The sequence below is a fragment of the Psychrobacter sp. AOP7-C1-14 genome (genome assembly GCF_052376135.1).
Lineage (GTDB): Bacteria > Pseudomonadota > Gammaproteobacteria > Pseudomonadales > Moraxellaceae > Psychrobacter.
In genome coordinates this window covers 1-54,966 of the sequence record NZ_JBQSVH010000021.1, presented here as the reverse complement: position 1 = coordinate 54,966, position 54,966 = coordinate 1, and the positions used below count along the sequence as shown (strand labels likewise).

The following is a 54,966-nucleotide window of genomic DNA, read 5'->3' as shown; positions in this document are numbered from 1 at the left end:
CAGTGGCTGCTTCAAGATTTAAAGTTTTATTGATCTAACTTTTAATTTCTAAAAGTTTAGTTATTGCAAACAAGGTCTTAAAAACAGTTAATCAGCACTTTGTTCTAAGGTAATGCAATAACTGATATACAAGCAAACAATGCTATATACGTGATTGATACAGTGTCGCTACTTAAGTAAATACCAATTGAAAATTAAACCGTTAGACTGATAACTATCAATATGGCGGTCTGGATACTAGGACTGAATAATTGATAAATTTATCAATCGTCAGTCGGCATTATATTTATAGAAAGTTATTAATTTAATTAAACCTCTCAATCAATTATTTACTCAAAAAGGAATTATCTCATGTTAAAGAAGAATTTATTGTCTATCGCAGTCGTAACCGCAGCCATGTCATTAGCCGCTTGTAACGATACCGAAACAGTTGCAGAGCCAACCGAGCCTGAAGTAACTACAGAAGAAACGGTCGTTGAGCCAATGGCTGAGACAGATACCGCTGTAGAAGCAGAGCCAATGGCTGAAATGGACATGGAAGCGACTCAAACAATCGCTGAAATTGCAGCAGAAAATGAAAACCTAACGATCTTAACCGCTGCACTACAAGCGGCAGGCCTTGACACTATGCTGATGGAAGATACTAAGCACACTGTATTTGCACCAACTGATGATGCATTTGCCCCAGTATTAGAAAAACTAGGCGTAACTAAAGAAGAGTTATTGGCTAATACTGACTTACTAAATACAGTGCTCCCATACCATGTATTGGCAATGGAAGTAAAAGCTGCTGATATCCCATATGGTACTGATATCGAAACAGCAAACGGTGCAACTATCTCTATCAGCGAAGATAATGTAATTACTGATGCTACTGGTAATACAGCAAATATCACTGGTACAGATATCATGGCAACCAACGGTGTGGTTCATACTATCGATGCAGTATTGATGCCTGAATAAACTGTTTATTAAATTATAGATCTTTAGTGTATAAGTTCATGAAAGAAAGCCCAGCCATCGTGCTGGGCTTTTTTGTGTCTACCATTCAAGAATAGGGAGCTTCAAATAAGGAGGTCGATGCAAAGGGGCGTATTGATGTGTTATTCGCTACCTAGATTGATGCAGTTATCTAATCATTATTAAATCATAAAGTGTCAGAGTAGGCTTTGTAAAAGGACAGTCAGAGAATAAAGTAGTTATTGAGTACTACTTCAAACTGAGGTCAACATTGAGAAACGATAGAATGATTTTAAGATATTAAAACAGCCTGTATGAACGTGATTTTCGATGTTTATTGAGGAGCTATTTTATAATGAGGTATAGAGTTATTCAAAAATAAAAGCCCGAGAACATAGTCTCGGGCTTTTATTTGCAGTTAGCATGATTGAACAATCAAAACGTTTAGTAAAAGATTATTTACGTAAAGGGTCTGCGTTCATTTTCTTTTGCTCTTCTAGATGACGCTCTTCCCAGTAGGGTGCATTTTTGATACCAAATTTAGCAGGATCAAAAACGAATCTCTTAGCAGTCGTACCACCACCTGCTTTAAGCTGTGCTTCGTAATCCCTTAGGATATCGATAGCAGGGCGTGCGACAAAGAAAATCACAATAATGCCAAGGATGTTTAACCAAGCCATTAGACCAACACCAACATCGCCAAGTCCCCAGATATATCCTGAGCTATTTAGAGCACCATAAGCAACCATAAACATGATTATAAGCTTAACAATAAACTGACCAGTTTTACTGGCTCCCGTACCCATAGAACGAGTCAGGTATGAGATGTTTACTTCAGCGATATAGTAATATGCCAAGATAGTCGTAAAGGCGAAAAAGAATACTGCTACTGCAATGAAAGTATTACCGAAAGTACCATAAACTGATTCCATTGCCATCTGCGTAAATGCTGGCGCATTGATTTCAGTAGTGGCGGCAACGTTCTGTACGATGAACTGACCATCTGGTAGCGTACCTTGGATGTTGTACATACCAGTAGACAAGATCATGAAGGCGGTAGCAGAACATACTAATAATGTATCAACATATACTGAAAATGCCTGTACCAAACCCTGTTGTGCAGGGTGATCAACAGCGGCAGCAGAAGCAGCATGTGGACCTGTACCTTGACCTGCTTCATTAGAGTAGATACCACGTTTTACGCCCCAACCAATGGCAGCACCAAAACCCGCTTGTGCAGTGAAAGCATCGCCAACGATTGCACCAAATACTTGTGGGATCATACTGAAGTTTGCAAACATGATAAGTAGCGCTAGTACAATATAACCTAGTGCCATAAAAGGAACAGCATATTCAGTAAAGGTAGCAATACGTTTGATACCACCGAAAATAATAAAGCCTAATACAACTAGAACAATGCCAAGGGCAACAATACGAGTAGTACCCGTTTCTATTCCCATGAAGTTCAGAGCTGAGCCTTCACCTGCAACTTGAGCGACAGCGTTGATGACGCCGTTTGCTTGTACACCAGGTAAGAATATGCCACAAGCCACAATCGATGCTATAGCAAACAAAACACCGTACCATTTCTGACCCAGTGCGCGCTCAAAATAATAAGCAGGGCCACCACGATATTCACCCGTGACGACATCACGTTCTTTGTAAATCTGACCTAAAGTAGATTCAATATAAGCGGTAGAAGCGCCCAAAAAGGCCACAACCCACATCCAGAAAACGGCGCCTGGACCACCGAAGCCGATAGCAGCAGCTACCCCAGCGATGTTACCCATACCCACACGTCCTGCGAGGGACACGGCAAGCGCTTGAAATGATGAGATACCATCGTTATCAGGTTTACCTTTAAATAATAGTCTGAGCATTTCTTTGAACAAGCGTACTTGTACAAAGCGTGTCATGATGGAATAGAAAAGACCAGCGCCCAAACACAGATAGATCAGTGCTGGACTCCAGATAATTCCATTTACTAAATTAACTAAACCTTCCATATGTATATTCCTAGTACTGTCTCAAGGTGGCGCTATTTGCTAGGAGTAAACTAACTGGTTAACTTACTTATTGAAGTTAAGCAGTTAAAGTCTCTGCATTGACTTATCTACTATCTAAGTCTCATGTGTGCTTAGCCACCAAGAACGGACTGTAGTTATCTGTCTTTATCCGCTTACGCTTAGCTTTTCACGATTGACCACTTGTACAATATCAATCACTGATAACATCAGTTACGTTTATGATTGTATTGCAATCTACACTACTGCGGTATCCTTGCACCTTACGATGGGTGAGATCAGCTGTCAGTCAACTCACGGATAAAACAGGGGATTATATAGTTGAATATTCATCACCATGATGGCATTCAACTGATTATGAGCTGTCCTGAGTGAATACATGACTGGTATGGCGAATTGAAAATATTAAATGATAACCTGCCAGTTAATTGATATTTTTACTGAAAAATCAATAACTCACTAATACTAATCAAGCTATAAGTCCACTACCAGATGTATTCAAACCGTACGGCTACGTAACAGCAATTTGCCATATTTTTATACTAATTACTAGAAATTTCTTTTTCAGCAGTAAATATATTCATACTTTGTTCGGTAAATACATTAGCAGGATTTATACAATATATAAATAATTGTTTGTACTTTCAGAATATTTTGTCTAGCTATGCTGTACAGATAGATTTTTGTTTTATATATATCGCTATAAAGACACGTTATTGTTAACGTCAAGCGGTTGTGTTTTGGTAACGGTCAATTGTAAAAAGCTGGTTATAACGCCATCATTAGTACAACTTCTTTTGATATTATGCCGATAGGGTCATGTATAGATATATGCTATATAAAATGTATGACTGAGGTATGAATAAAAAGAAAACTTAAAAAATACTAAAAATGTAGTACTAGACATCTATTATTTATTACTAGGAGAGTTAACGATGATGCGTAAATCTATTGTGAAGCCAATGTTGCTAGCTGCTTTATTGACAACTTCTACTGTTGGTCTGAGCGGCTGTGGTTATAACAACCTGCAGGCGCAAGATGAACAGGTTACTGCTTCATGGTCAGAAGTGGTCAACCAGTATCAGCGTCGTTCTGATTTGGTGCCAAACTTAGTGAAAGTGGTACAGCAATATGCCGAGCAAGAGCAGGAAGTGTTTACGCAAGTGGCTGAAGCTCGCTCACGTGCAGGCGGTATTACTGTGACGCCAGAAGTACTCAATGATCCAGAAGCGATGGAACGTTATGCAGCTGCCCAAGAGCAGATGACAGGTGCCTTATCACGTTTGATGGCAGTATCTGAGCGTTATCCTGATCTAAAGTCAGACGCACTGTTTCAGGATTTACAAGCACAGTTAGAAGGTACTGAGAACCGTATTGCCGTTGCTCGTAACCGCTACATTCAAGAAGTGCAAGGGTACAATACAACGGTACGTCAGTTCCCTACCAACGTCACAGCAAAAGTATTCGGTATGGATACCAAGCCCAACTTTAGTGTGGCTAACGAAGAAGCGATTTCAACGGCGCCTAGTGTTGATTTCGATGATTCTGAATAAAATTCTGCTGAATAAAGTTTGAAAATAATGTGATGACAGAGTGGCATAAGCGGCTCTGTTTATTTAGCTAATAGTTTGGTGATTACTAGCTAGACTCTATCAATTGGTAAAGATGTTATCTGAGGTGGTATAGATTAGATGAATAATTCAAAAGCAATCTTATCAGCATTACTGTTTACATTAGGTGTGACCAGCGTGCCGGTATCGCATGCTGCACCTAATGATACGGCGGTGGCGACAGATAGCACCTCGAATCTGCAAAACCGTAGCGTCGAAGAGTTGGTGGCTGTTGCTAAAGCAGGCGAGTCTAACGAAGCTATCAATGATGCTGTATTGAACAACGATGCTATCAATGAAGCGGTGCTTGGCAACGATGCTATCAATCAAAACGCAGATAACCAAGACCCAGCAAGTGAGACAACCAGTGCTCAAACAACCGATCAGCCGCCAGTACGTTCAAGTGCTGAAGGTGTGGATGCTGATAAACTGATACTCAATGAACCAGTCGTTGATCAGGCCAATATTTTAAATCCCCAAGAAAAGCTACGTCTAGAGGCGCAGCTTCAAAGTATTTATCAGGAAGGTCTAGCACAGGCAGCGGTGGTTCTCGTACCAACTACCAATGGTGTACCAATATTCGATTATGCATTGCAAGTTGCTGAGAAATGGGAACTGGGTGATGAAGCTATCGACGACGGCCTATTGATTGTCGTCGCTGTCAATGACCGTGATATGTATATCTTAACGGGTTATGGCTTAGAAGGTGTCTTGCCAGATGCGGCGGTCAACCGTATCATTCGAGAAGACATCACACCTTTATTTAAGCAAGATAATTATGGTGCGGGAATAATCGCAGGTGTTGAAGCGCTCAAAACGCGTTTAACCGCCGATCCTGAAGTGTTAGCTCGTGCTGATGCACAAGCTGCAGAACGTACTGCTCAGCAAAGCTCGGACGATATGCCGTCACCTATTTTCTTATTTATTATGGCGATGATTTTTGGTAGCTTTATTACCAACATATTTGGCCGAGTCTTTGGTTCTATTATTACCGCTGGTGGGTTTTTTGCAGGTTCGATGGCATTAGGTGGCGGTTTCTTCATGACGTTGATTATGGCAATATTTATCTGGATGTTTTTGATCTCACGCGGCGGTGGCGGTGGAAAAGGCGGCGGCGGTAAAGGTGGGCGCAGAGGCGGCATGATTTTCTTACCAGGTATGGGCGGCGGTAGTGGAGGCGGCTTTGGCGGTGGTGGTTTCGGAGGCGGCGGCTTTGGCGGTGGCGGTGGTGGTTTCGGCGGCGGCGGCGCAGGTGGCTCGTGGTAAGTATTCCACGTAATTGAATAAAATAGACTCTAAATAACCATCGAACATGACGTACTTGAGGAAATAATATAATGGTAGAAGACAACGCTTCAACTCCCAGTTTTGCCCGCTGGTGGCGTCAAGTTTTGTTCGTCCCTTTATTACATAGTAAGTGGCTGACAACAGACTCCAAAGCGCGCCTAACAGAAGCTGTGACACGAGCTGAGCGAGGGCATCGAGGTGAGGTGTTCTTAATTGTAGAAAACCATCTGCCTATCCAAGAAGCCTATCGCATGAACTGCCGTGAGCGTGCGATAGATTTGTTTAGTGAATATCGTGTCTGGGACACGGAAGAAAATACAGGTGTCTTGATCTATGTCAATGTATGCGAGCGAAAATTAGAGATTGTTGCAGATCGCGGGATTAGTGCTCATGTTAGTCCGACTGTGTGGAATGCCATGTGTGAAAAAGCGGTATCTGGTATTGCTACTCAAAAAACAGAAGAGAGCTTAGCTGAACTGCTGGATGAAGTGGGACAGGTGCTACGTCAATACTATCATCTAGATCATGATCCAGAAGGTAATGAGCTGTCCGATACAGTGGTATTTCTAAAGTAGTGTGTGTCTGGTGTGGTTTTATTAAGACGCTTACTTTTATAAGTAAGTTGTCTATACGGTCAAAGGGTTTTGTTTTAGACAATATACTTTTAGTGTTAAAATGATGGTTCTGGGACAGATAGTGCCTTGTATATGCATGGTTTGATTATCTTACTTTGCAACATTTACGATGGCTCGTCCCGATAACGTCACTATTGGAATACTATGATTGAGTTAATAAAGAAACTACCAAAAGCTGAACTTCATCTACATATTGAAGGTTCGCTAGAGCCTGAGCTGATGTTTAGATTGGCCAAAAAGAACAACGTAGAGATACCTTATAAAGATATCGAAGATGTACGCAGTGCTTATAATTTCACCAATCTACAGACCTTTTTAGATATCTACTATGCGGGCGCAAACGTTCTGCTCACAAAAGATGATTTTTATGATTTGACGTGGGAATATATTCTTAAATGTGTCGAAGACAATGTCATCCATACAGAGATATTCTTTGACCCACAGACGCATACCGAACGCGGCGTGCCTTTTGAAGCAGTAATCACAGGTATCAAAGAAGCACTGGCAGATGCCAAAGCAAAATACGGTATCACATCATGCATCATCATGTGTTTTTTGCGTCATCTATCGCAAGAAGAAGCGTTTGAAACGTTAGAGCAAGCGCTGGATTATAAAGACGACATTATTGGTGTTGGTCTGGACTCATCAGAATTAGGTAACCCGCCATCGAAGTTTAAAGAGGTCTTCCAAAAAGCTAAAGAAGAAGGCTTTAAGTTGGTTGCTCACGCAGGCGAAGAAGCAGACTTTTCGTATATCTACGAAGCGTTAGATTTATTGAATATCAATAGAATTGATCACGGTGTGCAATCTATAAAAAGCCCAGAGTTGATGCAAAGACTCAAAGATGAGCAAATGCCACTGACCGTTTGCCCGAACTCAAATATCGAGCTAAAAGTTTTCGAGACTTATAAAGAGCACAATATTAAAGAGCTCTTAGATTATGGTCTAAATATCAGTGTTAACTCAGACGATCCTGCGTACTTCAAAGGTTACGTGAATCAAAATTTCATCAATCTGTATGAGAACCTACCGATTACAGAAGATGATGTAATTACATTAGTGAAGAACTCTTTTAAATCGGCATTTATAAGCGACGAGTTGAAAGAAACTTATTTGGCGAGAGTGGATCTTGCATTGAAATAGCTTTAACGAGTTCGTTATGAGTAGCAAAGGCGTAATGGTTTATATAAACCGTTACGCCTTTTTTGTTGCCTGTCGTTAGTAATACTTACTAGCAGCAGCAATTATAAAGCAGTAATTTTTTCTATAAGCAGTGGCAAAACGATTCCAGCCTTTTCTGCTAATGTGATGTCGACGATAGTGTTCGGTGTTGGGTCAGGGTTTATCTCGATAACTTGCGCGCCATTTTGTTTGGCCAGCTGTGCTAAACCAGCAGCAGGGTAGACCAAGCTTGATGTACCGATACTGATAAATATCTCGCAATTAGCCGCAGCTTCTTCGGCAGTCTGCCACGCTTGTACAGGTAGCGCTTCGCCAAACCAAACAATATCTGGTCTGATGTAGCCGTTGCAATGCAGACAGGTAAGCAATGTTTCATCGAAACTCATAGTTTCTTGGTTATTATATGATGCCCTTGATTGATCCTGATAGGGTATTTCACACTGACTACAGCGGTTGCGCCACAGATGTCCATGCAGGTGAGTCACTGCGCTACCAGCTTGCTCATGCAAGTCATCGACATTTTGGGTGATAAGTGTCACTTTTTGATCAGTGGTTTGTACATGATATTGCCACTGAGCCAATGCATGATGCGCTGGATTTGGCGCTTTGTCTGCGACCAGTTGCCGCCGCCACTGATACCATGACCATACTAGCTTTGGATCATGAGTGAAGGCTTCAGGGGTTGCCAAGTCTTCGACACCGTAGTTCTCCCACAGTCCTGTTTGCTTATCTCGAAACGTCGGAATGCCGCTTTCTGCTGAAATGCCAGCGCCAGTCAAAATACAAATACGCTGTTTCGATGCTAGCAGTTGTGCTGCAAGTTTCACTTCCGCTGTTAACGCTGGTGATAATTCTGCTAACATGAGCCAACTCTCGCTAATAATGGATGTTTTTACTTATGATAGACGGAATTTGGTGGCTTGTCATATTGTGCGCTGTCATCGTAGTTTTATGGTTTGTGGCAAAATCGCGCGGCGCAAAAGCGGGTGAAAAGCAGAGTGGCGCAAAATCAAAGAATGTAACACCGAATGATGCTCTGCAAAAAACTTCAGCGATATTAAAGCAGTATTTTGCTAATTATCGAGTCACACGTAAGGCGAACCATTTGCTCGTTAGCCAACAAGGTAAAAAAATAGCGATGATTACGATTGATAAAAAGATCGCTGAAGGTCAGCGCCGTTTGGGTGGTGTGCCAGTGATTAATTATCACCGTGTACCTAGCCGCGCTCAATTGACAGCCAGTTTACAGGACGCAGAATAAGTTTTATGTAGGTGAGAGCTTCAGAAGCATACGAGCACAGAAAACCACAAACGTACGAAAGTGTCGGTTCAATAAGTATGGGAAGTTGAGGGTAGTGCTGAGGAAATAATGGAGTGGAGGTGTAAATATTGTAATTGGTGCGCTCGGCGGGAGTCAATCATATTGCCGTAAAGCTTGTTATATAAGGGTTGTACGTTTTCGGTAAAATATTTTAACAACAATTTTAACAACATCTAACTCATGCTGTTTTTTATATAGGCGTTTACATCTATAAACGAGCAAAAGGCTCAGTGACTGTAACCATTGAGCCTTTCTATTTGAACCCCTAAGCGCAATTTAAGGGAACAACGTAGGCGAATTTTAACATGCATTTGAGTGGATGAATACTGTGTGCTTACCGTTCACCATCATGGTGAACGTATGATATTAGAAGGTAGCCATAAGTTCAATTGGCTTAATCATTCGAAATGATCGAGCAACTGCTGGCAAGTAATTTGTTTTGCTCGGACTTCAAATCTAACCAAGTTTTTGTTATATGCTTATCTACCGTTCTCCAGTATGCACAAAAATCGTAAATAGCAGTTCTAAACAGTTGCCCAATAGTTACCAATCGTTTACAGTTAGGTAAATATTATCTTGGTGGTTGGTCATGAGAAACTTAGCGATTATTGGTTTAGTTCTGGCTGTTGTTGGATGTGGCGGTGGCTATGATGATATTGATGCCATGAGAGATGCTACTACAGGCTCTACTGGCGTCGTTGGTGGGACCAATGGCTCTAACAGTGGTAATACAACCAAATGCTATGAACCTAATGTGCTGAATGCCACTGGGACACGTGTTATCGATGGTGATACGGTGGAGGTTACTCAAGTATCAGGACAAAGCGAGCGTGTACGCTTGCTAGGTATTGATGCACCAGAATCGGCCCAAGAGTATGGCGCAGAGAGCACGACAGCCTTATCTCAGTGTGTAAGCAATGCAATCGTTACTATCGAGTGGACTGAAAGAGATAGATATGATCGTCTGCTTGGTAAGGTTATTGCCAATAACGTGGACTGTAACCTGAATCAATTGCAAAAGGGTGCTGCTTGGCATTACAAAGAGTATCAAAGTAGTCAGACACCTTATGACCGTATTGAGTACGCCAACGCTGAAATTGTGGCGCGATTAAATGGTAGGGGCTTATGGGCAAACCGATATCCTATAAAGCCATCTGACTATCGAAGCGGTAAAAACAGCTCTGATCTCAACTTTAATAATGATCGCTTGCCATCAAAAGGTGCTAGCAAGTGCTATAGCAAACCTAGTGCAGGCACGTCTAATGGTTCTGGCACTATTATCCCATTGCCACCTACTGGCGCTATATGCAGTAACTTCATTAAGAAAACCTGTAGTCAGATAACAACATGCGTAGAAGCGCAGCAGCAGCTTGCCTGCGGTAATACGCAGATTGATGGCGATAAGGACGGCATACCATGCGAATCAATATGCCCTGGTGGTTAATTGTAGCTGCAGCACTATCCATAGTTGCTTGCACTCCTACCCAAGACGAAAGCCATAAGTTTGTTTCCGGTCATACTGTGGTGCACGAGGTTTTCTGGGGTGCTGATCATAAGACGCCTTACCCTTTCACCACATCAGGCGAGATATTGTGTGTCTATTACCCTGATTTTGGCATTGAAGTGTATTTTGAACCTGCGGGCTACAGCAAGGATTCATCTATCGGTACACCGCTTAATAAAGCCGCTGCCGACGCTCTGAAGCGCGATGGTATGGAGCCGAATGTGCCCTATAGCATTAAGGAGGGTGCTGATTTGAGTGAGGCTGTAGAGGCGGGCTTGAGGTTGTGCGATAAGATTTGAGGGTGACTATTTTGCAAACTCATAACCCAGAATACAAGGTTGCTTTATAATTCTTGACCAACTTTACAATGAAACATTATTAGAATGTTATAATCAATAAACTAAATAAGGTTATGTCAAGCAGAAAAAGGGGAGCAATATGACATCCGCATTAGATATTGCACAATACTTTATCAACCATTCTTATGGTGGACAGCTTGATGATGTTACTAATCTTAAGCTACAAAAACTGCTTTATTATGCTCAAGGGTATAGTCTAGCGTTGTATGATGAACCATTGTTTAATGAAGATATTATGAACTGGGATCACGGTACTGTTGTGCCTTGCATATATCATGAATTTAAATGTTTCGGAAACCAAATTATACAATCAACTCCTAATTTCGATATGACCAAGTTCTCGCAACAAGTTAAAAACGTTTTAGAGCTTGTATGCCGTGATTACGCCAAATACTCTGGTTGGAAGTTGCGAGAGATGACACATAATGAAAGTCCGTGGATTAATACCAAGAGAAACGAAGTGATTACACAAGATAGTATTAAAAGCTTCTTCAATGAAAGGTTGAGTTGTGAGGAATTTAACTTTGATTTAGATTGTATGAAGCAAATGTTAGATACTGAGTTCGTTGAAATGCCTAACAACATCTCTACATTGTCAGAGTTTGATAAGTGGTTAGCAGAGGGTTAATAGGTGAAGGTACTGTTTGGCAACAAAATTAAGAAACACTTGCTCAACTTTTCTGAACAGGATAGAAAGAAAATTTTTAATTTTGCCTCCCATGTTCAGCAGTACGGCTTAGTATCTTTACAAGGTAAAAATAAACGTTCTGATGGTTTCTCTAATGATGACCCACAATTTGCTCAAAAAATGGCGTTAGTCAAAGAGTATAACTTATGGCACTACCATATTGGCATACCATCTTATCAAAACTCTTTAGTAGGTGAGTATAAAACCTCTGAGTATGTTTTACATTATGTACGAGGTGATGACCATATTAAGATTGTTGATCTAAGTAGGCATCCGCCATTTAGTTTACCCTCAAAAGATTGTTTAGAAGACCCGCCTTGAGCGGGTTTTTTATTGGCCAATTAATATTTATAATCTTGAATAGGATTAACCATTATGGCGAACCCTATCAAATTACTAAATTATAAGGTGATAGGTTATGGCAACAATTGAAACTGATATTGATATCAATGCTCTCAATGAATCAGGCAAGCGTGGTCATGAGCTGGTTAAATGGGCTTATGAGACATTACGCTACGATGGTGAAAAATTGGTTCATACTGCCATTTACGCCGGCATGCCACACGTTGATCACATCCGCTGTGCGAGTATGCTCGGTTATAGCGTTTCCACGGTGCGCAACTGGTGCAGTCAAGGCAATGGACCTATTCAACCTAAGCGCATTAATGGCAAGCCGTATTGGCGCATGCGTGACATACGCAACTTGTTAGACCTTTAACCCTGATTAACATCTTTAATAACGAATAGGGTTCGACATGATGTCGAACCCGGTACCACTATCCAAAATTGGATGGTGCTATCAACTCGCCAGTACTGCTCAATTTTAAGCAGGACATTCCCCATTGATTCCTGAGGCCCTCAATTTGAGGATGTGCAAGGAATGCTACCTAAAGTTGATATATGTTATCGACTCGCCAGCCTCCCCAAAGCTGGGGAAGGGTGGCATTCTAAATGCGACCCCTGCTATACATCCCAACCTCAATCTGAGGGTGGATAATCACACTGCCCAAAACTAGGCAATGGTAGTAACCCATCTTAACCATCCAATTCTCAGTGGGGAATAGACTTAATTAAGATGCGTCCAAAACTGGACCCATCTATTTACCTATGCATCACGCTACCACCACTGGTGGAAACATCCTCTGAGTCATACCTGTTCTAAGTAACTGATTTTTCTTAACTTCCCCCAATGGGGGGGGAGTTGGATTACAACCGCCAGTGACGGTTAGAGTGACTCATTCAGAAATTCAAATTCTAGATTGTTAAGGGCATGCTGATTTTTAGCACACCCTATCAATAAAGGTGTTAAATAAGCTGACCCCAATGGCACAGACGTTTGCTTATAGGTAGGTGTCCCCAAATTCCAGCATGCCTTGCCAGCCTTACTCATAGCATAACTGCTAGTGGCTAACATGGTAGTTATAGATGGAGGTGTCCTAAATTTGAGGAAACCCTGTAGCGCCCAGTCACCAATGTTGATTGGACCTATACATTCAACACTTAAGCTGACGCAGAATCGGCTGGCATGCTGACATTAGTTAATAGGCTTTTAATAGCCATGCTCAAAAGTGAGCATGGGTCTCCTCACCTTAAAGAAGTCATAAATAATTGATTCTATTGCTAACGAAAAATTGCGTTGGCTGTGCAAATATAACTTCCCAATTTTAAGGGAGTGGTAAGTTTTCTACAATCAAGGGCGATAACAAAGTGTTTGCAAAACTTAGGATGTTTTATTACCACTTGCCTTATTAACAGGATTGGTTAATGTAGGCGTAAAATACAAGATCCAAATTTGGATCATGAACAATATCAGATATTTAGAAAAGGGTAGACGTGAATGTACGCTATTAGGTCTCTCAAGTTTTTGGGAAACCTTCATTTCACAGTCAATCAATAATGAGATAATGAATGAGTAATTGGCTGCCGCTTTGAGTATTCAACCTAGGGTTGTAAACCTCGTAGTGCGGGCCTTCTCTGGTATGCTGGTTTTGTGGCTGTGGAGATTTAAGCCGTTGGCGGTAATTCAATGATACTGAGTACTGATAACCCTGTGACTGCTTTCTTCAGAACGCCCACCGTTGGTGGCGATGCTATTATGTATGACTTAGATATTAGACATCAAGTCGTAAACCTCGTGGCCCGTGCTTTCTGATGGTATCGTCCACATAGGCGAGAAAGTGGGTGAGACAGTTTTGCATCATAAGCAATACTAAGCGCTGATTAGTATTGAGAAAATAGGTAAATCATTTTTGAATTATCATTAGTATCAAGCGTTTAGATGGTAGGGTGTTAACTTCTTTACACCCTAATAGGCTCAGATTTGAGCATATCTATTTAATATAATTTTAGCTTGTCAGGTAGACTTAAGCTTGAATCATAGTTAGATGAGTACGAGTAGATCATTATTAACAAGGAGAGCGATGATGGCTAAGAAGTCATGGAAAGACGTTACTGAAGACGAAAAAATGAATATGAAGCAGTTTGTTATTGATAATCCACCGGACACGCCATTGACGCCTGAGTATGCTGCGAGCTACTTAGGTGTATCAACAGCCACCTTGCAAAGTATGCGATGCCAAGACACCAATGGCATACGTTTCTTTAAGCCTAGCCATAGATGCATTGTTTACTATAAAAGTGATTTGGACGAATATCTAACAAGCCGGCCAGCATATCGTTGCACTTCAGAATATAAATGACTATCTGTTACCGAATATTTATTAGCTGGCAAGCAGTGATAATAATCTCCATATTAGTGAGGTGACAAAGTGATTGAATGGTTAACGTTGAAGCAGGTATCTAATGAATGCGGGTTTAAAGACTCACGTACTTTCCTCAACAATTATATGGAAAAGTACCCGCCTGATAGAACCAATAAACAACTTAAATGGTGGAAGCGCACGACAGTTGATTTCATTATCAAAACCGAGTTTCCAGATAGGTACAAAGAGGAAAAATAACCAATGCCGGCGCTGCTTTCTTGACACGCTTGAATTCCCACCGTTGGTGGTTATTCAACTCCCGTCACTGGTGGAAGTTGAATAACTATTATAGGAGTTAGTTGTTAGAGAGTAGGCGCTACGGGGTTTACGACTTAATGTCGAATACCCAAGGCGACCGACCAACTAGTGAATACCTACTGTCTGGCGAGTGGCAATAAAAAAGCCCACCGCTTAGGGTGAGCTTTGATGTGTTCGGTATTTCCGTACAGTTGGACTACATGCCGTCACGCACACCGTTCAACTCTTGCGCCAGTGTGCCACGCCCTGACTTTGGTGCGAGCTTGATAACGCGATCTACCTTATCCATCTTCATCTCGCGCACACGTCTTGCTATATCGTTTGGTTTGATAATGATTTTTTGGTCAGGGTTTTTCTTGTTCCAATCTTTGACTGCAGCGCGTGCATCAGCGACCTTGGATTGATTGCCTTCGACCACGCCAGCCGCCCACAGCGCACGTATGCTAGAAGCGCGTAAGTTGTAGTAAGACGTTGACGACTGCCCAAGATAGTTAGCCTCTTGGATTTTAGATATATCGCGTGGCTGGAAGCCAAAGAACTTAAAGGCAGCATCGACCGGCGTTACGTCAGCGACTTTATAACCCTTCGTGTCTTTATAAATGCCAGACGTTGCCATGCTGGTACCCTTGACGGCGTTTCTTACAGCTGTAGGTGCAAACTCTAGAACGCCTTTCTTAAGGCTGGTACTATCAAGATTAGCGACGCCTTTGGCGATATCTCTTGTGCCGGTAGCAACACGACCCACAAAGTCACCAGCAGGACCAACTATCTCGAGTACATCACGCGAGTTACTGGTGCGCTCTTTAAAGATACCTGTACCTGGTATTAGATTACCCAGACCCAAGCGACCAGATACATCAGTTGGTGAGCCTGATACGCTTGAGATACCGCCGTCAATAAAGTCGCCAGCCATCTCGCCCACCCATTCATCCAAGAACTGCTGACGCACCTTCTTAGATGAAAAGTTATAGCCCATAATTTGACCGATACCATCTACCAAGTCTTCGGCATCTTCCATGAATGGTAAGCCACCAGCACCACCTAGCAATAACAATGTACCAATCATAATGCCAACAGCCTTACGACCTTGGTCGCGCTCAACAGAACCTTTCTCGCCTTGTGTCCATAGACGGTGCATCAACTCCATATAAGACACGGTATAAGTTTTAAAGGTCATCAGCGTACCACCTACCGCGCCGCGACCCCAGTTCATGCGACTGGCCTTGTTATACACAAACTGCGTCTCTTTGATTGACTGAGTGGCAAACGCTGCTGGATCATCCATGCCTTGCTCTTTCGCCATGCGATAAGCGGCCACAAATGTTACTCGTCTATTAAACTGCTCAGCCAAACTAAATAACGAACCCCATGCCAGACTGACGCGAGACAGTGTGTTACCTGCAAGCGCTTTGGCATCACCAATTTTTGTACCGTCACCAGCGCTTAGTGGATTCTTACCGCTGGCTTGTCTGAGTAGGTTGTGGACCTCTTGCGGGCTAAGCGTACCGTCTGCCTCTGCACGTTCAATAGCTTCACGTAAATCCGCTTCGAAATGGTCATTGTTTTTGCTCTTCAGCGATTTACCCCAATCAATCAATGATTTATTTAACTGAGCAGCAGCTTTCACTCCGCCACCAAATTGACTGAGATAGGGGAACGATACAGCGATAGGCTGCGTAATGTTGACCGCGGCAGAAGCAACAGAACCACCTAAGTATTGTGCGAACATCCAGCCGCGAATGACATTGCCTTCTTCTTGTGGGTTTTTAATGTACTCTGCTAATTTTACAGCCGCATCTTTTAACTGACCTTCGTCTTTTGGAATGTCTTGAATACTACGGTCAAGGTTGCCCATATTTAAAGCGGCAGACGTGTGACGCGCATTGGAGTACACAAAACTTGCTAGCACACGCCCAACGTCTTCAGAATAACCTTTAATACCTTTACGGTGCATCAAGCGCTTCATGGTGCTACGATTGTTTTTAGTGCGGCGTAGGTACTCTTGGAATGCATCGTCAGCAGCTTTGTCACCAGTGGCATCAAGCCCCATCATTTCACCAAACAATTCAGCTGTCTCTGGTGTCACGCCAGCGAATAGTTTGAACTCTTCTTTAGATAGAGCGCCGCGACTGACCGTATAACCGTCACCGTCGTACAGCGACTTCATCTCGGCTTCCATCTTGCGAGCTTCATAGGCTGATTCAAACATACCAAAATATTCACGGTTGCCTGCCGCATCTACGACATCAACTGTGTATTGACCAAAGCGTGACAGTGGCGCATAGCCATCATCGATAAGTTTATTGGTTCGGAATTGCGACTCTTTAATATCTTTGAGTGTCTGCTTTAATGCCTTCTCTTTTTTCGGGCTGGCCTGTATCAGGCTGTTGATATGCTGCTCGATATTAAAGACGGCTTCGCGTAACGTGCCAGCTTCCATAACTTGCGCCTCAATAGCGGCCGCATCTTTACCCAAGCGGCGTAGCATGTCTGAGCGCGTCATACTATCAAGGCTGTTGTCTGTGGTAGCGCGGAACTCTCTGTATAATTCAATCTGCTTATCGTCAAGATTGAATTTAGATCGCAGCTCAGCATCTTTCCAAACAAGACCAGCGTTAACTTCTTCATCGATAATGCCATTGATAAAGCGATTGGCTTGGATATTGTTCATCTTGGCCAATTCTTGCAACTGTGCTGGCGTGATACGGTTGGCATCTTTTAGCATTTGCAATCTATCCTGCTTCGACGCGGACATGACCTTTTTGCGCCAGTCTTCAATGAGTACCGCTTTACCATTAAGGTCGCGGCCCCATAGCAGTGTGCCCTCAAAAATTGGCTTACTTAGCGCCTCGTTATCCTTGGCACCAATAGCGGACTTGGTGATATCACGTAGTGAATCAAGCTGTGGCAGTAGTCGTGGCGCAAACTCACTGGCCTTTGAGGCGTAGAAACTCACATCATTGATAAACTTCTCAGTGTTATCGAATACCGGTTTAAACATAGGGTTACGCTGTGCCAAGTTGTACATGGTGCCGATGGTCTTGTGCCACCATGATAGCTTACCGGGCGGAGCTGAAGATACCCAGTCGTAAAAGCGCGTCATGCTTTCTTTGGCAATGTTGCGTGGGTCCATTGGGTCATTTATACCACCAGCAGCGCGACTAAACTTCATACCGTCAGAGCCTTGGCTGTAGCGAATATCATCGTTATTGGCGTCAAACGCGCCTACGTTATCGGTAGCAGACTTGATATTAGTGGCGTCAAAAGAAATAACCACTTTGGCTGGGCCTTGTGAGAACTCAGAACTAACGTCATCAAGCACATTGTCGTTTACAATCCCATCATAAATACCAGTGGCGTAGTTTTCTGCCGCTTTTTTATTCACACCCCAAAAACCCTCACCTTTAGCGTCTTGCACAAACGGCGCTTGTGAGTTGATGAACACAGCCTTTGTTCTATCGGTGGCGTTATTGAATGCTTGGTCATATGCTGCTTTTCTAGCCGCTTCAAAGTTTCTTTCAGCGTCTTTTATGGCGGCATATTCTTTTTTGGTCAGCTCTTGGATTTCATCACCAGTCTTACCCTCAGCTTCGAGCATGTATCTTTTGTCATTAAAAGTACGTGCAACCTTAAACTGATTAGATTTAGCTGCAAACACTTCTTTTTCTTTTGCTAGATCAACTGCATACCCTGCCGCCATTTTAGCGTTGTCAGTAAAGAACATGCCCATCATGCCGTTGTTGCGCTCAGGCACAGACCTGCTCATATCGAACGCCCAAAAATCACTTTTGGCACCATGATATAAAACAAGAGGCTCGCCATTTTCATCGAGTATCTTAGACGCATTAACCGGGTCATTCTCCCAATCACCGAACCATTGCTTGAATGCTGGTGTACGAACTTGCAGCCATTGCTGCTCATTCAAGTTACTAGGCTTGCCATTAGGGGCTTTTCTTGGTTCGGCTGCCTGTTCTTTCTTAACAGTGCTGATCTGTTCTTCAGGTGCATTGATACCCTCAAAACTATTAACTGACGACTCTATGTTGAGTAGCGGCGTCCGTGTGCGAGTCTCTACCATACGTTCAGCTAGTGCCAACACGTCTTTTGAGTTAATTTTAACCGGTGCGCCAAGCGTATTTTTTAACCATGACCGGATAGCCATAATCATACGATTAATCATGCCAGCAACCTTGCCTTGCTTACCTTGCTGGCGTGACGCCAAAGTAATCAGGTAGGGTAGGTATTCGTCAAGCGCGTCTTGCTCATTGCGAGCAACTTTATCAGCCATGGCTTTTGCTTCTACGGCCAATGGGTCGCCCGCTTTAACCATGGCATCAAAATCTTTCATCAAGGCGGCATAAGCCTTGTCACTCATCATGGTTTGCAAGCCACCATGACCGCCAAGCTCATGCAAGAAGGTTGGGATAATCATATCGTCAGATAAGTTATCGGCAATCAAAGTCGCTTTGCCATTGTAGTACAAGCCATCTACATCGTTTGGAATGGTTAGCCTGCTGTCCTGTACAAAGTCAGACAGCATTCTTATATCAAGCTTTCCGTCGCTCATAAGCTTATCAATGGTTTCTTTACCAAACTTATCGTTTAGTTTGCCAATGACTTGCTGGCGTGTGGTGCTAGTGGTGCCCTTAATATTATCTGTGTTGGTTGCAGCGCGGCTGAATTTTACCTCATCTGTTATTGGTACAACTGACTTAGGCTTGGATTTTGGCTCAGTCTTAGCAGCTGATTTTTCTGTTTCTGCTTTTACTACAGAAGACTGAGGCGTTTTCATTGGGTTAGAAACCACTGTCTCCTGTTTTGCTATAGGTGATTGATGTTTGGCTTGTTGCTCCTCTTGAAACTTGCTAGACAGCCTCAGGAACGATTCAGGATTGTATTGCGCTTCATCACGTATAAAGTCACGCGCATTCACTCCTTGTGCTTCAAGCTTGCCCTTATATGCTTTGACCATTGCTGTGCCGTACTGCTTGTATTCTGCTTGCGCCTGCTCTTTGATTGGTATTAGGCGTTCTTTCTCCACCTCCGCCTTCTCGGTGTTTTTAGCCTTCACTTCATCAAGTTTTTTGGCATCGATTTTTGCTTTATCGCGCTTATAACCATCAAGCTCTTTATCTATGTTGCGTGTACGGTTTGGGATGGATAGCTCACCATGATCTAGTCGATTATCATCGTTGAATCCATATTTTTTTGAGAGCTCGCTTATAGAGCTATCATCTTGGGCTGTTGCGTTGTTAGCAGCAACCTCTGGAGTAGCAGCTGGCAAGTCCTGTACTACTGGACCTCTATTTCCGTTGATTGCAGGGGTAGGTGCTGAGGTTTGCTCATCGTCAAACGATAGACCGCCCTGTTTAGGGTTGCCTCTACCAGTAATAGCATTGATACGTGCTTGAATGTTATCGCCTATGGCTTTGGCTGAACGTCGATTGTCAGAGAACACTTTAAGCATCTCAGTCGCGCCAGCGCTTAACCCTTCACCAAACATATCGTCTTGACTTAGATAAGTCTCTACGTCTTGACCGCTCTTAACGATATCTATATAAGCCTGCGCTGCATCGCCCAAGTCTGTAGCTAATGTATTGGTAAAAGCGTCACCACTTTTCATATTGCTATTAATCTGGCTTATTTGTGGTGCTTTACTGGTCAACGTTTTAAGAATGTTTTGCGAGCCTTCCCCTAGCGTCTCAGATATAGCAGTTACTAAGTTTGGCGCATTGTATGCATCTTGAATGATGGCAGATTCAACCCGGCGTTTACCTTCTTGTGATAACGCGCCAGCATCATCCATCATGGCCGATTGCTCGGTAGCAGGAAGACCAGATATAAAGTTTTTAACGTAGCTACTGCTTTGGTATAAATTCATATTGCCATCGGCACCAAAAGCTAATTGGCTGGCGTCAGGTAATCGCTTAGCGTCGACCACTGATTGTTCTGTTGAGCTCATGCGAGCAACCGCTGGCTGGTTCGCTACGGCTGCAAACTCATTTCTATCCATATCTGACATATTGCGACGTACCAGTACCGGCGCTTGCATATTATTAACAGCGTTTGTATCAAGACCATACTTGCCAGCGCTCTCACTGACAAACTGACGGTATGCTTGTGCTTTCTCGCCACCTTGTTGATAGGCGCGTCTGATTGCCATCGTTCGGCCATTGCCTGAGTCGACCACATTATCATTGGCACCAATGAAGGGGGAGCCGGTCGATATGTCAGAGCTTGCACCCAACATATTTGGCTGTAGTTTATTAGCCATGTCATTGACTTGTTTTTGACTGCTGGCACGTGTACGGTCGCGTGGCTGCCGTTCAGAAGGGAAGTCTGGGTTTGGGCTAAAGGTATCGGTATTGCTAGTGATAAGCTGGCTTGCATCGATTACATCCCACTGTGATTGTATTTCATCACCTTTAGGAGTGTATGCGACTGTCTTAGCCTTTGCTTCATCAACGACGCGCGCTTTAGGGTCAACCTGTTTTGATTGTACTTCCATTTGTGGCATCAATGAGGCTTCACGCAGCATCTTATTTTTAACTGGAATAGATTTGGGCTCATCAATAATGGCTTGTGATAAGCGTGCATATTCTGGGCTTGATTGGTCGGCACCCTGCAAGCGTGCGCTCATAGATTGCTGCCACTTGGTTTGTGTGGGCAAGTTCTGAGCTTCAGTAATTCCACTATTTTCTGATACTGGGTTTATTCCTGATGTTTGGGTGAGGGCATTGTTTGAAGCTGACTGATCATAAGAATTAGGCGTCACATTTCTAGCGCTTGCCTGCTCAAAGTTGGCGGCGACCGAACTGGCGCCACTATCCACGGCAATAGCAGCAGCTGCACTTAAGCCGCCCTTATTGGGGTCGAGCCCCATGCGTTCAGATAGCTTACGATTGTCAGTGGCTTCAAGGTTGCCAAACCCTAATGCATCTTGTGGTACTGGCGTATTGTCTTGCAACTCACCACGTAGTCGCCTCGCAAGTCTTTCGACGTTAGCAGCTCGCACACTTTGGATGTTTTCATTCACATCATTGGCAGTTTGTGCGGTGCCGTCAGCTGTGACTTCAAAATCACTGCGAGGTGCTGGCAAGCGTGGGTCGCTACCGAACTGCTCATAACCTTCAGGAACAGGTGTAATATCATTTATGTCAGGCATGCCAGCGTCGCGCGCGGTTCTTGCTTGCTCTTGCTGCTGCGCTAAGTAGTTATTGTATTCAGCTTCACTAAAGACTGTGCCGTCTTGTGTGGCGCTGAATTGACCACCAAGCTCGCTATTGTATGGTAGCTCAGGATCAGGATTCAGGTTGCGCATACCATTGGCATCTGGAACTTGACCACGATTAAAGTAATCCGGGTTAGCGTTCTCAATCCCATTAGGATTATTTGGGTCGCTCATTTCACCCTGATAGCCAAGTTGATTACCGCCACCTGGTCTATCAGGACTGGGAGCCCCAAGTCTAGGTACTTCTTGGCCCATATCTTCTGTTGGCGTAATGTCGCTGGCTGGTTTATTGTTGCGAGTAATGCCACCAGCAAACCCACCCATCGCCGTACCTGATAACAAACCGAGTACGGCAGCAGCATCAACGCCTTCTTCTACTGGTTTATCCAGAGCGATATTTTGCAGTACTGTCTCTGATACAGACTGTGGCAGCTCTTCTAACAAACCTTCGGTGACTGCACCTTCTAAAGCACGTCTAACGATGTTCTTCTGCTTGACAGTATTTTCTGCACCCTCGTTAGCAGCACGCCCACTTGCTGTGCGTGTGCCACCAGCTAGCATAGTGTCGATATCACCGATACCAAGTTTCTGTGCAACTTTACCGCCAGCAAAACCAAATCCTGCAGTAGTGGCGCCGGTAGCGGCAGCAAGTCCCGTTTGCTTGCCAGTCAATAGACCGTCATCAGTTTCTTGACGTATCTGTTCAGCTGACATGCCAGCACCAACTAAGCCTTCTCCTATGGCACCCCTTACGATTGGCGATAAACCTTTAGCGGCAAGACCTATGCCTTTAGAAAATGCACCGCCAAGACCCATTGATGGCAGGGACTCAAGGACCGTGTTAGTAACCAACGACGGATTACTGATAGCCTTACCAAATTTAGCGCCAATACCGTCGGCATCCTGAAATTCTTTTTTCTGCTCTTTATACTTGTCGGTTTTCAAATCACCGATAAATTCATGAGCCGCTTTCGCATCATAGCCTAATGTGTCTTTAAGGGTTTTACCCATAAGACCACCGGTAGCCATGCTATTCAAGCCAACCACTGCTTCACCGACACCTAAAACGCCATCACCAAGGAAAGACAAGCTAGCGTCACGTACGTGCCCTAGTGCGCCTTTGTCTTTGGCTGGCGCGTCTTGCATGAAGGCTGCGATGGCATCGTTACGGTTATATGGTTTCTGCTCTTTGCTTTTATTGTTATCCATATCGACTACCTCAACGCTTCAAGTTGTTTGCGACGCTCTTCAGTACTTAAGCTAGTGTTATTTTTTATCGCTATGGCGCGTGGATCGTTAGCATAATCAATAGGCTCTAGAGGAATGGATCGAGTCTCACCAGTATTTCTGTTAAGTAGTAAGTCAGGGTTTTTAATGGACGTCAAACCATCTTCAGATAAAGTTTCGCCACCACTGATACTGGTCCAATATTCTTTATCTGAATCAGTGTTAGAACCTTTGAGCATTTGAATTTGTGCAGCAATCGCTGATTTCTGCCCTTCGGTTTCAGCAGTAGCATATTTATCGTAAAGGTTATTGAGTTGTTTAGGTAAGTAGTTAGTAACTTCATCATTAGCTTGCTGCATATCTAAGCGTCGAGTATTAAAATTGTTTTCCTGCTGGGCCTGTGCCGCGGTCTGTCGGAACTTATCCGCATCAAAACCGAGCTGCTGGCTGGCACGGCTATTCGCACCACGCTCATTCAGCTCAGCGCGTGAATTCTCGCCACCCTGTGACATAGCTTCTTGCGCCAATTTCTGCGCAGCGTTCATCTGTGTGGTGTACTGCTCGTTGGCATACTTTGCATCATCACCATTTAAGATTGCGTTTTTAAGGGCAATCTGACCGGTGGTCAGTCCAGCGCCATTTTTGTGTGGCTTAATATCCATTGCTAGTACTGCGCGGCGACTGTCTTCACCATAAGCTTTACGAGGTGGCGGCATTACAGTAAATCCAAATCCATTATTGACGCCACCCATTGTTGGTGCAATCGGCTGTGCTACGGGTGCATTGTTATCTACAGACAGTCCAAACTTTTTATTATCGGGATTGCCGCGCTGCACACCATTGGCACCGAACCCGAGTTTGGGGCTGTCGCTATACACAGGTTTTAGCACATCAGCTTCATCCGCTATCGTCTTGTCGCTCACATTATTATTTCTCACCACGCCTAGCTGTGGCGCGGCTATTTGAGATTGGGCTTGCTGATTGGGCACCATGCCCAACTTAGGCGCGTTAGCAGCATTGGGACGATTCATTACTCTAATATCAAGTGAAGGCTTTGCTGTCACTGGATTTGTCGCGAGTCCGGCTCGCTCTTGTCCTTGTGCTTTCATTTGCTGTACTGCTTGCGGTTGCTCTCTGACAGGTAACTGAACGATGCTTCGAGCCTGGGCTAACGCCGCAGCCTGTTTTTGGTCGCGTTCTTGTCTGTTGATCTCAATCTGCCCTAAGGCTTGAGCGCGTTGTTGTCTTCCATTACTCGAGGCTTCCTGCATTTGAGTCTGCGCTGGAGTAGGCGTTATCTGTGCTTCTTGTACCTGCTTATTTAACTTGCCAGCATCAAGCAGACCACCTTGGCCTGCCTTGGCACCAAAGCCTAGTTTTTCTCTGTTACTGTCAAACTGCTCACGGCGTTTCTTTCTTTCTTCATCTGATACATAATCAAAAGACATGTTATTTCTCGCTAATTGAATGATTATGAGTACAGTATGAGCAATATTGCGTGATACTTAAAACCTTATAGCGGTGCTGAGAAAATGCCTTAAACGGAATTGTCCTGAAGGTTTTACAAAACTCAAAATTGAGTTTTGCTTTAAAGTCAATCACTTGCAGGCCAGTCTGTCTTATTGATTAATAAACATTAGCTTTAACGCCTATCGTATTACTTGCCACGTTATCTACCTCACCCTCATAGGCAGGATCATCTTTAACCACACTAAAGGCATTGCCGTTATTGTTCGCAATGCTGTGTAGCAAGCTGGTTAGCGCGTCGATTGGGGAGCTGTCAGCATCGTCGAGACTATAAGCCTGACGTTCTAACATGATAAACTTGGTCATGATATCTGCCAAATCTTTTAGTGTTCGCACATGGTTAGATACTGACGTAACACGCTCATACGCTTCAAGTGCGCTTGCATCTACCACCTCTGCTTGTAGCGCTGCAATAAAAAGGTCTTCTAATCGTTTGCGGTTATCGGTGCCTATTTGAGCTTTTAAGTCTTCAAGTAGCATCATAGATAGTGCGCGAGCTTTACCGATATCCTCTCGGTGAGATATGCGAATGCTAGCGGTAAGTTTGGCATTCTCCTCTACAGTGGCATTATCCATACTCTCTAAACGTCTAACTTCGCGCTTAACAGCATTGGCATTAACAATATTATCCGCTTCTAGTCTGATACGTTTACTAAGGTCACGCGACCAACCATTACGCTTGGCTCTCGAGCGTAGCGTGCTATCTTTGACATTAAAGTCTTCAGCTATTTGTGCGACTGTTTTCACGTTTGCGCGATATGCCAACTCAATCGCTTCCCAGTTTGCTTTTACTTTTTTAGCCATGACCTATACTCCAAAGTGTTTATATATGAGCTTTTTACTATGGTTGTATGCACTAAGTCGAACCTTATAGGAGTGATAATGCGCGAATCAGTGCAGCTTATTCAGTCATGCATAATCACTTATATATCGTGCATAATCTCTTTTTAGGTCAATGAGTAATAAACACTGCAAGTTGCCAATGAGTGCTTTGTTATGACTTTCTATAGTGCATATGATTAGCGACTAAATAAAAAGAAACTACGTAGAGGGGCCGACGTTACTACTCGCAACATAAACAGTTTTGAGGTGCTTTGATGTCATATATAAAGAGGATTTTGTTCATGCGAAAATTACTAATCGTTACGGGTTATATGCTGCTTGCCTTAAAATTAATCTGCACACCAGCGCAAGCTAATTCAGACGGAGACTATAGGGAGTCCGTACAAATGCAGCAGTATGAAGAGGAAGATGATCTTAGTGTTTTTGAGCTGATACTAATAATAGCGTGTATTATCGGCGTGTCTCATTGGCTCAGATTTAAATAAGGCTGACAAGAAATAACTATTGTCTATAAATGTTAGACATGAGATGAGTAGGGCGGATATAATTCCTATATTAAAACTGTACTGGAATAGGACTAGTCATGGATAGCATCATAATTTTTGGCCTTTGTTTGGCGGCGTTGGTTATTATCGTTGCGTCATTTTGGTACTTATTCCAGACCGTTCGTATTATGTGGACGTTTAGCTCTTTATTAGCTATTGCAGCTGTAATTTTTAGCCCTTTGGTTCATATTGTTTTTTACTTCATTCCTAAGGATGGATTTGATCAGTATGAAAAAAGCATGTTTAAGAAGTATTTTCTATCTATTGCTGCTCTGGGCATATTAGGGATTGTTGTTTCTATCGTCATACCTTCTATCATCGGACAAGACCAAGCTGGCGAGATGACGGGTGAGGTTGATACTAGCCAGCCTTGGGATTGGGACATACGTGCTGAGAATCAAGAAGAGGTACTAGCATTGACGGCTGCTGATCCTAACGATGATAAAGCTGCTGAGCTGCACTTTGAGGCTATTTATCAAGCTCATCCTGATGCAGATAAGATTATGGAGAGCCCTGAGTTTGTAAGTTGGGCGCAGAGCAAGCCCTTAGAAGAGCAAGATAATATTGCTAGAATTTTGGAAGAGGGCACGGCAACAGAAGTAATTTATATTTTTAGCACTTTTAAAAAAGAGTTGAAAGATTATAGAGCTTACGAATATCAAGCTCGACGTGATAATGCACAAGCTTTAGCTCAAAGAGAGTATCAGGAAAAGAAGAGCCGTGACATGGAAGCTATTAAAGCTCATAATCAAAGAAGTCAGCAAGCACAGTATCAGCAGTCGCAACAACAGCTATCCACTCAAGCATCACTTCCAGCTCAGGGAGCCAATACAGAGCGTCAGTTAAGCTACGATGAAAAGCTTGAACGCGAAAGAATAAAAGCCTTAATCAGCCAACCCATTAAGGGCTCTAAAGGTCTGACAGCGTCACAGACAGAACAGTTATTAGCGCTGGAACAAGCTCCTGCACCGGCTGTGAGACGTGGCTATAATGAACGATTAGAGTATGAGAGAGAAAAAGCTCGAATCAGGGAGCCCGTTAAAGGATCAAACGGTGAACTAACTCGTGCTCAGAGAGATGCGCTAGTCTCACTGGAAACAGGCCAATCTATGCCATCACGCTAACCTAAAGGCACTTCTAACTGTGCAAGTTCATTCTAAAATATTGGCAGGCAAGCTCAAAAGAATTTATTCGTAATGTAAATTTTATAGAAAAAATAAGGCCCTGCAGCGATTGCAGGGCTCTCTTTATACCTATATTTAATTAGAAGAAAGAAAGGATATTGCTAAGAGGGACTGCTAGCGGTTAGTACTTTTTGTAGCTCCCTAATCTCTCTACGCATCTCTTTCGTTTGTAAATCCATTTTAGCAGTAGTGAGTGCGGCATGATGGCCCAGCTCAATATTGCTATATTGCATGGCTTCGCACATCATAAGCGAACCTACGATACGTGCTTCTTTTGGTGTTAATGTCCAAACGTCATCACCAATGTCAATCTTAACTGTGCCACAGGGCAGAATTATCTTACTGATGATACGTGCTTGATCATGAGTAACAACTGGTACATATACACCACGTTGAATACGATAGATTAATCCATCGTTAACTAATGATGTTAGCTTCTCGTCAATCACCGCAAGTGATAAGTCAATCAAACCCGATAACGTCTCACGAGTAACTGACTGCTCTTGATTATTTAAGTCAATAATCGCATCTAAGACCATCTGCTTATTTGTTATGCGCATACAATTATCCTCAAATTAATATATAATTAATATGCGAACGGCATGCGATAACATTGCTCTGTTACTTGCCAGCCAAAGCACTCATGCGACCAACATGGGTGCTTTTTTATTTAGCCTTTGTTTTGTTGCAATACTTATTAAAGGGACGAGGTTCGTCATATTTACTGATCACAAGTTATTGCTCCTATAAGGTGGTATTTCATCACCAGTGTTGTATGTTGTTAGATTGCTAAAGCGGCTGTATTGACCTTCAAAAGCAAGTTTCACCGTTCCATCACTGCCATTACGGTTTTTAGCCACGATGACCTCTACTACGTTAGTATGCTTGCTTACGTCTTTCTCGTACTTATCTTGCCTATAAACCATGGTGATAATATCTGCATCTTGCTCTAACGCTGAGGAATCCTTCAGGTCACCCATATGAGGGCGCTTATCAGGTCTTGATTCACATTGGCGGTTGACTTGGGACAGCAGGATCATTAAGCAGTTATATTGCTGAGCAACTGCTCGTAAGGCTCTACTAATCTCAGCAATCTTTGTCCGTAACTCTCCACCAGCTTCAATAACTTCTTTCATGATTTGAATGTAGTCGACCATAACTACACCTATTTCGCCATGACTTCTATAAATGCGGGCAAGCTCTGTCTTGATGCCTGCTAGCGTTATTGATCTGTCGTCATTGACGTGTATGTTTAGCCCCTGGATAGTTGCTGTGGTGGCGTAGAACCTTGCATAGTTATCTTCACTAATCTTTTCTTTCTTAAGCGCCTGTACTGGGATAGAACCCTCAGCACTAAGCATACGTATTGCCATATCAGAAGCTTTCATTTCTAAACTAAAGATAACACCTGCTTTGCCAGTAGTTTTCGTGATAAACCTAGTGATATTTTCAGCAAGTATGGTTTTGCCCATTGTTGGGCGTCCAGCTATAACCCATTGATTACCTACGTCTGCCATGACTGATTTATCTAAGTCGTCATAGCCTGTACGCATGAATGTCACACCATGCTTTTTAATATATTCGACCTGATCTATGACTCCATGTAACAAGCTGGTCATATTTTGCGTTTTGCTCTCAACATGACCAGTCGATACATTGACCATACTATCTACGCAGTTGTGTAATACGTCTAAGGCATCATTCTCTCTATCGCTTAGCGAGTGAACAGCAATATTTAACTTATTTGACATCTCACGCCTTAACCGTAAGTCCTCTAGCGTCTTAATATGTTCATCTAGATTGCATGAGAGCATTACATGAGGTGTGCTAAATATCTTTACCAGGTATTCATCCCCGCCTGCTTCTTTTAATTTATTAACCTGCTTCAAGCGATCACCAACTAGCACAAGATCAAGCTCTTGTTTTGGGTCTGTTTTTTTAAGGCTAACAATAGCTCGATAGATTGTTTTATGTCGTTCAGCAAAAAATATCTCTAATCTTATGAGGTCGCTATATTTATCGTAAGCCTCATCACGAGTCATAAGAATTTCCAAGATGCGCTGTTCAATCTCAATACTGTACAACTCCTGCTGATTAAGTAGTGTCATTAGAAGCCCATCCCTATTATTGTCTCAGCGTGCTGAGCTCTAATTTCTTCTGCACGTTCGTCTGATACTGGGACATCCTCAGGCTCATTAGCAGAATCCATGTAATAACGGTTGTCTTCATTAGCGAAAGTATAGAAACGTTTGCGGTCTTTTGCATCCATCTTCTGAAACCACTTAACAACTGATCGGGACCGCTGTAGCTCAGCTATTCCTTTTTCATTACACCAAGTAATAAATTTATAGATCTCTGGCTTTAATTCATCATCATTGACTGGCTTACCAACTGGAATAATTCCTGCCATCTTTAATTGGTTTTTAACTACCTCATAAGATCTATCAAAAACCTCTAATTCATTTTCCTCTTTAAGAATATCTTTATTAATATCTTTCTTTATAAGTGTGGCGCTTTCCGCCACTACTCCTATGGCGCTTTCCGCCCCTACCTTGTGGCGCTTTTCGCCACTACCTATGTGGCACTTATCGCCACTACTGGCGCTTTCCGCCACTACTGGCGATTTATGCCATAAGTCAGACTCTTGATTGATTGAGTAATGATTAATACAGCCTTGTTTTTTTATTACCTGCACTAGACCCGATTTCACGGCTTGCTTAACATGCTCATACGCTGTTTTCTCTCTATTTGTACCCAAGACACGCATGAACACTTCAGTAGGAATTGCTGCTGACTTCTTACCGCCCATACCTTCTGTGTACCTAATAACCGTCAGGACCACTACTAATGCGCCAGGCTTGAGCATACCTCCTGCCACATAATCAATTATGCTATTAGGGCTTCTATGCCACTGCGATTGGTATAAACCTTCACCCTTATTTTTCTGTTTGTCGACGCTCATTCTTCAGCCCTCCATCTATTAGTGGGCTATATACTTCTGGTATAGTGCCTCTTACTATTTGGAAGCCTTCAGGCCCTCTAAACCACACTGGCATAGGTTTATGAGCTTGAGCGAATGTTATATCGAGAACAGTTGTGCTATCATTATTCTTATGATCCATCACTAATGATATGTATTCACTTGCCAGCCCTTGCGGAGGGGTAGGTACAAAAGCTTTTATCAGTTCCAAGAAGCCTGAGCTTAACGTTCGGGCTTTTTTGTGGGCGTTGGTTTTACGCAGTGTGGTAGTCATTACTCCCTCCCTGCCGACTTATTTGTTTAAGGTCTTGCTTGGAAGGTTGGCGAGTAGCGCGGTACTTCTTATAGTAACTTTTACGCTTTGCATGGCGGCGGCTTTGTTTTGATGGATAGCTATTTTTCATAGTTCCACCTTCGGCTCTTTGTTAAGGCGAGACAGATCATCTTCTGAATAATGATGGAAGTCTTGAGCTAGATACTGTCCAAGATCGGCAAGTTCTTGAGCTTTGTATGTATCACCCCTTTCAAGGTCATTCTTGATGGTAGTGAATAAAGCGTTGAACCATGAAAGGCGCTGGATTTCAGCTTCTTTAGCGTTTATCAAATCGTTAGCTGGTTTATTAATACTCATGCTGCCACCTCAGTACCAAAGGTGGTTTGAACTAATGATTTATTGATGGTGTTTAATCTACTACTAAGTAAGTCGGCCCATGTGTCAGTAGAATCATGCGACAAGCGTGCCATTGATGCTGCTTGGCTTGGCGTCATCTTCTCTTGATAGATCATCCATAACAGAATGCCAATATCATTCAATAAGCCAATAGCACCATCGATATCACAAGCGGTGTCCGATAGCTCCATAGATGATATTAAAATTACTTCATCATCATTGCCCTCTGTGGTATCGATTACTGTGCGCTGATTGGCTTGAGTAGCGAACCTGCCGTTATATAATATTGCAATCGCTTGACGGTTGGTTGGCGTGTCTTGGAATAGGGACGGCTGATAATCGTCTGTTTCTGTATCAGATACTTTGACAAAATAGCCTTTATCATCGTAGTAGAAGTGACTACCATCGTGAGTGAGTGCCAATAGGTCACGCTTGCCGTATGGGTCGGCTGTCAGTACAAACGAGGTGAAGCTTAATGATGGGCATAGAACACTATCACCAGCTTTGAATGTGGCTAGTGTAGGGGTGTTTTGGTTTTTTGAGGTCGTACGGATTGAATTACCCATGAAGGATAGCTCCTGAACAATTAGTTAGTTTGTTGCCACCCGAAAAAAAGGGTGACAGGTTATTAACTACCGTGTTCAGACGGCGGGGCTTATTTCCCACGAGGGGTCTTTTATTCGGCCCACTTAACCCGTCATAGATGTTCGCACCGATGGTATCGGTACTATATTTATGACTTGCCTGCAGTGCAGAAATATTCGTATTTATGTCATTGGTAAATCGCTGATAGTTAGTCAGACAGATTTTGGACATAAAAATAGCCAGGGGATGACGGTTTGGCTTTACCGCTGAACAATTAGTAGTGATACTATCATAACGCTTGTCATCGTCTATTGTAAAGAGATTAATGCCAGAATCATCACTGTTTAATCTATAGCAGGCAAGCTTAAGCTTTTGCGTGGATAGCGCAATCGCTTTCAAAAAATGGGTAATATCCCGTGTTACATCAGAAAATGAAAACTCTGAATCCATAACTTTTGACAGGACTTTGACTGTATCAATCAAACTCAAAACACTGTTGTTCTGACTCGAATTAGTGTGATAAAGACTCAACTTTGAGTCCTTATACTCATAATTTGAGCTAGACGGACACTCTCCATGCTGACCACACTGAATGCAGTTACTTAACGTCATGATGAGCCTCACTTTCTACTGACTCGTTAATGATGTCATCAGGGTTTTTTTGGTAGCTTTGAATAACCTCGCTGTCTATCCAGTATATGCTATACGTTTTACTATTCTTAGTGACCATCTTACTTTTGATAGGCATCCCGGATTTTTTCAGGTCATAAACGCGTTGCGCCAAAGATGTTATGTTATAAAGCTTATAGGCTTGCCAAGTGTCAATAGCATGGCCCGCTAACATATGCGCCTTAACGGTATCATTTTGGGATTTGATGGGGGTGTGTCGTGGAGTAATCATAGTTACACCTCGCTACGGGTAGCTTGGCCATGACTATCCAACCATTGGTTTATTTCAGATAAGCGCCAAACGCTGGCATGACCAATTTTTATCGGAGCTGGGAACTGGTCGTTTTTGATTAGATGATAGATGTGTTTAATAGAAAAGCCAGTTATACCACGTGTAGCAGGCTTGGCCGTCACGGTGCGTTTTTGCCCTGACTTTGTAATGTAGCTCTTAGCAGCTCGCGCAGGCTGGTTGGCAAGATCTGCCATTCTTAGATATCGATCGACTAGTGTCATGATGGTTCACCTCTTCGCATTTAAAGTAATGGGCAGTAACGCCCTGCTATGAGGTGAAGTTTGAGGGATAAGATTGATTAGGTCATTGCAAATGCAATTTGTAGATTGCATTTGCAATTTGTACTTGCAACTCGTAGATTGCATTTGCAATCCGTACTACTAAAAATATCAGCTCTTCTTTGCATCACTTAACATTGCATTAGCTTTAGCGAATAAGCCATTTATATTTCTAGTCTTTAAGTCTTTGATACCCATGCCTTCAATGTGCTGTGCGAGTACTGTCTGTGTGGGTTCTTTCTTACCTTTATCTTTATCACTTTGGAAGTAATAACCAGTGATCTCTATATCTAATAATAAGTCTTTCAAGACTGCTATTAGGAAGTAGGCACTATCTTTAAGGTTTGGCTCCTCGTCAACATCCAATTCTTTTTCTTGTTGCTTTGGCGCATTAGCTTCAGTTTTTACTTGTTCTAATTTCTTAATTCTATTATTAGCGGTCGCTAGCTCCTCAACAAGCTGATCATAGGTTTTAATGACGTGTCCTACTTTTGGTGTTCCTGTTTTATCCCTCTCTAATAGATTTGGAGGAGGTAATCGCTTATTACTTTGATTCGACTCCTTTGATGCAGCTGTATTATCGCCTGAATTCCGCAAGTCTGGTAAATCTGAAAATTCAAAGTAAAAATACTTAAAAGGTTTAAGAGCGGTATCTGAGAAGTTTATACCCCGTTGACTGCCATCTAGGGTATGGTAAATACCTTCTAATAGCTCAATTGAAGTTGTATAGTTTAAAGAATTGGTTTGTGAGACTAAGAAGTATTTCTCTTTTTCCACGTCATATAAATAAAGTTCGACTTCACTGAATGAAATATTTTTAACTAGATACTCAAGAGCTAATTTTAAAGGCTTTCCTGAGCCAATGCCTTTACCTAAATCATTTACATATTTGAGTGCAGAAATATAGTTTTGGTCATTTTGGTCAAGATCTCTATCAATTGGGTTGTCGATAACCGCAACGTCAATAAAGGGCTTTTTGTAGCTATCAGGGTTTAGATTAAGACTCTCTATAAAACTAGCACTAAAAATTTCGTGTTTCAAAAAGTAAGATGTAATAAACTTATTGTTTTTCTCTAACTCGCTCATGGAATAAAAACGAAAATTACCTATTTTGTTATGTTCAGATATTAGATATGTTATATAGCCATCGAGTGAATACCCATTAGCAGAGTTTTTGATATAAACATTAATATTATCGTGAAGATCGGATAAACAAAATTTGCCTAGATATTCAATGACCAAGTCATCACTGTCTTTAGTGTGATTAGAAACCAATTTAATGAAGGCACTAACACTGATATATTTATCATCTTCTTTTTTTATCAGATCTACTAAGCTCACAGTACACACCCTTACACCCTTAATCATAATAGGAGCAAGGCGGTGACAGTTTAAGGGTGTGAATATCTGTCGTTCGGGAGCAACCCCTAGCCTTGCAATTGGTATCGATAGCGATTGGCGCTATCAAGTTCAGTTTGTCAGTCCAATACTGACGGTATTTATTGAAGCTGCTCTGCAAGTTTCATTAAAACTTCTTTTGATATCCCTTGCGCTTTCAAGCTCTTTATCAGAGCGTCCTTGTCATGCATGGCTATATCAGTCGCTTGCTTATTCCTAATCTGTATTTCTTCTGCTACCTCATCAGGCGTCAACAAATCAAAGTTAATAGCCTTGCCAGCACGTAGGTCGTCCAAATAGTCAGCCCATTGGTTCATCATTACCTGTCTTTCGAGTAGATGGGCCGATAAGTCATATCGCTTTTTGACGCTTGATTGCTCAAGATGGGCAAGCTGTATTTCTATGATGTTCTCCGGGAACTGCAACTCATATAATCCTGTGCTGGCAAGCTGCCTAAAACCGTGGCCAGTCATCTTGGGGTAGGGGTCACCTGTATAGCCCATTCGTTTTAATGCCTGATTGAACCAACCCTCGCTATATGGCTTGCCGCTTTCAAAGTTGTAGAACACGTAACCTGTTCGTTCTGTTAGTGGTCGCATACGCTCGATAATAGCTACTGCTTGCGGTGACAATGGGATGATATGTTCTTGTCGCATTTTCATCTTGTGTGCCGGTACGCGCCAGACGCTTTTATGATAGTCAATTTCTGACCATTCAAAGAACCTCAGCTCTTTAGTTCTCACGAAACATAGTGTCATGAGCTGCAAGCCAGCCACTGTCTGCTGGTGCGCGTTTGGGTGCTTCTTTATATAGTTATCTATGTTACGTAGTAGTTCGGGGAATTGGTGCTGCTCAACGGCTTTCATGCGCTTGGCTTTGTGAGGTCTTAAGGCTTTATTACGTCCGCTGGCGAGGTTGATAATGTCATAGCCTAGAGTATTGATAGCATGCTCAAAGATGGAGCTGATAAGTCCCATACACTTATGAGCAGTCTCTGACGTGTATTTACCTTGCTTCTCAAAATCTGCTTGAATATCTAATCCTGTTTTGATCACATCTTGCGCGGTGATAGCGCCAATAGGGTATGAACCCAAACGTTTTAGAATATGGTTATCTAAAAATCCTTGCAGCTTTTGTACGTTCTTTGATGTGGTTTCTGATTTTTCGTCTAAATAGCTTTTCGCTATGGTTTTAAACAAATCTCTTTGTTCATAGTTATTTTTTAAGTGGTTCTTATGTTCAGTGGGTTCGATACCATCAGCAAGCAATGCTTTGGCTTTATCACGTGCCAGCCGCGCTTGTTTTAATGATATTTCAGGCTTGAACGCTGCATCAGCGTTTTGTTTGCAGGATTTATAAACACCGATTTGATAGGTTCTCTGTTTTGGCTTTATATCTTTATCAGATTGATAACGATAGGTCATTTGCCAAAATAATGTGCCATTGGTGTGTTGGATTAGGTATAGGTTATTACCATCGCCATGACGAGTGATTTTATCTGGCACCGGTTGTTTGGCGATTGCTTTCACGCCAGCGTCGGTTAGCTGATAATCTTTTCTTTTGATCATGACATCACCATGAAGTGTTAAACGTTTTTTAACAACTATTTTAACAACATTGTAGTGGTGCTGCTAGGTAATGGCAAGTAATCTTGTAAGACAGAAAGCTTTGAGACTAAAGGGATAAGGGCTTAGAAGGTAATGCGAGGTTATGTGTAAACATGGGGATTGGTGCGCTCGGCGGGAATCGAACCCACGACCCTCGGCTTCGGAAACCGATACTCTATCCAACTGAGCTACGAGCGCATATGATAACGATATGTCTGACTATCATATTCAGATGAGCATGATAACTAGCATAAGGTGTCTAAAAATAAAGACCGCTTAGTCTAACAAATAAAACGCATAAAGCCAATAAATGACAGTTGCGATTGAGGTTTTTTAAGAAAAAACAGCCAAGTCATTAAACAAGCATGGCAATTTACCTGCCTTTTCCCTTATAATGTTGGGGAGAATTCATATTTATAATCACCGATTGCAAGCGTGCTGGTACGCGGGATGGCTATCTGCTATTGAAGACTTAGAGGTCGTCAAAGGAGGACAGACAGAATGTCCGAGCCGTACCAGTCCTTGCATATGTAATAAGAGAACGTGACGAATGAGAAAAGTAGTTATGTTATCGGCAGCTGCCATTCTAGGAATCGCTAGTATCGCGGTGAGCCAAGCTGAAGATATTGTAGACACTCCTGTAACTGCGTCAGACGTAGCAGAAGGCCAAGAGGTCGTAGAAGCTGCTCCTGAAATGCTAGGTGATGAGCCCCAAGCTGCTGCAGATACGACAGATGGTGCTGAGCCTACTGACGAAGCTGCTCTAGCAGAAGGCGAAGAAACTGCTGCTGCAGCGCCTGCCGACGACGAAGAGCCAATCCCGCAAGATACACCGCAAGTGCAGAAATTAATTGCTTTGTATCCTAATTTGATTGCTCGTATTCAGCCGGTTGCCAATATCTGTTTTGAAGATGATGAAGTTTGCGATGTAACGGCACGCTCATCTGGCCCATCTGCTGGCGACGGTCCTCGTGATGGTAAAGCGGTATATAACGCTGTATGCCAGACTTGTCATTCAGCAGGCTTATTAGGCTCTCCTATCTTTGGTGATGCTGGTGCTTGGGGTCCACGTATTGCAAAAGGTAAAGAGACGCTATATACCCATGCTATCAATGGTTTCAATGCGATGCCTGCTAAAGGCGGCGCGGATATCCCTGATGAAGAAGTCCAAAATGCCGTAGATTATATGGTTGCAGAAGCTAGCTAATCTTTATTGATTAATTGCTAAGCTTTTATGATCTATATCTATAAAGCGCCTATTTCAGTAATGAGATAGGCGCTTTTTCATGATGAGTATTATTAATATGGTACTTCAAATATAAGGCAGTTGAAATTCGCCATTGGTAGCCTCATTTTATGAGATTAGTTCACTTATTACAGTACATTGTTTCTTTTAGATAGTAGAGTGTGTTGAACATTTCTGTACGGCTTCTGCCCATATGATAACGATAGTTGAATGTTCAACACGGCCTATTATTCTAAAATCGCATTTTATATAAACTGATAACAAATAAAGAGGTCTTCATGTCTGATGCACCAGCACTCTCTATAAAGAACTTATCCAAGACCTATGATAATGGCTTCTCGGCATTAAAAGGGGTTGATCTAACGGTACCACAAGGCGGCTTCTTTGCGTTACTTGGACCGAACGGCGCGGGCAAATCTACCATGATTGGTATTATTAGCTCATTGTTTAAGCCAACCACTGGTAGCGTTCATATTTTTGGGACAGATTTATTAGAGAATCCTTCGATTGCTAAGCAATATCTTGGCGTTGTACCACAAGAATTTAACTTTAATATGTTCGAAAAAGTCGAAGATATCCTGATTACGCAAGCGGGATATTTTGGTATTCCAGCAAAAGAAGCCAAACCACGTGCAAAGAGACTATTAACTGCGCTAGGACTATGGGATAAGCGCGGTAGCAAATCACGTGAGCTATCTGGTGGTATGAAACGCCGTTTAATGATTGCGCGCGCATTGATTCATAAGCCAAAATTATTGATTCTAGATGAGCCAACTGCTGGTGTCGATATTGAGCTTCGTCGCTCGATGTGGGAATTTATGCAGCAAATTAACATCGAAGAAAAAACCACTATTATTCTGACGACTCATTACCTCGAGGAAGCTGAGCAGCTGTGTAAACGTATTGCTATCTTGGATCACGGTGAGATTCGTATCAATACGGAAATGAAAGAGCTACTGGCACAGCTGTCCGTAGAAACGTTTGTATTTGATTTGGATACACCGCTCACTGAGCAGTTGGCTCTGACAGGAGTCACGGGCGTATCACAACCAGATGAACAGACGCTAGAAATTACCTTGACAGAAGGTGAGTCACTAAACGGTGTCTTTGATCAACTATCTGAGAAAGGTGTCAGTGTGGCGAGTATGCGTAATAAAGCCAACCGATTAGAAGAGTTGTTTATGCGCTTGGTAGACAAAAACATTCAGAGTGCAGACAGCATGAAGGAGGCGGGATTATGAGTCAGGAACTAGTCGATCATAATAAAACCATGTCATTGAGCAAAAAATGGATTGCGTTTCGCACTATTTGGTTGAAAGAAGTGCGCCGTATTTTACGTATTTGGCCGCAAACATTGCTACCGCCAGTTATCACGATGAGCTTGTATTTTGTCATCTTTGGTAAGATGATTGGCTCGCGTGTGGGAGAGATGGGCGGTGTGCCATACATGCAGTTTATTGTACCTGGCCTGATTATGATGTCGATCATTACCAACAGCTACTCTAACGTGGTCTCAAGCTTTTTTAGCGCCAAATTTACTTCCAGTATTGAAGAGCTTTTGGTCTCACCAGTATCTAAGCATGCTATTTTGATGGGTTATATCAGCGGTGGTATCTTCCGTGGACTGGCCATCGGTGTGATTGTCTCGATAGTAGCGCTATTCTTCACGGATCTTGGTATTGAGCATTTATTTGTGACTGTATTTACAGTACTTGGCACATCTATCTTGTTTTCATTGGGCGGCTTTATCAACGCCGTATTTGCCCGTTCATTCGATGATATTTCTATCGTTCCAAGTTTTGTTTTGACACCATTAACCTATCTTGGCGGTGTGTTTTATTCGATGGAAAATTTATCTCCGTTTTGGCAGAATGTCTCGCTATTGAACCCTATCGTCTATATGGTGAATTCATTCCGTTACGGTATTCTTGGCTATTCTGATGTCAATGTCTGGTATTCAATGGCGGCTATTTTTGTATTCTGTGCGATATTCTATACCATCGCCTATCGCTTGCTAAGTAACGGTTCGCGCGTGCGTCTGTAGTACGCATTATTTGCTGAACATATTATTTAGGGCAAATTTTAAACAGATTAATATTAGGAAAACAGATGAGTATTCACGGTATCTTGGGTGAGCAAACCACAGACTATCCAACTGAGTATAGCCCAGAGACGCTATATCCTATTGCGCGCAGCATGGGACGTGATGCGATTGGTTGGCAAGATGATAAATTGACCGTCGGGGTAGACTGGTGGCAGGCTTTTGAGATATCTTGGTTGAATCAGCAAGGTATCTCGCAAGTAGCGATTGCGCGCTTTGGTATTCCTGCCAGCTCACCATTTATCGTAGAATCAAAATCGCTTAAGTTATATTTGAATAGTATCAATTTTACAGAGTTCGCCAGTTGGAACGATGTACAAGCGTTGATTGTAAAAGACCTGTCAGATTGCTTGCAAGCAGATGTACAAGTAGCATTATTTGGATTGAACGATGACTTGAATGACAAAGCTACAGGGTTACTTATTGCTCAGCCCGAAGGGGTTTGTATTGATGAGGCGCTAGCAGATAGCACGGACAAAGTTGCATTGACTGAACATCCTGACGCGACCTTGCTAAGAGGAAACGAAATAGAGGCGAGCAGTGAAAGCGTGGCAAGTGATAGTACGCAGCCGTACATCTTCTATTCCAATCTGCTACGTAGTAATTGTCCAGTGACCAATCAGCCAGACTGGGGAACGTTAGCCGTATCGATTACGACTGATAAGCCTTTTAATAATGCAAATATGCTACGTTATATATTGAGCTTCCGTCAGCATAACGGCTTTCATGAGCAGTGTGTTGAGCAGATATTTGCTGATCTAAGCCGGTATTATGAGCCAAGCACATTGATGGTCCGCGCATGGTATACGCGCCGAGGTGGTATCGATATCAATCCTTGCCGTGTTAGCGATATCAGTTTATTGCCACAGCCGAGTCGCCTAATCCGCCAGTAAATTCTAGTTAAAAAGTATAATATCGAATATTTTTAAGCTCATAAAAAAGCGCCTATCTCACATAATGAGATAGGCGCTTTTTGTTATATAGTCTCTATTTACAAAACTATTTACTGCTTACTTTTGCCATGACTTCTTCGCGGCTTAGCATTTGCTTTTCAGCTTCACGGCGATTGACGTATTCATACTTACCTTCAGCCAAGTTACGGTCTGAGACTACGATACGATGCGGAATGCCAATTAACTCTAGATCAGCAAACTTCACACCTGGACGCTCGTTACGATCGTCAAGCAGTACATTGATACCTTGTGCTTTTAGCTCTTCATACAGCGCTGTTGCCGTTTGCATGACGGTTTCTTCTTTTGATTTCATCGGTATGATGGCGACTTCAAAAGGAGCGATTGAATCATCAACGGTTGGTGTGGTTGGCCACATGATACCGTTTTCATCGTTGTTCTGCTCAATAGCAGCGGCAATGATACGGCTCACACCAATACCGTAGCAACCCATCATCAGCGTGACTGGCTTGCCGTTCTCACCTGATACGGTACAGTTCATTGCCTGTGAGTATTTATCACCTAATTGGAAAATATGACCGACTTCGATACCACGTTTGATTTTGAGCGTACCTTTGCCATCTGGAGAAGGATCACCTTCTTCTACATTGCGCACATCAACGATACGAGTGATGCGAGTATCACGTGCCCAGTTCATGCCGATAGTATGTTTGTTCACCTCATTAGCACCGCAAACAAAGTCTGACAATGTGGCGGCTGAACGATCAACAAATACAGGCATGTCCAGGTCGACACCGATATAGCCTTTGTGCAGGCCAGCGGCTTTTAGCTCTTCGTCAGACGCTAGGGTTAATGGTACGTTGGCTTCTTCAATTTTCTCAGCTTTAATGGTATTGAGCTGATGGTCGCCACGTAACACGACAGCAATCAATTGAGGCTCATCATCTTCAGTATGACCATGGACAATTAAGGTTTTGACCGTGGTTTCTAATGGTACATCTAAATGCTCAGCCACCATTTTACAGCTGGTCATGCCTTCGGTTAGAACGTCTTCACGCTCCATTTTTGGTGCTTGACGCTCGGCAGTGCTGACTGATTCTGCCAGCTCAACGTTGGCAGCATAGTCAGATGAGTCCGAAAACGCAATATCGTCTTCGCCGCTATCTGCTAATACATGGAACTCATGGGATGCAAAACCACCGATAGAGCCTGTATCTGCTTGTACTGCACGGAAATCTAAGCCCAATCGGGTAAAGATGCGAGTATAAGCATCATACATATCATGGTAAGTCTTGGCCAATGACGCTTGATCCACATGGAATGAGTAAGCATCTTTCATGGTGAACTCGCGTGCACGCATCACACCGAAGCGTGGACGAATCTCGTCACGGAACTTACCTTGAATCTGAAAAAAGGTAATCGGTAGTTGTTTATAACTACGCAGCTCACCTTGGGCAAGATTGGTAATGACTTCTTCATGCGTTGGGCCAAGCACAAAGTCGCGATCATGACGGTCTTTAAAACGCAATAACTCAGGACCATAATCATCAAAACGTCCGGTCGTCTGCCAAAGCTCAGCAGGCTGAGTCATCGGCATAAGCACTTCTTGTGCGCCGACGTTCTGCATCTCTTCACGAACAATGCGTTCGACCTTTTGTAAGATGCGTAGACCCATCGGCAACCAAATGTACAATCCAGAAGCAATCTTGCGGATAAGACCAGCACGCACCATCAATTGGCTTGAGGCGATGTCGGCGTCACTTGGGGTTTCTTTTAGTGTGGCAAATAAAAATTGACTGGCTTTCATAAATAAAGCGTAACCTTATCAACGATAAAAAAATAAGAAATAGTAGGATGTTGAGCGTATGGCTAATCGTTTCATTGCCGCCGCAAGCTTACCTTTATCACTTAGCAATAATCTAGGGTTTTTCCTAGTTACCAATTTGCTTATACACAAAGCACATCAGTAAAAACTGCTCTCACAAAAGAGAGACAAATTCGATTTGATGTATCAATATGCCAAAAATGCAATATATTCAGGTTAGAAACCTGATAAGTGCTTTAAGACTGACATTTTATTCATACAATCTGACTATGTTAGGTAAAGTTCGCCTAAGACGCAATGAATTTTTTTCTTTTCAGACCGAACGCAATGCAAAGGTTTCAATAAGGGGCAAATAATTGAGTTGTTCGTATGATTTTATAGCGAAAGTACTGCTTATTTTGGCGACAGTTTATTAAGATGGTCGCGTAGAGATTTATGCATAAGGTTATGTAGAGGAATGGTAGCTATTACTTGAAGTTGCTGCACAATAGTCGCATTTATAAATTAAATATCTGCTCTGGTTTTACAATGCTATTTTGCAATGCTGTTAGCCTTACAAGAACGATGCAATATTATAAAGGTAGCTTCTATGGATAATCCTGATATGAATAACGTCAATGCTACTCAAAAGCCTGAAAAACGATCTGTTGCTACGATGTCGTGGGTGATATTACTCATTGGTTTGGCAGCGATTGTCTTCGCCATTTATAGTGCGCAAAATAAACCAGAAGAAGCGCCGATAGAAACGATTACTCGCGAAGGTGTGGTCACGCAAATTCAGCAGTTAAATCGTTTACATACTGTCGCATTTAGTGTCGATACAGTGATTACGAGCGAGCGACCAGGAAGTTGGATGAAACTGTGGCAGGATGAGCAAAAAGCATTGTTTATTGCCCATGGTCGCGTAGAGGCAGGCGTGGATTTGAGTGCATTAACGCCTGAGATGGTACAGATAGTGCAACCTGCTCAAACTAATACTGATGACAAGCAAGCAACTAATTCCAACTCACCAGCTGCCACTATGCCGCAAATCAATATTACTTTGCCGCCCACAGAGATATTTTCAGTATATCTAGATGATATCGAGATTTATGACTGGCAAACAGGGGCTTTTGGTATGATGCAAGTCGATCCTAAGATATTGGCGCAGGCACAGACTATGGCCAAAAAAGAGGTGTTAGAGCGTGCCTGCCGAGGTGACGTCATGGATATGGCGCTGCAAAATGCGCAAACGCAATTGCAGCAGCTATTTACACTCACGGGAGCTATGGTAACAGTTACCACTCAAGGTGCAGGTGCGTGCCAGCTGCCAGTCACTACCAATGGCTAAGCTGATATTTGTTTTTGAATTAAGCTTCTTTTTTGAATTCGGCAATAGCTAGCTTGCGTACCGACTTATGCTCGACCATCGGTGCAGGGTAGTCAACATCAGCAAACTTACCACCTTTTGCCAATTCTTTACGCATTTTGTCTTCGTTATGCAAAATACTATTAGGAACCTCTTTTAATTCTGGTAGCCACGTTTTGATAAATAGGGCCTTTGGGTCACGCGTATTGGCTTGGCTAAAGGGGTTCATAATACGGAAGTAGGGCGCTGAATCCGTACCTGTTGACGCGCTCCACTGCCAGCCGCCGTTATTGGAGGCAAAATCCCCATCTGTCAGCTGCTGCATAAAGTAGCGCTCACCCAAGCGCCAATCAATCAGCAAGTCCTTTGTTAAAAACATCGCTGTGACCATGCGCAATCGATTATGCATAAATCCCGTCGCATTTAAGCAGCGCATCGCTGCATCTACGAGCGGTACCCCTGTCTTACCAGTGCACCATGTTTTAAAGTCATCTTTATCATATGACCAATTAACCTTAGTATCGGTGTCTTCTTTATAGGCTTTATGACGGATTAGGTTTGGTTTTTCTACGAGCACATGACGATAAAAGTCGCGCCACGCAAGCTCACTTATCCAGCGATTGATATCTTCATTATCACCATCGTTACCGTGTAGCTTTTCTTGTGCTTTGCTCGCTTGTAGATAGCATAGTCTAGGACTTATAGAGCCAATAGTGAGATAAGCCGATAGCTGACTGGTGGCGTGTAAATGGGGAGCATCGCGACTGACATCATAATCGTTGATATCATCGTCAACGAATGCTTCTAGACGCTGGCAAGCAGCAGATTCCCCAGCTGGATAGGTGTCTCTTGCTTGGTTAAGCTGAGTGCTCATATCGACATGCTGCAAGGACTTGTTCTTTTCTAATGTCTGCTGATAGTCACTGAGCATCTCTTCACTTAGTGTTTCGATATCGTCAACTGTATTAGCAAATGTTTGCGATGATTTTAGTTTGATTTTATAATCGCTATCCACCGCTTGCGCTTCATGCATTTGAATGGTGCTGACGTCCAACGTATGTCGCCATTTTTTATAAAATGGGGTAAAGACTTTATACATACTATCGCCATCGTTAGTCGTGATACTTTGCGGTGGCAAAATGCACTGGTCATGCCAGCGGACAAACTCGATATCGTCTTTTGCAAGCTGCTTGGTTAATTGTTCATCACGATCAATCTCATTGCCTTCGTACTCGTGATTGGCCATGACGCAGCTGATCTCATTATCTTTGCATAAAGTTGTGAGCGCCTCTACACAGTCAGCAAAGCTTGGACAGAGCTGTACTGTCAAAGTGACGTTCAAGTTCGATTGCAATTCCTTTGCTAAAATAGGTAGCGTGCGAGCAATATGATCGACTTGTACAAGAGACGTATCATGCGCTTGCCACTGCTCAGGGGTCAGAAAGAATACGGCAGACACGGAGGCGTTTTCTTCCTTTGCACGTTCGCAAAGCGCTGCTAAAGCGGTATTGTCATGGATACGTAGGTCACGACGAAACCACATCAAGTAATGCGGTGGATTTTTGCTATTAGCATTGTTGTCGGTATCATTATTATTCGCCGCTGTCTGTGCAGTCTTAGACATCAAAGTATTCCCATATTAATCAATCGCAATCATAAATAAAACTAAGGATAAAAGTATGCTAGGATAAGTTTTTGGATGCAATGGCTTTGCCGTTTGGTTAACAAAACCTCATCACATCTAACAATTTATCTTTAGCTTGAACCTATCTGATGCCGCTATAATCGGTGTCATATTTAGTATCATGAAACGCAAGGTCACAAAATGCACGTCAAGTTTTGCGGGTTTACTCAGCTTAGTGATATACAGACTGCTGCACAATTAGGTGCAGACGCAGTAGGCTTGGTTTTTTATCCACCAAGCCCCCGCGCGGTCACGATAGAACAAGCGCAAACTCTAAGCGCTGCCGTACCTGCTTTTGTCAGTGTGGTGGCACTAGTGGTTAATATGTCTGAAACTGAGCTGATCAATTTAGCAAATGACGTCTCTTTTGATATTATTCAGTTCCATGGTGACGAAACACCTGAACTGTGTGAGCAGCTGGCAGGTATGGTCAATAAACGCTGGATTAAAGCGTTGCGTATCAATGCTGATGCAGATAGTGCTGCTAGTGTCAGCGCTCAGATTGATGAGTTTGCAGCAGCAGGGGCGAGTAGTATCTTATTAGATGCTTATCATCAGCATAAGTATGGCGGTACAGGCGCACGTTTTGATTGGAGTTTGATACCAAAGGACAGCTCGCTACCGATTATCCTAGCGGGTGGACTGGATGCCGAAAATGTTGCTAGGACTTTAGAGCTGCCTATCTATGCAGTTGATGTCAGCGGCGGTATTGAAGTGGATAAAGGCAAAAAAGACGCTGCCAAGATGAAAGCGTTTATGAAAGCGGTAAAACGCGACCGATGGCAAAATGCGACGCCTAGCGAACCTTCGAACATAAGTAGCTAGTTTACAACCAGCTCTATAACTCGTTACTTACCCTATTTCTTTCTTATTTATTCTAAAAAATACCACTTATTACAGTAGGAATTACCATGAGTCATGTCGATAATAAAAATCCATCTGCCACCGCACAATCTGTCAATACGTTTACCAACCCAGCAGACGTAAATGACTTTAATCAATACCCTGATGCCCGCGGGCATTTCGGTGTACACGGCGGTCGTTTTGTCTCTGAGACTTTAATGGCTGCCCTAGAAGAGCTAGAGACGCTCTATACCAAAGTAAAAGCAGATCCTGCATTCTGGGAAGAGTACCACAACGATTTGGTCAACTATGTTGGTCGTCCAACGCCGCTATATCATGCCAAGCGTTTGAGCGATGAGATTGGCGGTGCGCAAATTTACTTTAAGCGTGAAGACCTAAACCACACAGGCGCGCACAAGGTGAATAACACCATTGGTCAGGCGCTGCTTGCCAAAATGTGTGGCAAAAAACGTATCATTGCTGAGACTGGCGCAGGACAGCATGGTGTGGCGACGGCAACGATTGCCGCACGCTTAGGGCTAGAGTGTATCGTTTATATGGGTGCTGACGATGTCGAGCGTCAAAAGATGAACGTCTATCGTATGCGCTTGCTTGGCGCAACGGTTGTACCAGTGACTTCTGGCTCACGTACGCTCAAAGACGCGATGAATGAAGCCATGCGTGACTGGGTAACCAATGTAGATAGCACGTATTACATCATTGGCACGGTCGCAGGTCCACATCCTTATCCGTTATTGGTTCGTGATTTCCAAGCGATTATCGGTAAAGAAGCACGTATTCAGCATCTAGAAAAAACAGGCAAAATGCCAGATGCATTGGTTGCCTGTGTCGGTGGTGGTTCAAATGCTATTGGTTTGTTCTTTGATTTCCTAAACGATACTGACGTTAAAATGTATGGCGTCGAGGCGACAGGCGATGGTATCGAGTCAGGTCGTCATTCAGCGCCACTGGCTGCTGGTCGTATCGGTGTATTACATGGTAACCGCACTTACCTAATGGCAGATGATGATGGTCAGATTCAAGAAACGCATTCTATTTCAGCGGGTCTTGATTACCCTGGTGTTGGTCCAGAGCATAGTTTCTTAAAAGATATGAAGCGCGTGGAATATGTCGGTTGTACTGATAAAGAAGCGCTAGAAGGCTTCCATGAAGCCACACAAAAAGAAGGTATCATTCCTGCACTTGAGACGTCTCATGCCATCGCTTATGCACTAAAACTGGCTAAAACCATGACACCTGATCAAACGATCATCGTTAATATGTCAGGTCGTGGTGATAAGGATCTGCATTCAGTCATGAAGGCAGAAGGGATTGAGATGTAGTAACGAGTATTTTAAATAAGTAATTATTTTCTATAATTGATCGTAAAGCCTTCTACTAAAAAAGTAGAAGGCTAAATAATATAGTTAATGAAATCTTATAGTCTTCAACTACTGAGCTCTCTCTATCCTATTTTTTACCTACAAGAGGTATAGGTTGATGGCAAAAGTCACACCTTCCATGGCAAAAAACCAGATTAAACGTAGTTTGCTTCAGATCGTAGATTCACATCCGAATAAAACGCAAAAACAGAAAATATGGTGTTATTTTAGTAATTGTTGTGCGTATTGTGACGTAGATATTGACCCTAATAGTCGTCAGGGACATCTTGATCATCTATTAGCGGTTCAAGATGGTGGTAGCAATGATATCTATAACCTTGTATTGGCATGTCACATTTGTAATGGCGATGAAAAAAGAGAGACGCCATGGCGTGAATTTTTGATTAATAAGTGTAAGAACTTATCTGATAATATTTATATGGAACGAGTAGTAAAGATAGAGACATGGCAAGAACAGTCAATTATGAGTCAAATAGATTCAGAAATATTGGCTAGAATGAAAGCTATTATAGATGAAGCTAAAGCTAACTTTGATCAGTCAGTAGAAAAAATGCGTATATTGCGTGACTCTATAACTACGAATTAATTTGATAATAATTAAGAGACCACTATGACCAGAATTGAAAGTACCTTTGAAACCTTAAAATCACAAAATAAAAAAGCCCTGATTCCTTATGTAATGGCAGGCGATCCTAATCCGACGACTACTGTAGGTTTGTTGCACGACTTAGTGAAACACGGCGCAGATATGATCGAAGTTGGTTTGCCATTTTCTGATCCAATGGCAGATGGACCAACCGTTGCTTTGGCGGGTGAGCGCGCATTGGCAGCAGGTACGAGTACTCGCAATGCACTAGAAATGGTTGCAGAGTTCCGTCAAACCGATACGCAGACGCCAATTATTCTAATGGGTTATCTCAATCCTGTTGAAATCATCGGTTATGACAACTTTGTCGCGCTATGCGAGCAGTCAGGCGTCGATGGTTTGTTGATGGTAGATTTGCCACCAGCAGAAGCGGGCAGCTTCACTCAGCATTTGACCGATCATTCTATGAATGAGATTTTCTTATTGTCGCCAACGACGTTGCCTGAGCGCCGTGAGCAAGTATTGACCCATTGTGGTGGCTATATTTATTATGTATCACTAAAAGGCGTCACTGGTTCAGCCACGCTCGATACCGATGATGTTGCAACCCAAGTTAAAGCAATCAAAGCGGAAACAGATCTACCAGTATGTGTTGGTTTTGGTATTCGTGATGGTGCCTCTGCCAAAGCGATCGGTACTCATGCAGACGGCGTTATTGTTGGTAGCGCATTGGTACAGAATTTTGCTGACATTGATGCCAATGATACTGCAGCGGTTGCGAATGCACAGCAGAACATCATGGCAAAAATGGATGAGCTACGCTCGGCATTAGATAGTTTAAGCGCTTGATAGTGATTGCTTTAGTACTGCTGCTATTAAGATGATAGTGTAGTGATAGCGACTTTGTTTTAGCGTTTGATTGAAGTAATAGAACAAAGGTCATGATTGATTTGATGCGGCGATGTGATGTCGAAACAGTTATTTAAAGAAGTCGTGATGTCGAAACAGTTATTTAAAGAAGTCGTTATTTGAAATCGCAAATTAAAAATGTAGCTATTGTTTACTCAAAGTATTTACTGCAAAGCTTTATGTGAAGACAATATCAAATGACTTTGCTAAAATTAGTTTACGAGTGTAAACTAACACCACTATTATATGGTGTCTGATAGCAGCGATTTGTTCGCATTTTTTATTGGCAAATACGTTATCTATCAACAAACGGGTAATCAAATTTTCGATATATAAAATATATTTGTGAGTATGTCGCATAACCGCTCATGTTATGACTGTATTAGACGCTTTGTTTAGACAACCATTAAACTTTCAATGACAAGCGAATGAGCAAACTTGTCGATAAGCCTTTACGATGGCAAATAATATGACTGATACAATAACAAAACCTGATAACAATACTGCTAAAGCCGGCCCAAACAGCAATGCGGATACGCAATCATGGCTCAACCGTCCTATTCCTGGTGTTAAGCAGCAACTGACTGCACAACTGACTGCGGTAGAGACTGAGCCGTCAACCAAGTGTAGTAATTGTCACTCGATGATTACCAACACGGCACTGATTTTTAACTGCTATGTGTGTCCACATTGCGATCATCATCTACCAATGAGTGCTCGTGAGCGTTTGAACTGGTTACTAGATCAAGTAGACGGTGAAACGGGACAAGAATTTACGGCAAAAGACCCGCTAAGCTTTGTGGATAGTAAGCCGTATCCTACGCGCATGAGTGAAGCACAAGGAAAGACAGGCGAGTCTGAGGCGTTGGTTGCTATGTATGGCAAACTACGTAATCTTGATATCGTTGCCTGTGCTTTTGACTTCCGCTTTATGGGTGGGTCAATGGGTTCGGTCGTTGGCGATCGTTTCGTCCAAGCAGCTGAAAAAGCCCTAGAGCAAAAAGTACCTTTGGTTTGCTTTGCTGCCTCTGGCGGCGCACGTATGCAAGAAGGCCTGTTGTCATTGATGCAAATGGCACGTACAGCAGCAGCAATTGAGCGTTTAAGAATCGCTGGGATTCCTTACATTGTGGTATTAACCAATCCTGTGTACGGCGGTGTAACTGCATCATTGGCGATGTTGGGTGATATCCATCTAGCAGAACCAAAAGCGATGATTGGCTTTGCTGGTAAGCGTGTGATCGAGCAGACCGTACGTGAGACGTTGGAAGAGCCGTTCCAGCGCGCTGAGTTCTTATTAGAGCATGGCGTAGTAGATGAAGTGGTACATCGTCATCAATTAATTGATACGATCTATCGTTTGCTTGCAAAACTATGCCGCGTACCAAATGTAGATGCTCAATAAGGTAAGTCCTTCAGCATAATGAGTCATTTATTGAGTGCATAATGACTTAGCTGCATGCTAATATCTACTGCATATGCAAGACCCTCTAATAGCATTTATCGTCATTGCACGGTAAATGCTATTTTTGGTTTTAGCGAACACATATATTTTTATTAAATTTTATATAGGTTTTATTCATGTCTGACCTTTTAGCATCTGATCACAAAAGCCCTAACGCCCATAGCCCTAATGAAAGTGCTAGCCTAACTGAATGGCTCGATTATATGCAGCAGATTCATGTGTCTGCGATTGATATGGGGTTGTCACGTGTACTGCCTGTCGTAGAAGCGTTAGGAGTGGTGCAATCAGCCAAAGATGAGGCTTATGTATTTACTGTAGCAGGTACTAATGGTAAAGGCTCTACAACCGCTGTTATCGCCGAAATGTGCAAAGCCGCAGGTTATAAGACGGCGCTATATCAGTCGCCACATCTTAGCGCTTTCAACGAGCGGGTGCGTATCAATGGTGAGATGGTCAGCGATGAGACACTGATTGAGGCTTTCAGCAAAGTAGAAGCAGCACGTTTACAGTGCGATTTGACGTTATCGTTCTTTGAGATGACCACACTAGCAGCGCTACTGATATTCGCTGAGGCAGACTGCGATGTATGGGTACTAGAAGTAGGATTAGGTGGACGTCTAGATGTGGTCAACATTATCGATCCTGATATGGCAGTCATTACTAATATTGGCATCGATCATGTTGATTGGTTGGGTGACAATGTCGAGGATATTGGCCGCGAAAAAGCAGGTATTTTACGTAGCGGCATTCCTCTAATTTATGGTGCTACTGAGATGCCAGACAGTGTGCAACAAGCCATCGATACTCAGCAGGCAACTTGTTATCAGATTGGACAAGATTTTAGCTGCCGCGATATTGATTCAACGAGTTGGCAATACAGCAATGCGGCAGTTACCTTGCAATTACCACCTCCTGCGCTATCGCTGACCAACACCGCCAATGCATTGTCAGCCGTATTGGCAAGCCCATTAGATGTCGATATTGCTGCTATTAAGCAAGCGCTACAAACTGTCAAATTAGCCGGTCGCTTCGATTATCGTGAAAGCCATAGTCGCCATTGGTTATTTGATGTCGCGCATAATGAGCAAGGCGTTGAGTTCTTACTAGCCCAGCTATTACTATTTTGGCAGCAGCATCTAACCAAGTATAGCAATCAAAATAGCTCAGCGAATGTCCCGACACCGAAGATAAACATGCTATTTTCTATGTTGGGTGACAAGGATATCGACAAGGTTGTACAGCGTTTAACTCAGGCAGGCTTACCGATTAATGATTGGTTTATTGCTGAGATTGATTATCCCCGTGCCGCGACTACTGAGCAGCTGCAAGATATTTTGGTTGAATATATTGATAATACCAGTATATATGAGTTTGATAGCTTGCATACAGCGACCCATGCAATGATAAAGGCGAGCCAACCACAAGACCTTATCGTCGTATGTGGCTCGTTTCATACGATTGGTGAAGCATTGAATGCACTTAGCGTATGAGAATTTAAGTTAAAGTAGCGCCTGTTTAATGTTAATCTTAGTCATAGCTTGATAGCAGACAGCATGAAAAATATGCTTTATAATCAAAACGATTTGCCAGACTGCTATAAGAGGGTCGGCATGAGTTTTGAACCTTGATGGCAGTAACTGGCGGTAAGAGACTATGATTAAAGCGATTTGATATATTGCTTTAGGATAGTCGCTGCGACGCTCAATCAACCTTATTACCAACTAAGAGACGTAAACGGATGAACTTTTCGAGACAAGCCTTATTGGGCATTGGGATGATTATCGGCGGTAGCGTGATGCTATACGCCATGGTGCAACAGATTGGTGATAGCGACCAACCAGAGCCGATATCTGCAATGGTCGACAAACTAAGCGCGGAGCAAGAGTCTCCTCAGCCACTCACGACTGATATCGAGACAGAAAAGCGTATCCTTGCGCAAAAGCAAAAAGAGCGTGCAGCACGCGTTGCAGAGCAAGAAAAACGTGCAAAAGAGTTTTTGACAGAGCAAGAAGTTGCCGAAGCAGAAGCGTTGGCTAAGGCACGTGCTGAGAGTCAGCAATATGTTGCCAATAGCGCGCCAGCTAATGAAGAGACTACCAGTACAGAGTCTAAGGACGTTTCTACAGATCCAACGGTTCAGCCTCGTACTGATAGTGAGACGACTACTGATACTACAAAACCTAGTGACACCGAGAAGCAAAAGGCTGCCCAAGAGCAACAAGAAGCTCAAAGGCAAGCTGCTCTCAAAGAGCAAGCGGCTGCCAAGAAACTTGCCGAAAGCAAAAAACAAGCGGAGGCAGAGAAACTAGCAGAAGCAAAAAAGCAGGCTGAAGCCCAAGCAGCGGCTGAGAAAAAAAGAGAAGCAGCTGAAGCGGCTAAAAACGAGCCACCAAAATCGCCTTCTGAGTACCAAATTAAAAGAGGTGATGGACTCATCAAACTGGCAAGGCAATACAACATACCCGTTGAAGTATTGGCTCAAGCCAACAATATATCACCATCTGCAGCGCTACAGCTGGGTCAAAGCATTACCATACCATCGAGCAAACAAGTGCAACGTCTAGAGCGTGAAGCGGCTGCCGCTGAACAAGCGCGAGAGAAGAAGCGTCAACAAGAAGAGGCACTAGCGAAAAAATCTGCCGATGCTAAACGTGAAGCGCAGCAAAAACTAAGCGAAGCTCGTAAAGAGGTTAAAGAAACCGATGCGAAAGGTAGCTTTGGGGTGCAAGTGGCACTAGCAAATGACCAGTCCAAAGCAGATGAATTGGTAAAAAGATTCCAACAGGCCGGCTATCAGGCCAAAACCAGTCGTACCAGTCGCGGTGTACGAGTCATCGTAGGACCTGAGCGTGGTAAAATTGCCGCACTAGCCCTAAAAGATAAAATTAATAGTGATCCTAAGGTCGATACTACTGGTGCTTGGGTGCTTTACTGGCGTTAAGGTAGAGCATTTCTAACGATCTCGATTCGACTTTTATTTACTTTATATGAAAACACGACAAATACTGTCGTGTTTTTTGTTTTATAGATTGCTGATTAACCCAACCTTAGTTAAGATGAGCGCCATTTTTATAATCTGTCGTTGTATAACCTGTCAGCCTATGTAGGCTGACTTGTCGTGGTCGGCGCATTATTAATTGCCATCAATAATGATAATTAGCCCATCACTCTCATATTTCATAAGGTAGAACCATGTCTTTTGGTGTTATATTTTTAATATTAGCTGTTGGGTTTTTGGGGTTGATTACGTTACCAAAGCTGTTAGCAAAGCGGCCCGTCGTTGAGCCAGACCCAAAGCCAGTGCGTGGTGATGAGTTGGCTATTTGGCCATTTGCGCCGATGCCAATTATGACCAATACAGAAGTGATATTTTTTAATAAGTTAAAAAACGCTCTTCCTGAATACCATATATTTGTCCAAGTGCAGTTATCACGGATTATTGAAGCCAATAGTAGTGAGACATCAGAGCGTAGCTTTTGGTTTAATCGTATATGTCGCCAGAGCGTTGACTATGTGATCGTGGATATCGATGCCCAAACGACACTAGTTGCTATCGAGCTTGATGACTGGACGCATAGTAGTAAAGCCCGCCAAAAAGCGGATGATAAAAAGGACAAAGCGCTTGCTAGTGCAGGTATTGCGATGGTGCGGTTCCATGCTGAGCGTATGCCCAGTACAGATATGCTTAGGTATGAGCTAATGCAGGTGATTGAGAGTTACTAAGTATTCTATGAAAGCCGTCCGATTATCAAAACTAGAATATTCTCTAAGCGACTACTTTTCAAAATTCTAGGCTAATTAAACTTATCTATCGATTTGGTCTGACTGTCTTGGATAAATGACAATTGGTCGACTACCTTCAAAATATAAACCTGTTTTAGGTCGCTCGTTATCTGACCAAACCATTTGCTGATTATCGTAAACATTTCGCTCATCATAAAAGTCGCGCTTGGTGAACCATTCAATATAATGCGCGGCTCGCAATACTGTAGCGTCAATAGTCGCAAGACCTTTCGTGTCTCTCTTATCACACCATTCATGTATCGGAAAGCTTGGCGTTAGCCAATATGGCCAGTCATAATCACCGTAATCATTTGTATTAATCGGTAAAAAGAATCGGCCTTTAATGACTCCGTAGCGCTTATCTATTTTTACCTGTCCGTGATTTTCCGTATTTACCCATACTGCTCGAAACTGCTTGGTCTGCATGTGGGTTATTTTGCGCTGTAGATTATCATTGGAGTTAATGCCAACCCAGTTCACAGGCTCAAATGGTGCTGACCCCATGAAAAACTTAATGGCCAGCTCCCAATGTTCAACCAGCTGTTCTGCATGGTTATACAAAATCAAATCTAGCTCGCCAGTCGTCTGCTTACCATTATAGAGCTGCACATTATTAGCCAGTGTCTCATACGGATGCAGCTTGCGTGCAAATCCATCCTCTAACCAAAATGACATCAATCCTTCAAAGTGAAACCCTAGTCGATTGGGGCTGGGGCGCTTGAGTAAATAGCGAGTCAGCGCTTGATAGTCAGTGGTGGTGTCTAGCTCCATTAATCGTTTTACATACGCTTCAAACTGCGCCTGCCAGAAACTAGCACTATGTACTGAAATAGCATGTGTGTTCTCATGCGGTGCAAAGTCTAGCCACTGAGTTAAGACGTTAGGACACGCCAGTACATAAGCCAAATCACGCACATAAGGTCGGCGGTAACGCTCCCAAGGTGCATTATCTATACGGCGATTAGATATAGGTTGATTGACAGGCTCGATCATAGAGTAAACCAGTGTGAAGGTGTAGCATTTACCCTAACGGCTCGCTCTATAAAAGTCTATAGATGACAAGTATCCGCTAGGGTAGTGCTCAGTTTATTGGCGCTAAAATATGATATTAATATGATAAATATGAATGCTGATATCAGGTGGTGATAGTAGGTAGGGTAATAGAATACTGAGTACCATTTTGAGTATTGGCAGTAGTCGTTTTGATATGTTGTTAGGCGCGTCGTGCGGTGGTTG

The 54,966-nt window shown here is 42.9% G+C and carries 46 protein-coding genes and 1 tRNA gene; 27 read left to right on the top strand and 20 right to left on the bottom strand.

The genetic code is table 11. From position 1 onward, the window contains the following. The first annotated feature begins 351 nt into the window (after nucleotides 1-351). Complete coding sequence (locus tag ACT3QN_RS11980; RefSeq protein ID WP_444529256.1) at nucleotides 352-963, top strand: fasciclin domain-containing protein; 612 nt, start codon at nucleotides 352-354, stop codon at nucleotides 961-963. A 452-nt stretch (nucleotides 964-1,415) separates the two neighbouring features. On the opposite strand, the gene ACT3QN_RS11975 is transcribed toward ACT3QN_RS11980, so the two are convergent. Continuing rightward, nucleotides 1,416-2,966: an alanine/glycine:cation symporter family protein gene (locus tag ACT3QN_RS11975; RefSeq protein WP_444521343.1), complete on the bottom strand. Its 1,551-nt coding sequence runs from the start codon at nucleotides 2,964-2,966 to the stop codon at nucleotides 1,416-1,418. A gap of 953 nt (nucleotides 2,967-3,919) precedes the next feature. Here ACT3QN_RS11975 and ACT3QN_RS11970 point away from each other — a divergent pair. The 4 genes from ACT3QN_RS11970 to ACT3QN_RS11955 all read left to right on the top strand — a co-directional run bounded on the left by ACT3QN_RS11970 (nucleotide 3,920) and on the right by ACT3QN_RS11955 (nucleotide 7,659). After that, nucleotides 3,920-4,537 (top strand): LemA family protein, encoded by a 618-nt coding sequence (locus ACT3QN_RS11970; RefSeq protein WP_444522857.1) that lies wholly within the window; start codon nucleotides 3,920-3,922, stop codon nucleotides 4,535-4,537. A 138-nt stretch (nucleotides 4,538-4,675) separates the two neighbouring features. Further along, on the top strand, nucleotides 4,676-5,860 hold the full coding sequence (locus ACT3QN_RS11965) for a TPM domain-containing protein (RefSeq protein ID WP_444529255.1): 1,185 nt from the start codon (nucleotides 4,676-4,678) through the stop codon (nucleotides 5,858-5,860). Nucleotides 5,861-5,931: 71 nt separating this feature from the next. Next, nucleotides 5,932-6,456 (top strand): TPM domain-containing protein, encoded by a 525-nt coding sequence (locus ACT3QN_RS11960; RefSeq protein ID WP_444529254.1) that lies wholly within the window; start codon nucleotides 5,932-5,934, stop codon nucleotides 6,454-6,456. Nucleotides 6,457-6,660: 204 nt separating this feature from the next. Beyond that, nucleotides 6,661-7,659: an adenosine deaminase gene (locus tag ACT3QN_RS11955; protein ID WP_444529253.1), complete on the top strand. Its 999-nt coding sequence runs from the start codon at nucleotides 6,661-6,663 to the stop codon at nucleotides 7,657-7,659. Nucleotides 7,660-7,760: 101 nt separating this feature from the next. Here ACT3QN_RS11955 and ACT3QN_RS11950 read toward each other — a convergent pair whose 3' ends face one another. Next, nucleotides 7,761-8,561 carry an SIR2 family NAD-dependent protein deacylase gene (locus ACT3QN_RS11950; RefSeq protein ID WP_444529252.1) on the bottom strand — a complete coding sequence of 267 codons (801 nt, stop codon included), beginning with the start codon at nucleotides 8,559-8,561 and terminating at the stop codon, nucleotides 7,761-7,763. Nucleotides 8,562-8,596: 35 nt separating this feature from the next. Here ACT3QN_RS11950 and ACT3QN_RS11945 point away from each other — a divergent pair, with 35 nt between their 5' ends. The 7 genes from ACT3QN_RS11945 (at nucleotide 8,597) to ACT3QN_RS11915 (ending at nucleotide 14,269) form a co-directional block, all read left to right on the top strand. Continuing rightward, on the top strand, nucleotides 8,597-8,959 hold the full coding sequence (locus ACT3QN_RS11945) for a hypothetical protein (protein WP_444529251.1): 363 nt from the start codon (nucleotides 8,597-8,599) through the stop codon (nucleotides 8,957-8,959). A gap of 649 nt (nucleotides 8,960-9,608) precedes the next feature. Further along, the gene (locus ACT3QN_RS11940) at nucleotides 9,609-10,463 is read left to right on the top strand and encodes a thermonuclease family protein (RefSeq protein WP_444529250.1); all 855 of its coding nucleotides are present in this window, start codon (nucleotides 9,609-9,611) and stop codon (nucleotides 10,461-10,463) included. Beyond that, nucleotides 10,448-10,822, top strand: a complete 375-nt coding sequence (locus ACT3QN_RS11935; protein WP_444529249.1) for a hypothetical protein — start codon at nucleotides 10,448-10,450, stop codon at nucleotides 10,820-10,822. The genes ACT3QN_RS11940 and ACT3QN_RS11935 overlap by 16 nt, the downstream gene beginning before the upstream one ends. Before the next feature lie 139 nt (nucleotides 10,823-10,961). Beyond that, nucleotides 10,962-11,510, top strand: coding sequence for a Panacea domain-containing protein (locus ACT3QN_RS11930; protein WP_444529248.1), 549 nt, complete (start codon nucleotides 10,962-10,964; stop codon nucleotides 11,508-11,510). A gap of 3 nt (nucleotides 11,511-11,513) precedes the next feature. Then, a complete protein-coding gene (locus ACT3QN_RS11925) occupies nucleotides 11,514-11,891 on the top strand; it encodes a hypothetical protein (RefSeq protein WP_444529247.1) in 378 nt (125 codons plus the stop codon). Between the two features lie 97 nt (nucleotides 11,892-11,988). Continuing rightward, nucleotides 11,989-12,288 carry a helix-turn-helix transcriptional regulator gene (locus ACT3QN_RS11920; RefSeq protein WP_444529246.1) on the top strand — a complete coding sequence of 100 codons (300 nt, stop codon included), beginning with the start codon at nucleotides 11,989-11,991 and terminating at the stop codon, nucleotides 12,286-12,288. A gap of 1,702 nt (nucleotides 12,289-13,990) precedes the next feature. Next, nucleotides 13,991-14,269 carry a helix-turn-helix domain-containing protein gene (locus tag ACT3QN_RS11915; RefSeq protein ID WP_444529245.1) on the top strand — a complete coding sequence of 93 codons (279 nt, stop codon included), beginning with the start codon at nucleotides 13,991-13,993 and terminating at the stop codon, nucleotides 14,267-14,269. 517 nt (nucleotides 14,270-14,786) lie between these two features. On the opposite strand, the gene ACT3QN_RS11910 is transcribed toward ACT3QN_RS11915, so the two are convergent. From ACT3QN_RS11910 to ACT3QN_RS11900, 3 genes are all read right to left on the bottom strand, one after another. Beyond that, entirely contained in the window at nucleotides 14,787-23,030 is an 8,244-nt protein-coding gene (locus tag ACT3QN_RS11910; RefSeq protein ID WP_444529244.1) for a PLxRFG domain-containing protein, read from the bottom strand. 5 nt (nucleotides 23,031-23,035) lie between these two features. Then, the gene (locus tag ACT3QN_RS11905) at nucleotides 23,036-24,496 is read right to left on the bottom strand and encodes a hypothetical protein (protein WP_444529243.1); all 1,461 of its coding nucleotides are present in this window, start codon (nucleotides 24,494-24,496) and stop codon (nucleotides 23,036-23,038) included. A 178-nt stretch (nucleotides 24,497-24,674) separates the two neighbouring features. Continuing rightward, nucleotides 24,675-25,379 carry a hypothetical protein gene (locus ACT3QN_RS11900; RefSeq protein WP_444529242.1) on the bottom strand — a complete coding sequence of 235 codons (705 nt, stop codon included), beginning with the start codon at nucleotides 25,377-25,379 and terminating at the stop codon, nucleotides 24,675-24,677. Nucleotides 25,380-25,699: 320 nt separating this feature from the next. Between ACT3QN_RS11900 and ACT3QN_RS11895 the strand changes: the two genes are divergently transcribed. Continuing rightward, a complete protein-coding gene (locus ACT3QN_RS11895; RefSeq protein WP_444529241.1) occupies nucleotides 25,700-25,903 on the top strand; it encodes a hypothetical protein in 204 nt (67 codons plus the stop codon). 98 nt (nucleotides 25,904-26,001) lie between these two features. Next, a complete protein-coding gene (locus tag ACT3QN_RS11890; RefSeq protein WP_444529240.1) occupies nucleotides 26,002-27,087 on the top strand; it encodes a hypothetical protein in 1,086 nt (361 codons plus the stop codon). Between the two features lie 161 nt (nucleotides 27,088-27,248). On the opposite strand, the gene ACT3QN_RS11885 is transcribed toward ACT3QN_RS11890, so the two are convergent. The 12 genes from ACT3QN_RS11885 to ACT3QN_RS11830 all read right to left on the bottom strand — a co-directional run bounded on the left by ACT3QN_RS11885 (nucleotide 27,249) and on the right by ACT3QN_RS11830 (nucleotide 35,824). Further along, a complete protein-coding gene (locus ACT3QN_RS11885; RefSeq protein WP_444529239.1) occupies nucleotides 27,249-27,707 on the bottom strand; it encodes a hypothetical protein in 459 nt (152 codons plus the stop codon). 168 nt (nucleotides 27,708-27,875) lie between these two features. Further along, a complete protein-coding gene (locus ACT3QN_RS11880) occupies nucleotides 27,876-29,255 on the bottom strand; it encodes a replicative DNA helicase (RefSeq protein WP_444529238.1) in 1,380 nt (459 codons plus the stop codon). Next, a complete protein-coding gene (locus ACT3QN_RS11875; protein WP_443556121.1) occupies nucleotides 29,255-30,109 on the bottom strand; it encodes a hypothetical protein in 855 nt (284 codons plus the stop codon). The genes ACT3QN_RS11880 and ACT3QN_RS11875 overlap by 1 nt, the downstream gene beginning before the upstream one ends. Beyond that, nucleotides 30,084-30,401: a hypothetical protein gene (locus ACT3QN_RS11870; protein ID WP_443556120.1), complete on the bottom strand. Its 318-nt coding sequence runs from the start codon at nucleotides 30,399-30,401 to the stop codon at nucleotides 30,084-30,086. The genes ACT3QN_RS11875 and ACT3QN_RS11870 overlap by 26 nt, the downstream gene beginning before the upstream one ends. Before the next feature lie 126 nt (nucleotides 30,402-30,527). Next, nucleotides 30,528-30,758 carry a hypothetical protein gene (locus tag ACT3QN_RS11865; protein ID WP_444529237.1) on the bottom strand — a complete coding sequence of 77 codons (231 nt, stop codon included), beginning with the start codon at nucleotides 30,756-30,758 and terminating at the stop codon, nucleotides 30,528-30,530. After that, on the bottom strand, nucleotides 30,755-31,363 hold the full coding sequence (locus ACT3QN_RS11860; RefSeq protein ID WP_444529236.1) for a hypothetical protein: 609 nt from the start codon (nucleotides 31,361-31,363) through the stop codon (nucleotides 30,755-30,757). The genes ACT3QN_RS11865 and ACT3QN_RS11860 overlap by 4 nt, the downstream gene beginning before the upstream one ends. After that, nucleotides 31,356-31,913 carry a hypothetical protein gene (locus ACT3QN_RS11855; protein ID WP_444529235.1) on the bottom strand — a complete coding sequence of 186 codons (558 nt, stop codon included), beginning with the start codon at nucleotides 31,911-31,913 and terminating at the stop codon, nucleotides 31,356-31,358. The genes ACT3QN_RS11860 and ACT3QN_RS11855 overlap by 8 nt, the downstream gene beginning before the upstream one ends. Nucleotides 31,914-31,980: 67 nt before the next feature. Then, on the bottom strand, nucleotides 31,981-32,283 hold the full coding sequence (locus tag ACT3QN_RS11850; protein ID WP_443556112.1) for a helix-turn-helix domain-containing protein: 303 nt from the start codon (nucleotides 32,281-32,283) through the stop codon (nucleotides 31,981-31,983). A gap of 2 nt (nucleotides 32,284-32,285) precedes the next feature. Then, complete coding sequence (locus ACT3QN_RS11845) at nucleotides 32,286-32,564, bottom strand: helix-turn-helix transcriptional regulator (protein ID WP_443518305.1); 279 nt, start codon at nucleotides 32,562-32,564, stop codon at nucleotides 32,286-32,288. Nucleotides 32,565-32,732: 168 nt separating this feature from the next. After that, nucleotides 32,733-33,962, bottom strand: a complete 1,230-nt coding sequence (locus ACT3QN_RS11840) for a hypothetical protein (RefSeq protein WP_444529234.1) — start codon at nucleotides 33,960-33,962, stop codon at nucleotides 32,733-32,735. 158 nt (nucleotides 33,963-34,120) lie between these two features. After that, nucleotides 34,121-35,587: a tyrosine-type recombinase/integrase gene (locus ACT3QN_RS11835; protein WP_444529233.1), complete on the bottom strand. Its 1,467-nt coding sequence runs from the start codon at nucleotides 35,585-35,587 to the stop codon at nucleotides 34,121-34,123. A gap of 160 nt (nucleotides 35,588-35,747) precedes the next feature. After that, a tRNA-Arg gene (locus ACT3QN_RS11830) sits at nucleotides 35,748-35,824 on the bottom strand. Nucleotides 35,825-36,176: 352 nt separating this feature from the next. On the opposite strand from ACT3QN_RS11830, the gene ACT3QN_RS11825 reads away from it, so the two are divergent. The 4 genes from ACT3QN_RS11825 (at nucleotide 36,177) to queF (ending at nucleotide 39,866) form a co-directional block, all read left to right on the top strand. After that, complete coding sequence (locus ACT3QN_RS11825) at nucleotides 36,177-36,833, top strand: c-type cytochrome (protein ID WP_444529232.1); 657 nt, start codon at nucleotides 36,177-36,179, stop codon at nucleotides 36,831-36,833. A 317-nt stretch (nucleotides 36,834-37,150) separates the two neighbouring features. Continuing rightward, a complete protein-coding gene (locus ACT3QN_RS11820) occupies nucleotides 37,151-38,113 on the top strand; it encodes an ABC transporter ATP-binding protein (protein ID WP_444529231.1) in 963 nt (320 codons plus the stop codon). Between the two features lie 29 nt (nucleotides 38,114-38,142). Then, complete coding sequence (locus ACT3QN_RS11815; RefSeq protein WP_444522863.1) at nucleotides 38,143-38,916, top strand: ABC transporter permease; 774 nt, start codon at nucleotides 38,143-38,145, stop codon at nucleotides 38,914-38,916. A gap of 65 nt (nucleotides 38,917-38,981) precedes the next feature. Continuing rightward, a complete protein-coding gene (queF, locus tag ACT3QN_RS11810) occupies nucleotides 38,982-39,866 on the top strand; it encodes an NADPH-dependent 7-cyano-7-deazaguanine reductase QueF (protein ID WP_444529230.1) in 885 nt (294 codons plus the stop codon). Between the two features lie 106 nt (nucleotides 39,867-39,972). On the opposite strand, the gene ACT3QN_RS11805 is transcribed toward queF, so the two are convergent. Further along, entirely contained in the window at nucleotides 39,973-41,691 is a 1,719-nt protein-coding gene (locus tag ACT3QN_RS11805; RefSeq protein ID WP_444529229.1) for a proline--tRNA ligase, read from the bottom strand. A 607-nt stretch (nucleotides 41,692-42,298) separates the two neighbouring features. Here ACT3QN_RS11805 and ACT3QN_RS11800 point away from each other — a divergent pair. Beyond that, complete coding sequence (locus ACT3QN_RS11800) at nucleotides 42,299-43,039, top strand: DUF4230 domain-containing protein (RefSeq protein WP_444529228.1); 741 nt, start codon at nucleotides 42,299-42,301, stop codon at nucleotides 43,037-43,039. A gap of 19 nt (nucleotides 43,040-43,058) precedes the next feature. On the opposite strand, the gene ACT3QN_RS11795 is transcribed toward ACT3QN_RS11800, so the two are convergent. Continuing rightward, entirely contained in the window at nucleotides 43,059-44,681 is a 1,623-nt protein-coding gene (locus ACT3QN_RS11795) for a cryptochrome/photolyase family protein (protein WP_444529227.1), read from the bottom strand. A gap of 201 nt (nucleotides 44,682-44,882) precedes the next feature. Here ACT3QN_RS11795 and ACT3QN_RS11790 point away from each other — a divergent pair, with 201 nt between their 5' ends. From ACT3QN_RS11790 to ACT3QN_RS11755, 8 genes are all read left to right on the top strand, one after another. After that, nucleotides 44,883-45,566 carry a phosphoribosylanthranilate isomerase gene (locus tag ACT3QN_RS11790; protein WP_444529226.1) on the top strand — a complete coding sequence of 228 codons (684 nt, stop codon included), beginning with the start codon at nucleotides 44,883-44,885 and terminating at the stop codon, nucleotides 45,564-45,566. 86 nt (nucleotides 45,567-45,652) lie between these two features. After that, nucleotides 45,653-46,927: a tryptophan synthase subunit beta gene (gene trpB / locus ACT3QN_RS11785; RefSeq protein WP_444529225.1), complete on the top strand. Its 1,275-nt coding sequence runs from the start codon at nucleotides 45,653-45,655 to the stop codon at nucleotides 46,925-46,927. A gap of 157 nt (nucleotides 46,928-47,084) precedes the next feature. Then, a complete protein-coding gene (locus ACT3QN_RS11780; protein ID WP_444529224.1) occupies nucleotides 47,085-47,573 on the top strand; it encodes an HNH endonuclease in 489 nt (162 codons plus the stop codon). Between the two features lie 24 nt (nucleotides 47,574-47,597). Beyond that, on the top strand, nucleotides 47,598-48,422 hold the full coding sequence (gene trpA / locus ACT3QN_RS11775; protein WP_444527206.1) for a tryptophan synthase subunit alpha: 825 nt from the start codon (nucleotides 47,598-47,600) through the stop codon (nucleotides 48,420-48,422). Between the two features lie 529 nt (nucleotides 48,423-48,951). Further along, nucleotides 48,952-49,887, top strand: a complete 936-nt coding sequence (gene accD / locus ACT3QN_RS11770; protein WP_444529223.1) for an acetyl-CoA carboxylase, carboxyltransferase subunit beta — start codon at nucleotides 48,952-48,954, stop codon at nucleotides 49,885-49,887. Between the two features lie 176 nt (nucleotides 49,888-50,063). Beyond that, nucleotides 50,064-51,437: a bifunctional tetrahydrofolate synthase/dihydrofolate synthase gene (gene folC / locus ACT3QN_RS11765; protein ID WP_444529222.1), complete on the top strand. Its 1,374-nt coding sequence runs from the start codon at nucleotides 50,064-50,066 to the stop codon at nucleotides 51,435-51,437. 248 nt (nucleotides 51,438-51,685) lie between these two features. Further along, a complete protein-coding gene (locus ACT3QN_RS11760; RefSeq protein WP_444529221.1) occupies nucleotides 51,686-52,888 on the top strand; it encodes an SPOR and LysM peptidoglycan-binding domain-containing protein in 1,203 nt (400 codons plus the stop codon). Nucleotides 52,889-53,139: 251 nt separating this feature from the next. Further along, nucleotides 53,140-53,670: a DUF2726 domain-containing protein gene (locus ACT3QN_RS11755; RefSeq protein ID WP_444529220.1), complete on the top strand. Its 531-nt coding sequence runs from the start codon at nucleotides 53,140-53,142 to the stop codon at nucleotides 53,668-53,670. Nucleotides 53,671-53,751: 81 nt separating this feature from the next. Here ACT3QN_RS11755 and ACT3QN_RS11750 read toward each other — a convergent pair whose 3' ends face one another. Beyond that, on the bottom strand, nucleotides 53,752-54,723 hold the full coding sequence (locus ACT3QN_RS11750) for a DUF1853 family protein (protein WP_444529219.1): 972 nt from the start codon (nucleotides 54,721-54,723) through the stop codon (nucleotides 53,752-53,754). Nucleotides 54,724-54,966 lie beyond the last annotated feature (243 nt).

Bases quoted from the DNA above. Each gene is read 5' to 3' on its own strand.
- ACT3QN_RS11780 (WP_444529224.1), top strand. From the start codon at position 47,085: ATGGCAAAAGTCACACCTTCCATGGCAAAAAACCAGATTAAACGTAGT.
- ACT3QN_RS11875 (WP_443556121.1), bottom strand. From the start codon at position 30,109: ATGAGCGTCGACAAACAGAAAAATAAGGGTGAAGGTTTATACCAATCG.
- ACT3QN_RS11975 (WP_444521343.1), bottom strand. From the start codon at position 2,966: ATGGAAGGTTTAGTTAATTTAGTAAATGGAATTATCTGGAGTCCAGCA.
- ACT3QN_RS11835 (WP_444529233.1), bottom strand. From the start codon at position 35,587: ATGATCAAAAGAAAAGATTATCAGCTAACCGACGCTGGCGTGAAAGCA.
- ACT3QN_RS11910 (WP_444529244.1), bottom strand. From the start codon at position 23,030: ATGGATAACAATAAAAGCAAAGAGCAGAAACCATATAACCGTAACGAT.
- ACT3QN_RS11890 (WP_444529240.1), top strand. From the start codon at position 26,002: ATGGATAGCATCATAATTTTTGGCCTTTGTTTGGCGGCGTTGGTTATT.
- ACT3QN_RS11930 (WP_444529248.1), top strand. From the start codon at position 10,962: ATGACATCCGCATTAGATATTGCACAATACTTTATCAACCATTCTTAT.
- ACT3QN_RS11980 (WP_444529256.1), top strand. From the start codon at position 352: ATGTTAAAGAAGAATTTATTGTCTATCGCAGTCGTAACCGCAGCCATG.
- ACT3QN_RS11970 (WP_444522857.1), top strand. From the start codon at position 3,920: ATGATGCGTAAATCTATTGTGAAGCCAATGTTGCTAGCTGCTTTATTG.
- ACT3QN_RS11905 (WP_444529243.1), bottom strand. From the start codon at position 24,496: ATGTCTTTTGATTATGTATCAGATGAAGAAAGAAAGAAACGCCGTGAG.
- ACT3QN_RS11805 (WP_444529229.1), bottom strand. From the start codon at position 41,691: ATGAAAGCCAGTCAATTTTTATTTGCCACACTAAAAGAAACCCCAAGT.
- trpA (WP_444527206.1), top strand. From the start codon at position 47,598: ATGACCAGAATTGAAAGTACCTTTGAAACCTTAAAATCACAAAATAAA.
- ACT3QN_RS11820 (WP_444529231.1), top strand. From the start codon at position 37,151: ATGTCTGATGCACCAGCACTCTCTATAAAGAACTTATCCAAGACCTAT.
- ACT3QN_RS11955 (WP_444529253.1), top strand. From the start codon at position 6,661: ATGATTGAGTTAATAAAGAAACTACCAAAAGCTGAACTTCATCTACAT.
- ACT3QN_RS11920 (WP_444529246.1), top strand. From the start codon at position 11,989: ATGGCAACAATTGAAACTGATATTGATATCAATGCTCTCAATGAATCA.
- ACT3QN_RS11845 (WP_443518305.1), bottom strand. From the start codon at position 32,564: ATGACACTAGTCGATCGATATCTAAGAATGGCAGATCTTGCCAACCAG.
- ACT3QN_RS11965 (WP_444529255.1), top strand. From the start codon at position 4,676: ATGAATAATTCAAAAGCAATCTTATCAGCATTACTGTTTACATTAGGT.
- ACT3QN_RS11795 (WP_444529227.1), bottom strand. From the start codon at position 44,681: ATGTCTAAGACTGCACAGACAGCGGCGAATAATAATGATACCGACAAC.
- accD (WP_444529223.1), top strand. From the start codon at position 48,952: ATGACTGATACAATAACAAAACCTGATAACAATACTGCTAAAGCCGGC.
- ACT3QN_RS11885 (WP_444529239.1), bottom strand. From the start codon at position 27,707: ATGCGCATAACAAATAAGCAGATGGTCTTAGATGCGATTATTGACTTA.
- ACT3QN_RS11755 (WP_444529220.1), top strand. From the start codon at position 53,140: ATGTCTTTTGGTGTTATATTTTTAATATTAGCTGTTGGGTTTTTGGGG.
- ACT3QN_RS11915 (WP_444529245.1), top strand. From the start codon at position 13,991: ATGATGGCTAAGAAGTCATGGAAAGACGTTACTGAAGACGAAAAAATG.
- ACT3QN_RS11900 (WP_444529242.1), bottom strand. From the start codon at position 25,379: ATGGCTAAAAAAGTAAAAGCAAACTGGGAAGCGATTGAGTTGGCATAT.
- ACT3QN_RS11945 (WP_444529251.1), top strand. From the start codon at position 8,597: ATGATAGACGGAATTTGGTGGCTTGTCATATTGTGCGCTGTCATCGTA.
- ACT3QN_RS11825 (WP_444529232.1), top strand. From the start codon at position 36,177: ATGAGAAAAGTAGTTATGTTATCGGCAGCTGCCATTCTAGGAATCGCT.
- ACT3QN_RS11960 (WP_444529254.1), top strand. From the start codon at position 5,932: ATGGTAGAAGACAACGCTTCAACTCCCAGTTTTGCCCGCTGGTGGCGT.
- folC (WP_444529222.1), top strand. From the start codon at position 50,064: ATGTCTGACCTTTTAGCATCTGATCACAAAAGCCCTAACGCCCATAGC.
- ACT3QN_RS11750 (WP_444529219.1), bottom strand. From the start codon at position 54,723: ATGATCGAGCCTGTCAATCAACCTATATCTAATCGCCGTATAGATAAT.
- ACT3QN_RS11880 (WP_444529238.1), bottom strand. From the start codon at position 29,255: ATGACACTACTTAATCAGCAGGAGTTGTACAGTATTGAGATTGAACAG.
- ACT3QN_RS11865 (WP_444529237.1), bottom strand. From the start codon at position 30,758: ATGAGTATTAATAAACCAGCTAACGATTTGATAAACGCTAAAGAAGCT.
- ACT3QN_RS11850 (WP_443556112.1), bottom strand. From the start codon at position 32,283: ATGATTACTCCACGACACACCCCCATCAAATCCCAAAATGATACCGTT.
- ACT3QN_RS11790 (WP_444529226.1), top strand. From the start codon at position 44,883: ATGCACGTCAAGTTTTGCGGGTTTACTCAGCTTAGTGATATACAGACT.
- ACT3QN_RS11895 (WP_444529241.1), top strand. From the start codon at position 25,700: ATGCGAAAATTACTAATCGTTACGGGTTATATGCTGCTTGCCTTAAAA.
- ACT3QN_RS11860 (WP_444529236.1), bottom strand. From the start codon at position 31,363: ATGGGTAATTCAATCCGTACGACCTCAAAAAACCAAAACACCCCTACA.
- ACT3QN_RS11935 (WP_444529249.1), top strand. From the start codon at position 10,448: ATGCCCTGGTGGTTAATTGTAGCTGCAGCACTATCCATAGTTGCTTGC.
- ACT3QN_RS11760 (WP_444529221.1), top strand. From the start codon at position 51,686: ATGAACTTTTCGAGACAAGCCTTATTGGGCATTGGGATGATTATCGGC.
- ACT3QN_RS11815 (WP_444522863.1), top strand. From the start codon at position 38,143: ATGTCATTGAGCAAAAAATGGATTGCGTTTCGCACTATTTGGTTGAAA.
- ACT3QN_RS11940 (WP_444529250.1), top strand. From the start codon at position 9,609: ATGAGAAACTTAGCGATTATTGGTTTAGTTCTGGCTGTTGTTGGATGT.
- ACT3QN_RS11800 (WP_444529228.1), top strand. From the start codon at position 42,299: ATGGATAATCCTGATATGAATAACGTCAATGCTACTCAAAAGCCTGAA.
- queF (WP_444529230.1), top strand. From the start codon at position 38,982: ATGAGTATTCACGGTATCTTGGGTGAGCAAACCACAGACTATCCAACT.
- trpB (WP_444529225.1), top strand. From the start codon at position 45,653: ATGAGTCATGTCGATAATAAAAATCCATCTGCCACCGCACAATCTGTC.
- ACT3QN_RS11950 (WP_444529252.1), bottom strand. From the start codon at position 8,561: ATGTTAGCAGAATTATCACCAGCGTTAACAGCGGAAGTGAAACTTGCA.
- ACT3QN_RS11870 (WP_443556120.1), bottom strand. From the start codon at position 30,401: ATGACTACCACACTGCGTAAAACCAACGCCCACAAAAAAGCCCGAACG.